Raw genomic sequence first — 57,671 nt, forward strand, 5'->3', positions numbered from 1 at the left:
GTTGTGCCTTGCGCCAGTCCCCGCCGTGGATAGCGCCCGGGGTTTGCTGCCGCTTGTCCCGGCTCCGGCCCGCCACCGACGGCCCACAGCAGCATCACCCGGACACCGGCGGGCATGGAAACGCCGGGGGCGGCCCGGAGTGGGGGACACCAACGCCCGACCAGCGGTGTGTGTGTCACGGGCGGGGCTGTTGGGGCACACGGACAGTCCTCGCCCCCCGGGGGGGGGGGAGAGGACGTGAGCCGCCCGTGGCGGCCGCCCGTTGGTACCGGTGCGGGCTGTCTGTCGGCAACGGTGCGCGTGTGTGCAGGCGGTTCAGGCCCCGGGGTCGTAGACAGACCAGGCGCGGCGAGTACCTGCACGCCTGAAAAAGGATCAGGTCACCGGGATTGTTTGTGTCTGGGTGGGGTGTTTTTCGCGTAGGTGACGGGGCCGGCTACGACGGATGCCTGCCGGCCCGGGGGTGTGGTGGACCGGCCGACCCGGGACCGGGCACACGGGGGCAGGAACCCGGCCCCGAGCAAACCGACAACGGGTTGTCAGAACACCATCCCCGCCACCCACACGGCACCGATACCCAACACCACCGTCGCCACACCGTAACGCCCCGCCCGAAGCAACTGACGATTCCGGATCAGCTCACCGAGTTCCCTCGCCAGCGTCGACCACGTCGACAGCGCACCACTGAACCCCATACCGGCAACAAGCACCACCCCAGGATGCAGATGCTGCGTTCCAAGAGACGCGACCACCCCGAGAAGGAAACACGCCGCCGTGTTCGCCGCCAGCGTCCCGTAAAGCTCAGGCAACACCCGCCCCAGCCAATACCTGCCGACACCACCCAACGCCGCCCCGACGGCCACAAGCACCAAAGACATCACGCTCACTGGAACACCTCCCCGGGTTTCCGGGTCGGCATGCCCCCGGGCGAGGCGCCCGACAGGTAATCACCCACCAGCCACCCACCCACACAACTCAGCAGCGTCGCGGTCAGATACACCGCAGCAAGCCACGGGTCCGCCTCGGTCAGCAGAACCGCGAACGTCGAAAAACTGGTGAAACCACCAAGAACACCGGTACCGAGGAACGGCCCGGGCTTCAATCGACCCATGAGGAAGGAACCGACAGTGTTGACGGCGATGAGCGGCAGCATCCCCGGCCCGAGGGCGAGGATCACGGACCAACGGAGTACGGCGCCCAGCGCCGCTCCCGCAGCAACCTTGAGGGTCGTTTTCATGGGTCATCACGTTACACTCCGGAGATGGGCAGCCCCTGCTCACCCGGCGTATGGCTCGGAAACGTGGAACCCGGTGCCCGGTGGGGTCCTGACCGGCGGCGGCAAACGAGCGGGAACAACCGGGAGGGGTGGGGCAGGTCGAATGTCTGACCTGCACCACCCCTTGAGAGTGTCCACGCTCCTCCGCCGGACGGATCGTCGGGCGTGCGTGGCGGATGCCGTGTGACGCTACTTCCAGTCCATTCCCTGGCGGACGAGGAAATCCTGGCATTCTTCCGGAGTCCTGTGGAGGTTCGGGTCGAACTTCAGGTACGCGGTGGTCTCCTTCACGACGAGGCCGGACAGCAGCAGGAGTCCGATGAGGTTGGGGAGAGCCATCAGGCCGTTCGCGACATCGGAGAACGTCCAGATCGGTGTCAGTTCGGAGATGGCGCCGATGAACACGCACACCGTCGCGATCATCCGGTAGGGGACCGTCGAACGGGTGCCGAAGAGTGACTGGAGGCACCGTTCGCCGTAGTAGTACCAGCCGAGGATCGTGGAGAAGGCGAAGAAGACGACGGACATGGAGACGATGGTTCCGCCCCACTGTCCGGGGAGGCCACGGGAGAATGCCTCGGCCGTCATGATGTTGGCGTTCTCCCTGCCGAGGTCCCACGCGCCGGTGGTGATGATGGTCAGGCCGGTGAAGGTGACGACGACGATGGTGTCGATGAACGTCTGCGTCATGGAGACGAGGCCCTGGCGGGTGGGATGGGAGGTCTTCGCCGCTGCGGCGGCGATGGCGCCGGTACCGATACCGGATTCATTGGAGAAGATGCCTCGGGCGACGCCCATCTGGAGCACGAGGATGATCGCGGAACCCGCGAAACCTCCGGCTGCGGCGGTACCGGTGAAGGCGTCGGTGAAGATCAGGCCGAGGGCCGCCGGGATGTCCGCGGCGTTGCGGAACAGCACGACGATCGATCCCCCGATGTAGAGGATGATCATCAACGGAACGAACGCCGAGGTGATGGTGCCGATGGCGCGGATACCGCCGAGGAGGACCGTTCCGGTGCAGACGAACATGATGACGCCGGACACCCACGGGTCGACCCCGAACGTGTCGTGCATGCCTGCGGCGACGGCGTTGGCCTGGGTCATGTTTCCGATGCCGAGTGCGGCGACCGGGGTGAGGACCGCGAAGGAGAGCGCGAGCCAGCGCCCCAGCGGACCCTTGATTCCCCGTTTGAGGTAGTACTGGGGGCCGCCGGACTGGTTCCCCTTCGAGTCCGTGACGCGGAACCGGACGCCGAGGTACGCCTCGGTGTATTTGGACGCCATACCGACGAGGCCCGTCATCCACATCCAGAACAGGGCGCCGGGGCCACCGACGGCCAGGGCCGTTGCGACGCCGACGATGTTGCCGACACCGACCGTCGCGGCGAGTGCGGTGGTCAGGGCCTGGTAATTGGAGATGTCACCGTCGCCGTTCTTGTCGTTGGAGTCGATGAATCCGTGACGCAGGCCCAGGAAGAGCGCGCGGAACTGGAGGCCGCGCAGCCGGATGGTCAGGTAGAGACCGGTTCCGAGGAGGAGGGGGATCAGGAGGAAGGGGCCCCAGATGATTCCGGAGAGGGCTGACAGCAGATCATTGAACGTGGACATGTTCTAGGAAATTACAGCTTTTCTTAAGCAGGGAAAAGGGTTCGCCTTGGTAAACCCACCCCTGTGGGTCAGCCCCGCATTGTCGTCAGGTGCCAGATCCGTGTCCGGTGCGGGGAGCGGGGTGGGAGGTTCAGGGGTGTTTCCCTGCACGCCGGATCAATTCGGGGGAAGATGGGGGTGATCCCGGGGACGGGCCCATCACTGATGTTTCCGGTGCGCCCACCCGACACCCCCTGAGAATTGAAGGAGCCCACCCCCGTCATGGCACACCATCGCGCAGGCCAGCCAGCCCTGGACAGTGACCTCATCGACATCGCTGAGGTGGTCACGGCGTACTACACCCGGATACCGGACGTGGAGGACCCGGACCAGCAGGTCGCCTTCGGTACGTCGGGACACAGGGGTTCGTCCCTCGACACCGCTTTCAACGAGAACCACATTCTCGCGACGACGCAGGCCATCGTCGAGTACCGCCGGAAGCGGAACATCGGTGGGCCGGTGTACATAGGTCGTGACACCCACGCCCTGTCCGAGCCCGCGATGGTGTCGGCGTTGGAGGTGCTCATCGCCAACGAGGTACCCGTTCTCGTCGATGACCGTGGCCGTTACACGCCCACTCCGGCCGTCTCCCACGCGATCCTGGCGCACAACGCGAAGCTTGACGGTGGTGTGACCGGTACCGACCCGAAGCGAGCGGACGGCATCATCATCACGCCGTCGCACAACCCGCCCCGGGACGGTGGTTTCAAGTACAACCCGCCGAACGGCGGCCCCGCCGACACCGACGCCACGGACTGGATCGCGGGCCGGGCCAATGAACTTCTCCGTGCCGGGCTCGACGGCGTTCTGCGCACGCCCGTGAGCGGGGTGCTGGACAAGCGGTGCCGGAGGCACAACTACCTGGACACCTACATCGCCGACCTCCCCAACGTCGTCGACATGGAGGTCATCCGGGAATCGGGGCTGACCATCGGTGCGGATCCCATGGGGGGTGCGGCCGTCGACTACTGGGGTGCGATCGCGGATGCGCACGGCCTCAACCTGACCGTCGTGAATCCCCGTGTCGACGCGACCTGGCGGTTCATGACCCTGGACACCGACGGCAAGATCAGGATGGACTGCTCGAGTGCGGATTCGATGGCCTCGCTCGTCGCGAGTCGCGGTGACTTCGATCTCGCGACCGGCAATGACGCGGACGCCGACAGGCACGGCATCGTCACCCCGGACGGTGGTCTCATGAACCCGAACCACTACCTCGCGGTCGCGATCGACTACCTCTTCCGGCGGCGGCACAACTGGGACCGGAGGATCAACGTCGGTAAGACGCTGGTGTCCTCGTCCATGGTCGACCGGGTCGTGGAGGATCTCGGACGGACCCTCGTGGAGGTGCCGGTCGGTTTCAAGTGGTTCGTTCCCGGACTCATCGACGGCACGATCGGATTCGGCGGCGAGGAATCCGCCGGAGCATCCTTCCTGCGCCGGGACGGCTCGGTCTGGTCCACGGACAAGGACGGTCTCATCCTCGATCTTCTGGCCAGTGAGATCACCGCGGCCACCGGCAAGACCCCGTCCGAGCGGTACGCCGAGCTGGAGCAGCGTTTCGGTAGCCCCGTCTACGCCCGGACCGATGCACCGGCGAACCGGGAACAGAAGGCGCTGCTCAAGAAGTTGTCCCCGGATGACGTCACGGCGACGGAGCTCGCCGGTGAAACGATCACAGCGAAACTCACCGAGGCGCCCGGTAACGGTGCCGCGATCGGCGGCCTGAAGGTGGCGACGGAGTCCGCCTGGTTCGCCGCACGACCGTCGGGTACCGAGGACAAGTACAAGATCTACGCGGAGTCCTTCCGGGGTGAGGACCATCTCCGTGAGGTCCAGGAGCAGGCACAGGAACTGGTCTCCGGGGTCCTGGGGGGCTGATACCGCGGTACGGCGGGGTCCGTGGCCGGGAGGCGGGCGTGATGTCCGGACCCGGCCACACTTTTTTCTGTCCGGTGTCGAGGCCGTTGGCCGGGGGAGCGGCGGATGTTCGGTGAAGTCGGCGCCGGGGATGTGGTTTGCGCTAGTGTTAGCGAGTGTGACCAACAATATGAAGAAGATGTCGGTGAATCCTGCGGCACACGTCAAGGCCGCTAAACCGCAATTCGTCCCGGCGAAGTACGACAGCCGTTCGATCGCGCTCGATGTGGTGTCCGCGCTCGCCCGTCTGGCGCTCGCCGCCGTCTGGCTCTACAGCGGGTGGCAGAAGATCACCGATCCGGTGACGACCAGGCAGGCCGTACGTGCGTATGAATTATTCAGCGACGACACCGCGGATCTCATCGCCGTCATTCTGCCGATCGGTGAGCTGATTCTCGGCGTGTTCCTTCTCATCGGGCTCTTCCTCCGGTTCAGCGCCTTCATTTCAGCGGTTCTGCTTCTGGTGTTCATCGGTGGGATCAGTTGGGCGTGGGCTCGTGGTTTGTCCATCGACTGCGGTTGTTTCGGCGGAGGTGGAGGGAACCCGGAGACGACCTGGTGGAGTTACCTCTCCGAGATTCTCCGGGATGTCGTGTTCCTCGTTCTCTCCTGGATCGTGCTCCGGTGGCCGTTCAGGCGCTTCGCGCTCCACGGGTGAACGACTAGGCTGGGGTACCGGGGGAGAGCCGCCGGCTCTCCTGTCTGAGCCACCACGTGTCCCCGATGCGGAGTGGCCCGTCAGAACGGGTGCTGGACCGGTCAGTCGGTTAAGGCAGTGCCCGCACCGTACATACACCTCGACCGTAAAGGTTCATTGAACGTGAGCACCAAGATCAAGTCCCCCAATGAGAAGGGGCACGGTTTCCTCTGGGCACTGCTGGCCGTACTGGGCGTGGCGGTTGTCGTGATCGGCTACATCGTCATCAGTGGAAGCGAAGAGGAGCCGGTGGAGATCCAGCCGGTCTCCTTCACCGTGGAACACCGGGATGACGCCATCATTCTCGCCTCCGAGGGGACGGACGCCGACACCCCGAGCGTCGATCTCTACGAGGACTACTCCTGCCCGCACTGCGCGGAGCTGGCGGAAGCCACCGATGAGGAGATGAAGGAGGCGATCACCGAGGGTGAGTTGGTCGTCAACATCCGCACGCTGGCCTTCGTGTCCGCCGGTGAGGGCAAGCACTCCACACTGGCGGGTACCGCGGCGATGACGATCGCCGACAGTGGTGACGCCGAGGCCTACTGGAACTTCCGCAAGACCCTGATGGACCGCCAGTCGAAGATCTTCGGGAAGTGGAGCTACGACGACTTCGCCGACGCCGCACAGCAGGCGGGTGCGGATGACGCGGTCGTCGAGAAGATCCGCTCCGGTGCGGATCAGGAGGAGTTCGACGGAGTTGCGGCGGACAACGCCCAGAAGCTCAACGATGAGACCGGTCACGTCTCGTCCCCGCGCATCATCCGCGACGGCGTGGATGTGCCGCTGGACAACTGGGTGGCCACCGTCACCGGTTGACGTTTGTTCGGCAACGAAGGGGAGGGACCGGACGGGTCCCTCCCCTTCGTTGCGTCACCGGCCGGGGAGCTGGTGATTTGTTCCCCACGGGTGTGGCCGTGTAGATTGGGGGAGTCGCAAAACAAGGGGCTATGGCGCAGCTGGTAGCGCACCACACTGGCAGTGTGGGGGTCAGGGGTTCGAGTCCCCTTAGCTCCACTGTGACCCGGAGAATCGAATGATCCTGGCGGGGCACTATCCCGGTCCGTGGAACGGCCGGACAATTTCATGCGAGGGGCTATGGCGCAGCTGGTAGCGCACCACACTGGCAGTGTGGGGGTCAGGGGTTCGAGTCCCCTTAGCTCCACTCCCTGAATGACGAAGAGCACCCCACCTACAGGTGGGGTGCTCTTCGTCTTCTGTGCCCCGTGGGCGTTTCGGTGTCGCTTCTCAGGGGGCGAGGTGTTCCGCGCCGTCGAGAAGCAGGTTCACCTTCCGCCACCACCATTGCTCGAGACCGCCGTCGAGGATCTCCGCCAGTGCATCGGTGAGGTCGGGGGACAGCTCGGACCGCTGGAACAGGTCGCGGGCCGCACGGTCGGGATCTGCGTCGGAGTCGGGATGGGCGGCGAGGAGCCGTTCGGTGCGGTTGACGGTGTCGGAGGTCATGTCGGTCAGTGAGTCGAGGACGAGAAGCGCATCGGACCGTTCCCACCGGTATGTCCCGTTGAGGACCCGGACGGACCGCTCCATCAGTGTGAGCAGACTGCGGGGAGGGTGTTCTTCGAGGGTGTGCAGGGTTTCCGCCATTCCGGGATACTCCGTGAGGAGGTCCCACATGTGTGCGGAGATGCCGGTGAGATATTCGCGCCAGGTGGAGTGCGGGAACCGGCGTGGGTGGTTCGCGACGGCCCTGTCGACGGCGCCGCGCAGAAGTTCCCTCCGGGATCCGATGTGCCGGTAGAGCGAGGACTGCTCCACGCCGAGGTGCCGGGCGACCGCCGTGGTGCTCGCGTTCCGGAATCCGATGGTGAGCACCGCCTGTTCGACATCGGTCCGGCTGATTCTCGCGGGCCTGCCGGGGCCCTTTCTCGCGGCGGTCATGGCGCTCCTCGTCGTCGGGATGACAGCTGTGACTCTACCAGTGTTGAACTGCGGTAAGTAATTAGTTACAGCCTATTGCAAAATGTGTTCCGCGTCCCTTAGGATTCCCTGTGTCGACGCCATCCGGGGGTCGGGAAGAGAGGGACACGCATGATCGGGGAACGGACGGAAGGCGGGGTCCGGTACACGGCGGCCCAGAAATGGACACTCACGGCGGTGGTCCTCGCCTCCTCGCTGATGGTCGCGGACATGATGATCGTGGCGGTCGGGCTGCCGGCCGTCGCGGAGGATCTCGCCGATGTCAGCCTCAGTCGGATGCAGTGGATCATCGTCGCCTACTCGCTGGCGTTCGGTGCGCTCATCCAGCCGGCGGGGGCCCTGAGTGACCGTCTCGGCGGAAGAAGGATGTTCATGGTCGGTATCAGCGCCTTCACCGTGGCGTCCGTCGCCTGTGGGCTCGCTCCGTCGATGGTGACACTGATCGCGTTCCGGGCCGTCCAGGGCGTCGCCGCTTCGGTGATGTTCGCCAACGCCATGCCGCTCATCGCCCGATGCTTCGATGCGGAACGCAGGACCATGGCCATCGCGATCTGGAGCGGCGCGGTGGGGATCGCGGCGGTTCTCTCCCCGGTGGTCGGCGGTCTGCTCGTGGACGCGTTCAGCTGGCGTTCCATGTTCCTGATCAACCTTCCGCTGGGTGTCCTGACGATTGTCGTCGCCGCCCGGTATCTGCCGCTGGATCAGGACCGGGAACGGGATCCACGGCCCTTCGATCTTCCCGGTGCGGCTCTGTTCGCGTGCGCGTTGCTCGCGCTGAACTACGGTGTCACCCGCGCGCAGGAGGACGGTTGGCTGCACCGTACCGTGCTGCTTCTCCTCGGCTCGGCGGTGCTTCTCCTCGTCCTGTTCACCATTCGGGAGCTGCGGTGCGAGGCTCCGGTTCTCGACCTCCGTCTGCTCACACGTCGCTCGTTCCTCGGGATTTCGCTCACCGCCGTCATCAACCGGTTCATCACCGGCGGTTCCATGGTGTACTTCATGCTCTACCTCCAGCAGGGGCACGGGTACTCGCCGTTGCGCACCGGTCTGCTGCTCTTTCCCCTGGGCTTCGCCAGTATGGCCGGCGCGATCGTGGCGGGGAAGCTGCAGGCACGGTTCTCGGCGGGGGGTGTCCTGGGGGGCGGCGGTGTCCTTCTGGCCGGCTCCTCGCTGGTGTTCATGTGGCAGATCGGTGATCTCCACGATCCGTTGTGGCTGATTCCGGCGTCGATGGTCTGGGGGGTGGGAAATTCGCTGGTGAACACGCCCCTCATGAATGTGGCGACGAATGCGGTACCGATCGACCGGGTCGGTATGGCGACCGGCCTGCTCAACAGTTTCTTCCCGATCGGAGCCTCCGTCGGCACCGTCGTACTCGGTACGGTGTTCACCGGTGTCCTCTCCGGTGCCCACGCCACCCCGTTGGTCGCGTTGGGGGCGGCCACGGGTGCGCTCTACGCGATAGTGGCGGGTCTGGCGCTCGTCGGGGCGCTGCTCGCCTGGTTGATGATCCGTTCGGAGGGACGGACTGCACCAGAGGTGGGGTGAGCGTCACAGGATCGCAGCACACCTGCTGTGCGTTTCGGTGGAACAATGGAGTCATGGAAAACAATGATGACGTCATCAGGGTCCTGAACCATGAAGAGTGCATTGAACGCCTGAATCGCGTTCACCTCGGTCGGGTCGTCGTGCGCCGATCCGACGACATGGACATCTTTCCCGTCAATTTCGTGGTGGACGACGGACAGATCTACTTCCGCACCGCGGAGGGGTCGAAACTGTTCACGATCGAACTCAACCATGACGTCCTCTTCGAGGCGGACGAGGTCGTCGACGGTCGGGCCTGGTCGGTCGTCGTCAAGGGGGAGGCGGGCCTGCTGAAAGGCAACGCCGACATCCAGCACGCCGATACGCTGCCGCTGAAGCCCTGGCTGCCCACGCTGAAATACAACTACGTCCGTATCACCCCGGGTGAGATCAACGGACGCGAGTTCCGTCTCGGCGAAGAACCCGAGCGTTACTGATCGTCCGTGGACTCCGTGGGATTCACCAAGACCGCCGTTTCCGGGGCCGCGGCCCGTGCTGAGGCGGCGGGTCTCCGGTGGCTGCGCGAGGGAAGCGACCGTGTCGTCGATGTCCTCACCACGGACGGCGCGACGATCACCACCGGACTCGTCGACTGTGTGCCCGCGAGCCCGGAGGCCGCGCGTCAGGCCGGACGTGAACTGGCTCGCATCCACGCCGCCGGCGCCGAGGCCTTCGGCTGCCCGCCCGCGCCGGGCGGTGAGACCTGGACCGGGGAGAACTACATCGGCTCGATCCCGCAGACGTGCGAGCCCACCGACGACTGGGCGTTGTTCTACACCGAACAGCGGGTTCTCCCGTTCGCCCGGGCGGCACACAGGAGGGGGAACATCGGGAAAGACATCCTCGACCTGGTTGACCGGGCGTGCGCCGCGCTGCGCGCGCACCGGTGGGACGTGGAACCGGCGCGGATCCACGGAGATCTGTGGGCCGGGAACCTGCTCTTCGGTGGGGACGGGCCGGTATTCATCGATCCGGCGGCCCACGGCGGGCATCCGGAGACGGATCTCGCGATGCTGGCCCTGTTCGGCGCCCCGTACCTGGGGGAGATCAGGCGCGGCTACATCGAGGAGTCCGGTGTCGCCCCTGATTTCGACGTCTCGACCCCGATCCACCAACTGCACCCGCTGGCGGTTCACGCCCTGACCCACGGTCCCGCCTACGGGCCGGAACTGCGCCGGGCCGCCGGAGACACCCTCCGCGTGCTCGGTGGGTGACCGGGCGGGTCACCGGCTACGGCTCAGTCCCGCCACCAGGTGTCCTGCGGCGTCACCGGGAGCGCGCGCTTGTGGCGGCCGATCCGCCACAGGTGCTCGAGACGTTGCACGGCGGAGTCGGCGACATCCACGTCCCCGCCCTCGATGTAGTCGTCGATCTGCCGGTAGGTGATACCCAGCGCCTCCTCGTCGGGGAGTGCGGGGCGGTCATCCTCCAGATCGGCGGTGGGGACCTTGGTCCAGGTGGAGGCCGGTGCACCGAGCTCCTCGAGCAGGGCGGCGCCCTGCCGCTTCGACAGTCCGAACAGGGGGAGGATGTCCGCCGCGCCGTCACCGAACTTGGTGAAGAATCCCGTGACGTTCTCGGCGGCGTGATCGGTGCCGATCACCAGTCCGCCCTTCTCCCCGGCTATGGCGTACTGCGCGAGCATCCGGGCACGGGCCTTGGCGTTCCCCTTGTTGAAGTCGCCGATCTCTGGGATGCCGAGTGCCGTGGCGACGGCGGAGTCGAGAGCGTCCACGGTGTCCCTGATGTTGACGGTGAGCGTGTGGTCCGGGCGGATGAACCGCAGAGCCGTCTGGGCGTCCTCCTCATCCGCCTGCACCCCGTAGGGCAGCCGGACGGCGTAGAAGGTGGCGTCCGTGCCCGACTCCCGGAGACGCTCCACGGAAAGCTGTGCCAGTCGCCCCGCGAGGGTGGAATCCTGGCCTCCGGAGATGCCGAGAACGTAGCAGGAGAGCCCCGTGGAGCGGAGGTAGTCGGCGAGGAACGTGATCCGTTCCTCTATCTCCGTGGCCGGGTCGATCGTCGGTTTCGTGTGCAGGGCGGCGACTATGGAGTCGCGGGTGCGGCGCTGTTCGGGGTTCATGTCCGAACAGTCTAGTGAGCGGTTCCCGGCGGTGTCCCGGGCTGTGGTGGTGAAGGGCGCCGTTCGGCTGTGGTTTGTTCGTGGACGTACCTTCCGATAGTATGAATCCTCGTGTCATGGCAAGGCCGCCCCATCACATCATCGTTCGACGGTGTGTGAGCGTCGTCAGCGCCACAGGAGCACCGATTTGATCGGTGGTTTCGGTGTCGTCGGGGCCGGAACCCGCCAGAGAAGCAGACAAACCGGCTGTCCGCCGGTCCACGCGCATGAGAGAAAGGAGCGCCCGATGAAGGTCCGCAAGTCACTTCGGTCGCTGAAAAACAAGCCGGGCGCCCAGGTCGTGCGTCGTCACGGCAAGGTGTTCGTGATCAACAAGAAGGATCCGCGCTTCAAGGCCCGTCAGGGCTGATGTGAGCCCGTGTCCCGGGAATGGCCGGGCGGATGACCGGAGTTTCGGTCATCCGCCCGGTTTTTTTCATGTCGGGACCATCTGTGGATGGTGGACGGTTCGGTCGGGTGATCGTGCCGGGGGCATGTTAATTATAACGTTTCGATAACGCCGGGCGGGGACGTTTCGGGGCGAACTGGGGAAATATCTTTTTGTCGTGGGGGAGTGGCGACAACCGTGTAATTCCAAGCGGGGTATTGAGGGCAGATGTTGTGGTTACGGGCGGGGATTTGCTGGGAATTTGCTGGGGGCAACTACTATATGTTGTGCCACTTGCTTAGAGTGACCACAAAGTATAGTGTTCGTTTCTGTCACCGGTTGAACCGGCGCGTCGGCGCCGGGGAGCCTCGGTGGAGACCCTGACAGTCGCCCGACGGCACCATGAGGCGCCGCGGGTTCACCGCTCGGACGCAGCCGCTACAAGCCCCGAACAAAACAAGGAAGTCCTCTCATGGCCATCACCGTTTACAGCAAGCCCGCATGTGTCCAGTGCACCGCCACCAAGAAGGCTCTGGACCGGGCCGGCCTCGATTACGAGCTCGTCGACATCAGCCTCGACGACGAGGCCCGTGACTACGTGATGGCACTGGGGTACCTCCAGGCACCGGTCGTCGAGGTTGACGGTGAGCACTGGTCCGGTTTCCGTCCGGAGCGGATCCGTGGCCTTGCGGCACAGGTCGCCTGAGGTATCGGGACGGGTACGCGGATTGTAGATGAAGGACAGAGGCCGCGCGGAGGGCAGTCACAACCGCCCCGCTGCGCGGCCTTCGCGCTGTCCTCCTTCTTTCCGTCCCCGTACCGTCCGCCCGGTCTCCGTCCCCACTCCGTGAACGGACGGAGCGGCAACCGGCCCACACGGCCCCGCCCCCGACGACGGTGACTTCGTCGGAGCGGTCGACAAACACAGTCGCCAGCACCCGGAAGGAAGTGACCACCGTCGATGCTCGTCGTCTACTTCTCATCCGTCACAGAGAACACCCACCGGTTCGTCGGGCGCCTGGGACTGCCGAGCGCCCGTATCCCACTGCGTCGCACGGACCCCCCGTTGATCGTCGATGAACCGTACGTGCTGATCTGCCCGACGTACGGTGGGGGAGCCTCCGTCGCAGGCCATGAGTCGCGGCCGGTCCCCTCCCAGGTCATTCGCTTCCTCAATAATCCGCACAACCGTGGACTGATCCGTGCGGTCGTCGCCGGTGGAAACACCAACTTCGGCGCCGATTACGCACGCGCGGGGGATGTCATCGCGGAAAAATGCGGGGTCCCCTTCGTCTACCGCTTCGAACTCATGGGTACGCCGGAGGATGTCGCCATTCTGCGTCACGGACTCGAGGCGCACGGGCCGGAACTCGGTCTGGTGCCTGACGCCGGTGTCACGCGGGACACGGTGCAGGAGGCGACCCCCGCCGGCTGACGCCGGCCCCATTCTTTTCTTCTATTCTTTTTCTTTTTTCGTCCATCACCCACCATCCGCCGCCGGTGCGGCGACACCAGGAGAGACATGTCAGAGATCGGAAAAACCGTGGCCGAACCGGTACAGAAGTCGGAGAAGCTCGATTACCACGCCCTCAACGCGCTACTGAACCTCTACGATGATGACGGCCGGATCCAGTTCGACAAGGACCGGGAGGCCGCGAACCAGTTCTTCCTGCAGCACGTCAACCTGAACACCGTGTTCTTCCACGATCTCGAGGAGAAGTTCCGCTACCTCCTCGAGAACGACTACTACGAACCCGATGTCGTCGAACGGTACGATTTCGATTTCATCAAGACGCTGTTCAAGCAGGCGTACGCGCACAAGTTCCGGTTCCAGACGTTCCTCGGGGCCTACAAGTACTACACCTCCTACACGCTCAAGACGTTTGACGGCAGCCGTTATCTCGAGCGCTACGAGGATCGCGTGTGCATGGTCGCACTGACTCTCGCGGCCGGCGACAGGGATCTGGCGAGCCGACTCGTCGACGAGATCATGACCGGGCGTTTCCAGCCCGCCACCCCGACCTTCCTCAACTCCGGCAAGGCGCAGCGCGGTGAACCCGTCAGCTGCTTCCTCCTGCGTATCGAGGACAACATGGAGTCCATCGGCCGCGCCATCAACTCCGCCCTGCAGCTGTCCAAGCGCGGCGGGGGTGTGGCGCTGCTGCTGTCCAACCTCCGCGAGGCCGGGGCCCCGATCAAGAAGATCCAGAACCAGTCCTCGGGTGTCATCCCCGTGATGAAGCTCCTCGAGGACTCCTTCTCCTACGCGAACCAGCTCGGTGCCCGTCAGGGTGCCGGTGCCGTCTACCTCAACGCCCACCACCCGGACATCCTGAAGTTCCTGGACACCAAACGTGAGAACGCCGACGAGAAGATCCGCATCAAGACCCTCTCCCTCGGTGTCGTGATCCCCGACATTACGTTCAAGCTCGCGAAGAACAACGACGACATGTACCTGTTCTCGCCCTACGACGTGCAGCGTGTCTACGGCAAGCCGTTCGCAGACATCTCCGTGACGGAGCACTACGAGGAGATGGTCGAGGATCCCCGTATCCGCAAGACCAAGATCAACGCCCGCGCCTTCTTCCAGACCCTGGCCGAGATCCAGTTCGAGTCCGGTTACCCGTACATCATGTTCGAGGACACGGTGAACCGGGCGAACCCGATCCAGGGCAGGATCACACTGTCCAACCTCTGCTCCGAGATTCTCCAGGTCTCCACCGCCTCGACCTACAACGACGACCTCACCTACGAGCACATCGGTGAGGACATCTCCTGCAACCTCGGCTCCATGAACGTCGCCAAGGCCATGGACTCCCCGGACTTCGCGGGGACGATCCAGACCGCGATCCGCGGCCTGACCGCGGTCAGCGAACAGACCTCCATCGACTCCGTGCCGTCGATCCGCAAAGGCAACGACGCCGCCCACGCCATCGGGCTCGGACAGATGAACCTCCACGGCTACTTCGGCCGGGAACGGATCCACTACGGTTCCGAGGAGGGCCTGGACTTCACCAACGCCTACTTCGCCGCCGTCATGTACGAGTGCCTCCGCGCGTCCATGGCCATCGCACGCGAACGCGGTGAGACCTTCGAGGGCTTCGGTGACTCCGACTACGCCGACGGCAGCTTCTTCGACCGCTATGACCCGGCGGAGTTCGAGCCGAAGACCGACCGGGTGAAGGAACTGTTCGCCGCCTCCTCGATCCACACCCCGACCGTCGAGGAGTGGGCGCAGCTCAAGGCCGACATCGCCGAGCACGGCATGTTCAACCGCTACCTGCAGGCCGTTCCGCCCACCGGTTCCATCTCGTACATCAACAACTCGACCTCCTCGATCCACCCGATCGCCTCCCGCATCGAGATCCGGAAGGAGGGCAAGATCGGTCGCGTCTACTACCCGGCGCCGTACATGACGAACGACAATCTCGAGTACTACGCGGACGCGTACGAGATCGGCTACGAGAAGATCATCGACACCTATGCAGTGGCCACCCGCTACGTGGACCAGGGCCTGTCCCTGACCCTGTTCTTCAAGGACACGGCCACCACCCGTGAGATCAACCGCGCCCAGATCTACGCATGGCGCAAGGGCATCAAGACGATCTACTACATCCGACTCCGCCAGACCGCACTCATCGGCACCGAGGTCGAGGGCTGCGTGAGCTGCATGCTCTGACCCCGTCGGGCACGGTCGCAGAGAGAAGGGGCTCCCACCGGAGATGATCCGGTGGGAGCCCCTTCCACGTACCGCGTCGCGTGTCCGCGGGTGTCAGTCCTCGTTCAGGGCCAGCGCCGCACCGACCTCGGAGACCAGTGCCCGGGACTGCCGTTCCGCCTCGGCCGGATCACTGTGGAGAATCGCGTCGGCGAGTGCCTCGTGCATGTCCATCGCCTCATCATTGGGGTACTCCGGCTGGAGGCCGAGATCGGTGCGGCCCGTGAGCACCGCGGCGATCGTCGTCGCAAGGGCCCCGAACATCTCGTTCCGGGAGGCGGTGAGCATCAGTGTGTGGAACTCGACGTCAGCCTCGAGGAACTCGGGGGTCGCACCCCGCCCCTCGTGGCCGAGTCTCCGGAGGGTCGCGGCGAGTTCGCGGAGCCGTGCCCGTTCCGCGGGGGTGCCGGACAGGGCCATCGAGCGGGCGGCTATCGGCTCCACCGCCTCACGCAGGCTCGTCAGGGAAGCCAACTGGTCCGTTCTCTCGGACGGGCACTCGAGGCGCCAGCGGATGACGTTGCTGTCGAAGACCTTCCACGCGGAGGGCGGTTGCACCGTCAATCCGATCCGGCGGGACGAGGAAACCAGGTTGAGGTGCTCCAACGCCCGCATGGTCTCACGGGCCACGGTTCTCGAGATCGTGAAACGCTGGCAGATGTCGTGCAGAGTGAATGTCTGTCCCGGGGCCAGTTGCCCGCTGACTATCTCGGATCCGAGTTTGTCGAGGACGCTGTCCAGCAGCGGAGGGCGGGTCGGTGTGCGTGTGGTCATGGTGGGAGCTTCTCTGCTTCTGTGGAAAGCGGTTGTCCGGGCATCCTTATCACACCACTGTTCGGGAAATACTCAGATCCGGTGTCAGTAATGTGTGAATTAGCATAACCGGCTCACAGGTTAGGGTAGGGGTCGCCGATTTGCGGATGGCCCGCAACAGGGGAAAGTGTTGGACTTGTGCAGGTCGTCTCGGTTTTATGTAACCCCGAAAGGGGGTGGGTGACGAAAATGGTCATATTAAATTCTGCGTTTCTTGCCCGCACACCGGACAGTTGGGGGAGACTCAGATGACGAAAACGGCTGAGCGCCGTACGCCCGGTGAACCCCGGGTGACGTCGCCGGGTACGGGACAGGGACGGAGAATCTGATGGAGACGTGGCAGCAGACGATGGGCACCGGCCCCCTGTTGGGGATCGCGCTGGCGGCGGTCCTGATGATCCTCTATCTGGTCATCCGGCTGAGGATGCACGCCTTCCTGGTTCTCGTCCTCGTTTCTGCCGTCACCGCGCTCGCGGCCGGTCTGCCCGTCGCCGCCGTCCTCCCCACCATGACCGAGGGGTTCGGTGGAACCCTCGCCGGGGTGGCACTTCTCGTCGGCCTGGGGGCGATGCTGGGCAGACTCGTCGAGATCTCCGGTGGCGCCCGGAGTCTGGCGGAGACCCTGACCCGGGCCTTCGGCGACGACCGTGCGCCTCTCGCCCTCGGCATCGCCTCACTCATCATGGGATTCCCCATCTTCTTCGACGCCGGCCTGATCGTCATGCTCCCGGTCGTGTTCGCCGTCGCCCGCAGGCTGGGGGAGCCCGTCCTGCGCTACGGTATCCCCGCGGCCGGTGCCTTCAGCGTCATGCACGTCTTTCTGCCGCCGCACCCCGGCCCCATCGCCGCCGCCGAACTGTACGGTGCCGATCTCGGGCTGGTTCTGTTGCTCGGACTCATCACCGTCTTCCCGGTCTGGTATCTCTCGGGCTACCGGTGGGGTCTCCACTGCGGTCGTCGTTTTCCCCTGGCGGTGCCGGACCTCCTGAGCGGTGGGCCGGAGAGCCGTGAGAGTGACCTTCCGGCCCGTCCCGCGGGGACCGGGACCGTTCTCGCGGTCCTCGCTCTGCCGCTGATCCTCATCTTCGGCAACACCGGCCTGCACATGGCGGGAACCGAGGGGTGGGTGGATCCGGAATCCGCCTGGGTCCAGGCCGTCCGGTTCCTCGGTTCGACACCGGTCGCGCTCCTGGTGACCACCCTCGTCGCCGCCCTGGTGCTCGGCGTCATGAGGGGGATGGACAAGGGGGCGGTGGAGCGGGCGTTCGACGGAGCGCTCGCACCGGTGGCCACCGTGATCCTGGTGACCGGAGCCGGAGGGATGTTCGGCGGTGTTCTCCGGGCCACCGGCATCGGGGACGCGCTCGCCGGGACGCTCGGCGATCTCGGTGTCCCCCTGATTCTCGCCGTGTTCCTGACCGCCGTGGCGCTCCGGGTGGCACAGGGGTCGGCGACGGTGGCGTTGACGACGGCTGCGGCGCTCATGGCACCGGCGGTCGCGGCGGCGGGCCTCTCGGAGGTGCAGTTGGCCGCGGTCGTCCTGGCGACGGCCGCCGGGTCCGTCGCCGCCTCGCACGTCAACGACTCCGGATTCTGGCTGGTCGGTAGACTCATGGGCATGGACCCGGCGACCACCCTGCGGACCTGGACGGTCAACCAGACCCTCATCGCCGTCATCGGCTTCGCCTCCGCTGTCCTCGTCTACCTGGTCGGTGGTCAACTTGCCTAGGCGTACCTCTGTACCGGAGAGCTCCCGGGCCGGGGTCCGGCGGGAGGGGGACATCCCGGACCATGTCGTCATGATGGGGGTCTCCGGGTGCGGAAAGACCACGGTCGCCCGTGCGTACGCGGAGGCCTGCGGCCTCGAGATGGCCGATGCCGACGACTTCCACACAGAGGAGAACGTACGCAAGATGGCGTCCGGTCAGCCGCTCAGTGACGTCGACCGTCATCCGTGGCTGGTGTCGGTCCGGGACTGGATGACATCCCGGGCCGAGGCGGGGGTCGGAACAGTCACCGCCTGTTCGGCGCTCCGGCGGTCATACCGGAACATTCTCGCGGATGCGGTCGGGACGGTCTGGTTCGTGCACCTCACCACGGATGCGGGCCTGACCCGGCGACGGTTGGAGGAGCGGACCGGTCATTTCATGTCCGCCGCCCTGTTGAACTCGCAGCTGGAGACGCTGGAACCGCTCGGCCCCGGGGAGAAGGGGATCACGGTCGACAACTCCGGTTCCCTCGACGAGGTCGTCGCCACCATCTGCCGGAGCACGGGAAGAAACCGGAGGAAATGAGAATCGGGCCCCGGCCACCGTGGAGGTGGTCGGGGCCCGATCCGTCGTTCAGCGGTCGTCCGGTCCTAGAGGGTGTCGCTGGTGCGCTGTCCCAGTTCGGAGTCGATCCGGAGGACACCGGAACCGTCGTTGCCGGCGAGACGCAGGCGGTCGAGGATCTCCTTGCAGGTGGCCTCCTCCTCGATCTGTTCGGAGAGGAAGGAGTCCAGCAGCGGGCGGGAGTCCAGGTCGCCCTCCTCGGCGGCGAGACGGGTGAGATCGCGGATCATGCCGGAGATCTTCTGCTCGTGCTTCAGTGCGGCCTCGAATGCATCGGCGGCGGAATCGATCTTGAGATCGGGGGCGCTGATGACACCGACGCTGGGGACGCAGTCACGGTCGAGCATGTGGTCGGCGAAACGCTGCGCGTGGACCATCTCTTCTTCGGACTGGGCCTTCATCCAGTCACGCATACCGGTCAACCCGAGGCTGTCGAGGAGGTAGGAGAGCTGGAGGTAGGTCATCGCGGCCTCCAGCTCAGCGGTGACCTGCTTGTTGATTTCTGCTTCAAGTTTCGAGTTGATTTTCATGTCTCTCATGGTAAGTCACTTCCTTGTGCTGCGCATGTAAGTAAAGCCCAGCTTAACTAGGGTTTTCGGGTTTGGTATGGCTTAGTTTGGTGACGTGTGCACCCCTGCTTTCGCGGGCCGCGACGGCGCCTGAGGTGCCCTAACCCGGGGGATTTTCGGGGAGACATTTGTCACTTTTATCCACGTGTAAATGGCCAGCGTGTCGATGGTTGCGGTGGGGGTTGTGTGGCGGGGGTGGCCGTCCGGCCACCGGTCCCGGGCGGCAGGTTCGGGCCAATCCTACGTGCCGTCCGGTCGATCACCGCATCCGCAAACGGGGTCGGGGTGAAACTCCAGGTCAGGGCACCCTGTGTGAGTGAAAACACATTTCGGTGTGGGGTGCATGCCCGCCGGTGAGGGGTGTCGGGCACTGTCCCGGGGTTGCGTCGGGACGTAAATAACTCCGTCCGATGGAGTTGCCGGCCGCTTCGGCCGGTATGGTCGAGTCCGAACCGGTTGCCGTGCACCGGGCCGCGCCGATGTGTCCGGGACATCCCGGTCGCGTCCGCCCGCGGTCGCATGTGTCAGGCGCTCCGTCGTGGCGGCGTCCCGGTGTTCTGCGGGGTGAACGTCCCGCCTCGTCACGGCACAGAAGAAGATCCGTCAGTAAAGGAACGTACATGGCACAGGACTGTCCCCCCTCCACCCCGGCGCACCGGGAGAAGCATCCCGAGGCCCGCCCCTGCCCGATCGCGGCGATCAACTGGAACACCATTCCCGATGACAAGGATCTCGAGGTCTGGGACCGGCTGGTCGGAAACTTCTGGTTGCCGGAGAAGGTGCCGCTGTCCAACGACATCAAGAGCTGGGACACGCTCAACGCACTCGAGCAGCGGACCACCATGCGGGTGTTCACCGGTCTGACGATGCTCGACACCATCCAGGGGACGGTCGGCGCGGTGTCGCTGATACCGGATGCGCTCACCCCGCACGAGGAGGCCGTCTACACCAACATCGCCTTCATGGAGTCGGTTCACGCCAAGAGTTACTCCTCCATATTCATGACTCTCGCGTCGACCCAGGAGATCAACGACGCCTTCCGGTGGTCCGAGGAGAATGAGGCGCTGCAGAAGAAGGCCCGGATCATCCTCTCCTACTATGAGGGTGACAACCCCCTGAAGCGGAAGGTCGCCTCGACCCTGCTGGAGTCCTTCCTCTTCTACTCCGGCTTCTATCTCCCGATGTACTGGTCGAGTCACGCGAAGCTGACCAACACCGCCGACGTCATCCGGTTGATCATCCGTGATGAGGCCGTCCACGGCTACTACATCGGTTACAAGTACCAGAAGGGCCTGGAGCAGCTCGATCAGGCCGGTCGTGACGAGTTGAAGGAGTACACCTTCGATCTGCTCTACGACCTCTACGACAATGAGATCGGCTACACCGAGGATCTCTACGACGATCTGGGCTGGACCGAGGACGTCAAGCGTTTCCTCCGTTACAACGCCAACAAGGCGCTGAACAATCTCGGCTACGAGGCGCTGTTCCCGGCGGACGAGTGTCGGGTGTCTCCCGCCATTCTGTCGGCGCTGTCCCCGAACGCCGACGAGAACCACGACTTCTTCTCGGGCTCAGGCTCCTCCTACGTCATAGGTAAGGCCGAGTCGACGGAGGACGACGACTGGGACTTCTGACGACGGAGCACGGCGGCCCCCGCAGCGGATGAAAAACCGTGGCGGGGGCCGTCGCGTTGTGGTGTCGGGTGGCGCTTTTGGAGGGAGGATCAATTACCCTCCCGGCAGCGTCTACACCTTTAGCTCTAACCCGGCCGGGGGTGAAAAATGCGCCCGTTCAGAGGGAAAGTGCAGCTTTGTCACACCCGCCACAAAGGTGTCTGAAGTCACAGAGCTTTTCATATTCCTGAGGTCCGCACGTCACCCACCGGCAACGACGTCGGAAACGGTCTGATCCGGTGCCCGCGAAACCGTCGTGTACCGGCCATAACGCCCGCTGCGCGGCTGGAACCGCCGGTAGTGATCCTTTACTATCAAGAAAGCGTGAAACATGGGTGGCCCTGGCTGATCAGGGTCGCTGCGTAGTCAGGAGGAACCAAATGACCGCTGTAGAGAAACGGAGTGACCATCATGTCGCTCCAGCACGACCGGCCCCCAAGGGGACCGGTCGAAAGGGCAGCCTTGCCTGGTTGATGCTCACCACCACGGACCACAAGCTGCTCGGCGTCATGTACATCATGATGTCGTTCTGCTTCTTCTTCCTGGGTGGCTTCATGGCCCTGCTCATCCGTGCGGAGCTGTTCTACCCCGGAATGCAGATCTTCTCCAACGAGCAGTTCAACCAGCTGTTCACCATGCACGGCACGGTGATGCTGCTGCTGTACGGAACCCCGGTCGTCTGGGGCTTCGCCAACTTCGTCATGCCGCTCCAGATCGGTGCCCCCGACGTGGCGTTCCCGCGACTGAACTCGTTCGGTTTCTGGTTGACCACCGGCGGCGGCATCATCATGCTCTCCGGTTTCGCCACTCCCGGTGGTGCGGCTGACTTCGGTTGGACGATGTACTCCCCGCTGTCCGACGCCACCCACTCGCCCGGTATCGGTGCGGACATGTGGATCGTCGGCGTCGGTGCCGGCGGTGTCGGCACCATTCTGTCGGCCGTCAACATGATCACCACCATCCTGTGCCTCCGTGCGCCCGGTATGACCATGTTCCGTCTGCCGGTCTTCACCTGGACCATCTTCGTCACGTCGATTCTGGCGCTGATGATCTTCCCGATGCTGACCGCAGCCGCCCTCGGCGTTCTCTACGACCGTAAGCTCGGTGGACACATCTACGATCCGGCCAACGGCGGTGCGATTCTCTGGCAGCACCTGTTCTGGTTCTTCGGTCACCCCGAGGTCTACGTCCTGGCTCTGCCGTTCTTCGGCATCGTCTCGGAGGTCATCCCGGTCTTCTCCCGCAAGCCGGTCTTCGGCTACGCCGGCCTCGTCTTCGCGACCCTGTCCATCGCCGCCCTGTCGATGGCGGTCTGGGCGCACCACATGTTCGTCACCGGCGCGGTGCTGCTGCCGTTCTTCTCCTTCATGACGTTCCTCATCTCGGTCCCGACCGGTGTGAAGTTCTTCAACTGGCTCGGAACGATGTGGCGTGGACACATCACCTGGGAAACCCCGATGATCTTCGCCTTCGGCTTCCTCGTGACGTTCCTCTTCGGTGGTCTCACCGGCATCATGCTGGCCTCCCCGCCGCTGGACTTCCACATCTCCGACACCTACTTCGTGGTCGCGCACTTCCACTACACGCTGTTCGGTACGATCGTGTTCGCGTCCTACGCCGGTGTGTACTTCTGGTTCCCGAAGATGACGGGTCGCATGCTCAACGAGCGGCTCGGCAAGATCCACTTCTGGTTGACCTTCATCGGATTCCACGGCACCTTCCTCATCCAGCACTGGGTGGGCAACATGGGTATGCCGCGTCGTTACGCCGACTACCTCGAGAGTGACGGCTTCACCATCTACAACCAGATCTCCACGGTGTTCGCCTACATCCTGGGTCTGTCGGTGATCCCGTTCATCTGGAACGTGTTCAAGTCCTGGCGTTACGGCGAGATCGTCACCGTGGACGATCCCTGGGGCTACGGAAACTCCCTCGAGTGGGCCACCAGCTGCCCGCCGCCCCGCCACAACTTCACCTCCCTGCCCCGGATCCGCTCCGAGCGTCCCGCGTTCGAGCTGCACTACCCGCACATGGTCGAGCGGATGCGCGCGGAGGCACACGTCGGCCGCCCGTCGGGAGACTCCCCGGTACTGGAGAAGCAGAACTAGCTCCTCCCCGGTACGACACGGTCAGGCCGGGCCCGGAGAAAGCGGCCCGACCACCGAATGACATACGCACCATCACCCCCGCGGGAACCCGAGGTTCCCGCGGGGGTGATGTCTGTCCGGGGGTCGGCGACATGGAACAATGGCACCGTGAGCCAGACAAAAAACAACGCCGCCCGTACCGTCGCCCCCGCTGTCCAGGACATCACCGTCACACTTCCGCCGGGATCCGTTCCGGCGGTCGTGACCGTCGTCGGTCGTGACCGTCCGGGTGTCTCGGCGGCGTTCTTCCGGGTGCTCGCCGCCCACAGTGTCCAGGTGCTCGACGTCGAGCAGTCACTCTTCCGGGGTCGACTGAACCTCGCGGCCTTCGTCGGGTGCAGCCCGGAGAACCTCGAGACGCTCACCGAGGGGTTGTCGGGGACCCTCCGGTCCTACGGTCAGACCGTCACCGTCGAGGTCCAGGACTCACTGCGTTCCACCCGCGCACTGTCGACGCACGCGGTCGTGGTCCTCGGAAACCCCGTCACCGCCGCGCACATCTCCCGTATCGGCCAGACGCTCGCCGACTACGGTGCGAACATCGACACGATCCGCGGTATCTCGGACTATCCGGTCACCGGGCTGGAACTCAAGGTCACGGTCGCCGATCCGAAGCCCGGCGGTGGTGTCGCCCTGCGTAAGGCGCTGGCCACGCTGACCCAGGAGATCGGGGTGGACATCGCGATCGAGCGCGCGGGTCTCGTGCGCTACGCGAAGAACCTCATCTGCTTCGACTGTGACTCCACGCTCATCACCGGCGAGGTCATCGAGATGCTCGCGGCCCACGCCGGCAAGGAGGAGGAGGTCGCCGAGGTCACGGCCCGTGCGATGCGGGGAGAGCTCGACTTCGAGGAGTCGCTCCGTGAACGGGTCGCCGTTCTCGCCGGACTCGACGCCTCCGTCATCGACGAGGTCGCCGCGGACATCGTCCTGACGCCCGGTGCACGGACGACCATCCGCGCACTCCAGCGCATGGGATACAAGACCGCCGTCGTCTCGGGTGGCTTCATTCAGGTTCTCGAGGGACTGGCCGAGGATCTCGGACTCGACTACGTCCGCGCGAACACCCTCGAGATCGTCGACGGCAAACTCACCGGGAGGGTCATCGGCAAGGTCGTCGACCGTGCGGCGAAGGCCGAGTTCCTGGCTGAGTTCGCCGCTGATTCGGGGCTCGGTCTGCACCAGACCGTCGCCGTCGGTGACGGCGCCAACGACATCGACATGTTGTCGGCTGCGGGGCTGGGGATCGCCTTCAACGCCAAGCCCGCCCTCCGTGAGGTCGCCGATGCCGCGGTCAACCACCCCTTCCTCGATGAGATCCTGCACATCATGGGTATCTCCCGTGAGGAGATCGACGAGGCCGGGCTCTCCGACGGCTCTCTGCGCAGGGTTCCGCTGCACTGACGGAAGGCCGCCGGAGGGGTCCGGCGGATAGAATGACGGTGGTCCACGTGTGGTGGACCGGTCCGTCACGGTGGCCCCTCGGGGGCACCGTGTGCGGTGGAGGAAGCTCCGGGGCACCGGAGAACAACCAGGGAAACGACACTCTTTTTCGTGCCGGGTTCAGTTCGGCGGACGGTATGGGGCTACGCCGGGGATTCCGGGTGACGGGAACCGTGGCGTCGTCCCGCGGCCGAAAGGAACCGTCAGACATGACCGGACACGCAGAACGAACGGCGAAGGCGGCTCCGCGCCCCGGAAAGGGGCGTCGGGGCGGAACCTCGGGGTGGATCCCGGACCAGCACGGTGCGTGGGTGATGGTGATCGTCCCGCTCGTCGTGGGTGTGCTCCTCGCTCGACCGGCACCGGTCCACGTTCCGCTCGCCGTCGCCTGGTTCGTCGGCTACTTCGCGTTCTTCGCCGGTGGCCTCTGGCTGAAGGCGCGGGGACCGCGTAAACGGCGCTATGTCGCACCCCTGGTCACCTACGGCGTCATCTGTGCCGTCGCGGCGCTCGTCGTCGTCATGATGCGGCCCACGATCCTCGTCTTCGGTGCCGTCTTCGGGCCACTCGTCGCCGTGGCGGTGTGGGAGGCGTGGCGGAGGCGGCCACGCTCCCTTCTGTCCGGGGAGTCCACCGTGCTGGCCAGCTGTGCGATGATCCCCGTCACCGCCTGGGCGGCCGGGGATCCGATGACCGTGCGGCTGTGGGTGGCCACCGCGGTCATCGCCCTGTACTTCTGCGGAACCATTCCCTACGTCAAGACACTGATCCGGAAACGCGGTGACCGTGGCTGGTTCACCGGTTCCGTGGTCTACCATTCCGTCGCCGCGGCGGCGGTGACCGGACTCGCCGTGGTGGGGCTGGTGACGTGGCTCGCGGTGCCGGTGTTTCTCGTCGTCGCTCTGCGGGCCTGGTGGATGCCCCGGCGGGCGGAACACCGGGGGACGCCGTGGCGTCCCCGCACCGTCGGATTCGGGGAGATGGCCGTCACCGCACTCGTTCTCGTCGCGGCCCTCGTGCCGCCGGGTGCGTTTCAGCCCGTGACGGTGTGACCACCGGGTGATGTCAAGCCTGCTTGACAGTCGGGTTGTCGCGATCTACCGTCAGGGAACGTTGACACACGGATCGGTTCCGACCGTTCCCGGAGGGAGAGCACAGGCATGAGGAACGTGGACGGGAAGAACCGGTGGTGGAACGGCCTGCGCACCGGACAGCGCGCCTTCGCCCTGAGCATGGTCGGCTATCTCCTTCTCCTGTCGCTGGCCGTCGTCATCGCCGGCGGACGGGCCCCGTTCGCACGGGAGATCGCGTTCCTCACCGTCATCACGGGGGTTCTCCTGGTTCTCTGCGGGGCGACGGCCATCTGCACCGACCAGGACGAATTCGAGTTCGGTGTCACGCTCAGGGCACTGGCGATCGCCTTCGCGGTGGGGTCCGCCGTGACCTTCGGCTACGGGTGTGCGCAGCAGTTCCTGGGACGCCCGACATCAGCTACATGTTCGTCTGGCCGATCTACGCGATAGCCTGGGTCGTCGCCGGGGTGGCGCTGAACCTCCGGCTCGGCATCTGGCGGGGAAAGGGGGATCCGGAGTGAAGAACGATCTTCCCGAACGCCGTCGGGCCGCGGGGCTCAGTCAGGCGCGGCTCGGTGAACTGCTGGGGGTGTCCCGCCAGACGATCAACGCGATCGAACGCGGAAGGTACGACCCCTCACTCCCGCTCGCCTTCGCACTGGCCGGTATCTTCGGTGCCCGGATAGAGGACATCTTCACACCCGACGGCCGGGAGAGCCCGACCCGGGCACCGGAACCGCGCCGGATCGGATGACCGCGGGGGAACCGTCCCTCAGTCGGACACGTCCGTCCGGAGCAGCGAGTAGCAGGCCGTGTCCACGTGGGAACCCCGGTGCAGGGCCGCCTCCCGTCTGATCCCCTCGAACGTGAACCCGCACCGTTCGGCGACGGATCTGGAACGCACGTTGTCGGAGAGACAACGGAGCTCGATACGGTGCACGTCGTTGTCGAAGGCGTGGTCCGCGACAAGTGTGAGCGCCCGGGGCATGATCCCACGGCCGCGCGCCCAGGGGGCGGTGGCGTAACCGACCGTCACGGATCCCACCGCGCGGTCGACGGATCGCAGCGAGATGTTCCCGGCGTAGTGACCGGGGTCCCCGGTGAGTTCGATCGCCCAGAAAACCAGGTCCGGGTCGTCGGAGCACGAACGCAGATAGTCCGCCGCCATGTCCAGGGTGTAGTGACGGGGCACGGAGGTGAAGTTCACGGACAGTGGATCGACGGCGGTGGCGTACACCTCGTGGACATCCTCCTCGACGGGGCGGCGCAGACGGATCACACCGTCGCTCAGGGTCTCCAGGGGGACGGGCCACGTCATCTCACTCATGTCCACCACCTTATCGACGGATCCGACGGCGCGCCGGGGTGGATCCCGCGGTCACGGGGTCAGGATCCGAGCCGGACCGTGGGCAGTGAGTGCCGCTGCACCTTTCCCGCCGCCGACCGGGGGACACCGTCGACGATCTGCACGGACCGGATCCGTTCATAGGGAGCCGTCCGCTCCGCGACGGCGGCGATGACGGCCCCCTCATCCGGGCGTGTCCCCTCGGCGGGGACCACGAAAGCGACTGGGCACTCATCTCCGTCCGCCGTGAAACCCCTGGTGACCACGCAGTCCAGGACACCGGGGAGCGAGGTCACGATCCTCTCCAACCTGGAGGGGGACACCAGGTACCCACGGGAATTGATCACGTCGCCCATCCTGTCGATGAGACGAACGCCGCCGGTTCCGTCACGCTCGGCCCAGTCACCGGTCCGCAACCAGCCGTCCCGGAACCGTTCCGCGGTCCGCTCCGGGTCGTCGAGGTATCCGGCCATGACCTGCGGACCCCGCACCCACAGTTCACCTGCACCGCCCGGAGGGACGTCCGCACCCGTCTCCGGATCGACGATCCGGTCGCGGGTGTCCGGCAGCGGGTGCCCGATGCTGTCCGGGGGACAGTCGGCGTGGACGGCGAGATGGGTGACCGGTGACGCCTCCGTCAGCCCGTAGCCCTGGATGACCCGTGCCCCGGTACGTCGTGCGACCCTCCCGGAGACGCCCGCATCCAGTGCCGCAGCCCCGTTGATGACGGTGCGGAGCGCGGAGAAGTCGGTCTCCGCCGCGAGCGGATGATCCGCCAGCAACCGGCCCAACGGCGGTGCGATGAAGGAGAGCGCCACACCATGCTCACCGTGCCCCCGGAGGAAACGCTCCGCGTCGAACGGCTCCGCGATGATGTGCGCACGCAGGTGCAACGGTGCGTTGAGCAACGACGTCATGCCGTAGGCGTGGGTGAAGGGGAGCACGGACATGCACGCCTCACCCGCGGACAACGGGAGTACCGAGGAGAACTGCACCGTGTTGGCGACGATGTTCCGGTGCGTCAGGAGGATCGCCTTCGGCTCCGCCGTCGTACCCGAGGTGAAGGGGAGAACCGCAACGGCATCCGGATCCACCGGCTGCGGGGCCAACGGTGTCCCGGGCGTCGAACGCAAACCGGTGACGACACCGGGGTCGACGACGAGAACCGCTCCGGCGCGCCGCACCTGCCACTCCCGGTCCCTCGGCGGCACCTGCATCCCGACCGGGACGACCGTGGCACCGACGGACAGGACCGCGTGGAACACGACGGCGAAGTCAATCCCGTTCGGGACCTGTACGGCGACACGGTCACCCGCGCGGATACCCCGGTGCCGGAGAGCGCCGGCGATCTGCGCCACCTCCCCGGCGAGCTGCCGGTAGGTGACCGTACGCTCCGGATCGGTGATCGCCGGGGTATCCGGGAGATCACCGGTGAACAGAAGCTCGGGCAGGGAACGGTCGGGATGGATCACCGGGAGACCAACCTTTCGAGGGCACCGCGGACCACCGCGGGGTCGGAGGTACGCCAGAACGGGGGCATGGATCTGAGGAGGAAAGAGCCGTAGCGGCGGGTGACCAGGCGGTTGTCCAGGACGGCCACGACACCACGGTCATCGGTACGCCGCAGCAGCCGGCCGGCCCCCTGGGCCATGAGCAGTGCGGCATGACTGGCGGCGACCTCCATGAACCCGTTCCGTCCGTCCGCGTCCGCCGCGTCCTTCCGCGCCTGCAGCAGGGGGTCGTCGGGACGGGGGAAGGGGATCCGGTCGATGATGACCAGTGAGCACGTCCGCCCCGGGACATCGACCCCCTGCCACAGGGACAGGGTGCCGAACAGGCAGGTGTTCTCGCTCCGCGCGAACCTCTCCACCAGCGCACCCGTCCCGTCATCGCCCTGGCAGAGAACGTCGAACGGCAGACGCAGACGCATCGCCCCGGCCGCCTGCTCCGCCGCGCGCCGGGAGGAGAACAGCCCGAGGGTCCGTCCACCGGCGGCGGTGATCAGACCGGCGATCTCGTCGAGCGTCTGCTCGGGCAACCCGTCCCGTCCCGGATCCGGCAGGTCGCGGGCCGTGTAGAGGATCCCGGCCTTCGCCGGATCGAACGGGGTACCGGCGTCGAGACTGTCGTAGGAACCCCTCGCGAGGCCCCACGCGGCGGCCATCGCGTCGAAACGCCCGCCGAGCGTCAACGTCGCGGACGTCAGGATCACCGTCTGCTCCGCGAACAGGCGCGACGCGAGCAGACCCGCGACGGACAGCGGAGCGACACGGAGGGTGTCGCCACGCCGGTCGTCCCGGTTCAACCACACCACGTCCTGCTGTTTCGTCGGATCAGCGGTGGCGAAGACCTCCAGCACCCGGACGATCGAGTCATGCGTCTCCTGTAGTGCGGTCGCCACCGACTGCCGCTCCGCGGCCGTCGCCGGATCGTTGGCGACCTCCCCGTCGGGGCTCCGGGCGATCGACTGCCGCAGCGACCACAACGCGTCCCTGAGCGCGGTGAGCAGTGACGTCGCCGACGGGTCGATCACGTTCCACCGGCCCTCCGGCATCGCGGCGGACAGCTTCTCCCAGTCGCCCGCGAGTGCGCTGACCTTCTCGTCGCGTCCCTCCGCCCCGAGTTTCCCCGCGCGCTTGGCCAGCAGCGTCAACGCAGGACCGGAGATCTCCGCCGTCGCCACCGCCGTGATCCGCCCGTCCAGTTCGTGGGCCTCATCGATGACCACGACATCGTGCTCCGGGAGGATGGTGCCCTCCGACAGGGCGTCGATGGCGAGCAGTGCATGGTTGGTCACCACGACGTCGACGTCCTGGGCCTGTCTCCGGGCGGACTCCGCGAAGCAGTCCTCGCCGTGCGGACAGCGGTTCGCCCCCAGGCACTCGCGCGCGGTGACACTGACCTGCTTCCACGCCAGATCGGGGACGCCCGGATCCAGGGAATCGCGGTCGCCGCTCTCCGTCTCCTGCGCCCACTCGTTCAGTCGCACGATGTGCCGGCCCATCCAGGAGAGATCCGCCTCGTCGATCAGCGCCTCCTCCGAGGCCTCCGGCTGGCTGATCTTGTTCAGGCACAGGTAGTTCGACCGGCCCTTCAGGATCGCGAAGGTCGGGCGCCTACCCATCACCGGTTCCAGGGCGTCCGCCAGGCGGGGGAGATCCCGTTCCACCAGCTGCCGTTGCAGGGCGATCGTCGCGGTGGAGACCACCACGGTGGTGCCCGTGGCCTGAGCGTGGGCGAGTGCCGGAATGAGGTACGCCAGTGATTTACCCGTACCGGTGCCGGCCTGCACCGCGAGGTGACGCTCCTCCCGCATCGCCTTCGTCACGGCGTTCAGCATCGCGACCTGTCCGGGGCGCGTGGTGCCGCCGATCGCGGACACCGCCGTCCCGAGGAGCTGGGCGGTGTCCGGGGAGAGCGCGGAGTCGGGCATGGATCCTTCCCGCAGGGGTGTGGTGAGTCAGAGGTGCATTCCGTGGCGGCCGGGAACCGGGCTGATCGCGACCGCGTGGAACGGGCTGTCCTGCAGTCTAACCTCCGACCGAACCTGGCACGGTGTCGTGACGGGGATCGCTGTGCGATACCGCTGGACGACACTCCTGAGCTGGTGCAGGAGGACAGGGCGGGGCGCCGAGAGCCCGACCCCGGAACGCTGTTGCACGCCGGGGTCGGGCTCTCGGATCAGGACAGGGGGGATCAGAAGCCGACGAACCGGGCGCTGAGGGCGGGTTCGTCCCGGGACAGGGCGAGCCCCTCCCAGGGCAGGGTGACCAACTGGGCCGCGAGGTGATCGCGTGCCTCGGTCAGCGTCGGCAGGCCGTCAACGGGTCGGCCGTCCCGGACCATCGGGATGGTCAGTTCACGGGCGGTCAACGTCCCGGTGTCCGGTGTGCCGGCGTCGATCGGCAGCACGAGCTCCTCGACGGCGGTACCCGTGTCCCGGTGGGTGCGCAACGCCCGTTTCGCGCCGCCACGGCTCGCCTTGTTGCGGGAACGCTTGGCGACGGGCTTTCCGTCGACCTCGACGAGTTTGTACACCATGCCCGCCGTCGGGGCACCGGAACCGGTGACGACGGAGGTGCCCACACCGTAGATGTCCACCGGATCACCGGACAGTCCGGCGATCGCGAACTCATCCAGGTCGGAGGACACGACGATCTTCGTGTTGTGGTTGCCGAGGGAATCCAGCTGGCGGCGGACCTGACGGGTCAGCATGCCGAGGTCCCCGGAGTCGATCCGGACGGCACCGAGTCCGGGGCCACCGACCCGCACCGCGGTCTCGACACCGTTGGTGATGTCGTAGGTGTCGACCAGGAGAGTGGTGCCCACGCCGAGGGCGTCGATCTGCGCGCGGAACGCGGCCTCCTCGTTCGGGGTCCCGTCCTCGTTGACGTGCAGCAGCGTCCATGAGTGCGCTGCGGTGCCACCGGCGGGAATCCCGTAGCGGAACGCCGCCTCCAGATTGGAGGTCGAGTGGAAACCGGCGAGATAGGCCGCGCGCGAGGAGGCGACCGCCGCGTACTCGTGGGTCCGGCGGGACCCCATCTCGATGATCATCCGGCCGTTCGCGGCGGTGACCATTCGTGCGGCGGCGGACGCGACGGCCGAGTCGGCGTTCATGATGGAGAGGATCACCGTCTCCAGGAGCACGCACTCGGCGAACATACCCCGGACCGTGAGGATGGGGGAGTGCGGGAAATAGAGCTCACCTTCCCGGTATCCGTCGATCTGGCCCGAGAAACGATAATCGCGCAGGTAATCCAGGGTGCGGTCATCGAGGAAATCCAGTGACGCCAGCTGCTCCTCGGTGAACACGAAGTCCCGTACCGCACGGAGGACACGCTCGGTTCCGGCGACGACACCGTAGCGGCGCTCGTTGGGGAGCCGGCGGGCGAAGACCTCGAAGGCGCACTCACGGTCGGCGGTGCCGTCACGCAGCGACGCCTGGAGCATCGTCAGCTCGTACATGTCCGTCAGGAGTGCACTGGAACGGCGATTGTCTGTTGATTCCGGGGTGATGTGGTTCACGCGGACCACTGTAGTCGCATAGTTTCGTCCGCAGGGAGTGACGGAGCACCACCGGAGCGTCGGGAAGAGCGCCCGGAGCCGTGCCGGTACCGCAATCGGGTACGGAAACGGATAGTCTTGTGGGCATGAGTTCGCCCACACCAGTACCAGTAGAGACGGAGAACGTCGAGGTCCTCACGAGTGAGAACCTTCCCTGGATGTGCATCGTCTGGGATGATCCGGTCAACCTCATGAGCTACGTCACCTACGTGTTCGAGACCGTACTCGGGTACGACCGGAAACGGGCCACGGAACTGATGATGCAGGTTCACACGGAGGGGAAGGCCGTGGTGTCGTCGGGGGAGAAGGACAAGGTGGAGGCGGACGTCAAGAAGCTGCACACCGCAGGCCTGTGGGCGACGATGCAGCAGGCCGGGTAGGAGAGGGGAGACACGGGACAATGGAACCCTGGAAACGCAGAAAAGGACTGATCCGAGGCCGGGCCCGCTTCACCGCGACCTTCGACCCGATGGAACGCGAGGTCCTCGGTGACCTCGCGGCGACCGTCGCGGAAGCGCTGATCCGCCGGGCCCAGTCCGCCCCCAGGGATGAACTCGCCGAAATGACGGGCATGCCCAGCGGGCACAGGGAAGCCCCGGACGACCCCGCCCTCCGGCGGCTGCTCCCCGACTTCGAGCGTGAGGGCGACGAGGAATACGAGGGCGACAACTCGCTGTTGCGCAGTCTCCACGAGAACGACATCTGCCGGGGGAAGCTGGAGAACCTCCAGTTCATCACCGAAGCCCTCGGCCCCGACGGCAACGTCGCCGTCGTCGTACCCGAGTCGGAGGTCCACGCGTGGATCGCCGGCCTCAACGACATCCGCCTCTACGTGGCCTCCGGTGAGGTCAACGGTGAAGCGGCGGAAGAGGAGCGTTCCCGACTCGTCGAATGGCTCGCCTTCAACCAGGACTCACTGCTCGCCGCCCTCATGGGGTGACCGAACCAGCCGCCACCCACGGGAATCCCCGCGAGTCACCGACGACGAGGAAATGACGTGCCCCAGTACCCCGACAACCCCGGATTCGACCTACCCGACCCCTCCCCAGGCTGGCCGGGGCAGGTCCCTCCCGCCACCACCACACCGGGTCCGTCACCCGTGGCTGCGGGCGGGACACGCCTGCGCACCGCGATGAACCTCACCACCGGATGGGTCGCACTCATCTGGACCGTGTTCCTGCTCAACATCATCAGCGGTGGACACCTCAACTCCTTCGGTATCCACCCCCTGGACCCCACCTTCCTCCCGGCCGTCCTCAGCGCACCGTTCCTGCACGCCGGGTTCGCCCACATCATGGGCAACACGACCGTGGGCGTCGTCGCCGCATTCCTCATCGGGCTCTCCGGTAGGCGCGCATTCTTCGAGGTCACGGCCATCTGCATCATCATCGGGGGACTGGGCACCTGGCTGTTCGGCGGTGTGGGAACCAACCACATCGGTGCCTCCGGCGTGGTCTACGGCTGGATGAGTTACCTGGTCGTGCGTGGCTTCTACAACCGCTCCCCCGGACAGATCGTCGTCGGAGCGATCCTCGTCTTCTCCTTCTCCGGCATGATCCACGGTTTCCTCCCGCAGACCGGACTGTCCTGGCAGGGGCACCTCTTCGGGGCGGTCGGCGGCGTGGTCGCGGGCGCCACCATCACCTCCGATGATCCGGTGCGCACCGGGCCACGCCGGGGACGGGGACTGCCGTGAGAGGCGGAAGAGCCGCACCGTTCCTGTGTGCCCCGGCACTCGTCGTGGCCCTGACCTCGTGCACCATTCCCACCGGTGACCGGGGTGATGCGGCGGAGGATGCCCCGGTTTCCGCGACCACGTCGAGGGAAGCCACCCCCTGGGTCACCGGTGACACGCCGACGACATCCCGGGCACCTGAACTGCAACGCGCGGCGGACCGGATCTCCGCTGCGGCGGTGGGGGACGGCGGGGTCGGTGTCGCACTCGACGACGGCCGGGACACGGTGACGGCGGGGACGGTCCTGACCGGTCCGGCCTGGTCGACGGTGAAGATCCCCGTGTCCATGGCCGTCCTGTTCCACGGGGCGGGGGACAAGGACATCGCGGAGACAGTGGACAGGGCCGTCACCAGCAGTGACAACGCCGCCTTTGACACCCTCTGGTATTCCCTCGGAGGGGGTGCCGACGCGGCGACCGCCACCGAAATGATCCTCCGGAGGGCGGGCGACGACACCACGGTCACCCCCGAGATCACCAGGCCCGGGTTCTCCGCGGCGGGACAGACCCCGTGGGCCCTGTCCGATCAGGCCGGGTTCGCACAACGGTTGACCTGTGTCCCGGGGGCCGGCGCGGTACTGACGGCGATGAACGGCATCGTCGATGACCAGTCCTACGGGCTCGGTCGCGTACCCGATCTCCCCTTCAAGGGAGGCTGGGGGCCCGACGAGAACGGCGACTACCTCGTCCGGCAGTTCGGTGTCCTCCGAACCCCCGGCGGACACCTCGGTGTCGCACTGGCCGTGCGCCCGGACGACGGCACCTATGACACCGGAAGGGAGATGCTCGACCGGATGGCACGTGCACTGCAGACGGAGATCGACGCGGGAACCTTCGTGGACGCGGCCGAGTGCGAACCCGAGTCCCCGCCGGAGGATTCGTCCCGACCGTGACAACCCGTTAACACCGGACCGTCACAGCCGTCGGTCATCGACGGATAGGATCGGTGAGGTGAGTACCCCGAAGCCCCCAGTCGACGAGATCATCCGCGCCGAGACACCTCCGACGGCGGATTCCCCGATCGGGATATTCGACTCCGGTGTCGGTGGGCTGACGGTCGCCCGCACCATCGTCGACCAGCTCCCCGACGAATCGATGATCTACATCGGTGACACGGGTAACGGCCCCTACGGGCCGCTACCGATCCGCCGTGTCCGGGAACACTCGATGGCGGTCGCGGATGAACTCGTCCGACGGGGCTGCAAGATGATCGTGATCGCCTGCAACACCGCCACCTCGGCATTTCTCCGTGACGCCCGCGAACGGTACGACATCCCCGTCATCGGCGTGATCCTGCCAGCGGTCCGTCGTGCGGTGTCCACCACCCGCAACGGGCGGATCGGGGTCATCGGTACCACCGGGACCATCAAATCGGGTGCCTACCAGGAGCTGTTCTCCGCATCGCCCTCCGTCGAGTGCGTGGCCACCGCGTGCCCGAGCTTCGTGGATTTCGTGGAACGGGGAATCACCTCGGGACGACAGATACTCGGGGTCGCGCAGGCCTACGTGGAGCCGCTCCAGGCGGCGGGCGTCGACACGCTCGTCCTCGGCTGCACGCACTATCCGCTGCTCAGTGGTGTCATACAGCTCGCCATGGGGGAACACGTCACCCTGGTGTCGTCCGCGGAGGAAACCGCCAAGGATGTTCTGCGGACACTGAGCCAGATGGATCTTCTCTCCGAGTCCGGAACCCCGACACGTACCTTCGAATCGACCGGAGACCCGGTGCTTTTCACCCAGCTGGCGGGCCGTTTCCTGGGTCCTGATGTGACACAGGTCAGTCACCTCGACGGACTGTAATCCGAGCCGGACACGACATGTTTTCGGGTCGACGGATACCCATGTCACGTTGAGTCATGGCACAGTGATCCCTATGAAGTTGACGATCCTCGGGTGCACCGGGAGCCTGGGAGCCCCCAAAGGCCCCGCCTCCGGCTACCTTCTGCGCGGAAAGCGCGGCCCCTCGGTGATCATGGATTTCGGACCCGGGACACTCGCCGCCCTCCAACAGATCCAGGATCCGGCGGACGCCCACATCATGTTCTCCCACCTGCACGCGGACCACTGCCTGGACTTCCCCTCTCTGATGGTCTGGCGTCGTTACCACCCGGCGTCGGCGGCTCCGGCACGCAATCTGTGCTGCGGTCCCCTGGATCTGCCGAGTCGGTTGGGTCGGATCTCCGCGGACATCGAGGGCGACGTGGACGACATGTCCGATTCCTTCGCCTTCGTGCCGTGGCGGCACGGGGAATCCGAGATGGTCGCCGATTTCAGGGTGACACCGTATTCCGTGGTCCATCCCATCGAGGCGTACGGACTCCGGGTGGAAGAACCCTCGACCGGGCGGGTACTGGCCTACTCCGGCGACACCGGGTGGTGCGACAACCTCGTCGAACTCGCCCGTGACGCCGACGTTTTCCTGTGTGAGGCGACCTGGGGAGATGACCCGGAGGGCAAACCCGGGGACATGCACATCTCGGGGCAGGAAGCGGGTCGGGCCGCACGACTCGCGGGTGTTCGGACACTTGTTCTCGTCCACATACCGCCGTGGGTGGATGAGGCCGCGACGGTCGACGCCGCCCGTTCCGAGTTCGACGGAGAGATCATCCTCGGGTACGCGGGGATGGAACTGGATCTGTAACCGCGTGCCGATGGCTGTCCAGGATTGTCGGTGAGAAGCCACTGAGTGAGATTGAACCCTGCTGAGCAGGGTTTTTTCAGTTTCGGGGGTAGTGAACACCTCCCCCTCTAATGGAAAAGGTGACCATTAAGCCCGAAGGGGCTAACTTTGTTGGTAATCATTGTCTATTAGTTCTGGAGTTGGTCATGCACCTGAGGAACCGGGCACTGGCAGTCGCCTTTGCCTCCGCGCTGCCACTTGCCGTGATGTCACCCGCCATCGCCCCCGCAGAGGAATCTCCGCAGGAAAACACGGTGGAGAACGCCGCAAGCACCGAAGTTGAAACGGAAGAAACGGCTGAACCCACGGCAACGCCCGCACGTGAAGATACCTCCCGGTCATCGGACCATGACCACGGTGACGGACATGATCATGGCGGGCACGATGGGCATGACCACGACCACGACCACGACGGGCACGATCATGATCACGGTGACGGGCATGACCACGGCGGGCATGATGAGCATGGGCACGATCACGACGGTCATGATCACGACCACGGTGACGATCACGACCACGGTGACGATCATGATCACGGTGATGGGCATGACCACGGCGGGCACGATGGGCATGGACACGATCACGACGGTCATGATCACGACCACGGTGACGATCATGACCATGATGGGCATGACCATGAAAAGGAACCGGAATCCTCTTCGGGGTTAACTGGTTCCTCGGAAAGTGGATTCTGGTCGAGTTCCAAGTCTCCAGATTCAAATGCCGGTGACCATGACCATGACGGCCATGACCACGATCACGGGCACGACCACGGACATGACCACCACGACCATGGTCACGATCACGATCACGGGCACGACCACGGACATGACCACCACGACCATGGTCACGATCACGATCACGATCACGGGCACGACCACGGACATGACCACCACGACCATGGTCACGATCACGATCACGGGCATGACCACCACGGGCACGACCATGGACATGATCACGGGCACGACCACCATGGTCATGGCCACGATCACGGGCATGACCACCACGGGCACGACCATGGACATGATCACGGGCACGACCACCATGGACATGACCACCACGGGCATGATCACGGCCATGACCACCACGGACACGACCATGGACATGGCCACGACCACGGACATGGCCATGACCACGGGCATGCGGAGCGTCAGTGGAAGGGGCGTGACAGTGTCGAGGCTGGCGGGCGTGGGACGTCGGTGTCCATGAGTGAAACGCAGTCTGGCTCTGTGTCCGCTGATGCGGGCTCCGATATCCGGCAGACTGCTTCCGACGGGGAGGGGCGTTCCGGGGCTGGTGTCGTCTGGACGGCGTCTCTGGTGATCGGTGCGCTGGTGCTTGCTGCTGTGGCGGGGGTTGTGCGTCGTCGTCGGCGCTGAGGTCTCGGCCCGGGGTATGGGTGACGCCCCAGCGGTGTGGTGGGAGAGTGGTTTCTCCCGCTCGCCCGCTGGGGCGTCATTTCATTGTGTGGGCGGGATTGTGTCTGTCTTGTCCCGCTTTACATTGGGTTAGGGCGTGATGACGAGCTTCACGGCCTTGTTCTCTGCGGCGTTGGCGAACAGGTCGTACGCCTCGATGAACTGGTCCATGGTGAAGTGGTGTGTGGCCATCTTCTTGGCGGGCAGTTTGCCGGATTCGACCATGCGCATCAGCTTGTCGATGGAGTGGCCGTCGATGAGGCCCATGGAGATGCTGATGCTGGAGATCCAGAGGTCCTGGAGCGGCAGGTCGATGGACTTGCCGTGGACGCCGACGTTGGCGACGTTGCCGTGCGGGCGGACGATGTCGAGGCAGGTCTTGAACGTCTGCGGGATGCCGACGGCCTCCACCGCGACATCGACGCCGAGGCCGTCGCTCGACAGTGCCTTGATCTTCTCGACGGCGTCGGGGTCGCTGGCGTTGACCTTGTGGGTGGCGCCGAACTCGATGGCGGTGTCCATCCGGTTCTCGTCCATGTCGACGGTGATGACGCGGCCTGCGCCGGCGAGGCTCGCGGTCATGACCGCGGAGAGTCCGACGGGGCCGGCTCCGACGATGGCGACGGTGTCACCGGGTTTGGTGTTGCCGTTGAGGATGCCGATCTCGAAACCGGTGGGGAGTGCGTCGGTGAGGAAGAGGACGTCTTCGTCGGAGAGGCCCTCGGGGACCGCGTAGAGGGAGGTCTCGGCGTAGGGGACCCGGCAGAACTCGGCCTGGGTGCCGTCGATGAGGTGGCCGAGGATCCAGCCGATACCGCCGACGGTCTGGCAGTGGGAGTAGTTGCCGACCTTGCAGAAGCTGCACTTTCCGCAGGAGGTGATCGCGGGAATGATGACGCGGTCGCCGACCTTGAACTCGGTGACGGCGTCGCCGACCTCGGTGATGGTGCCGACGGCTTCGTGGCCGAGGATTCGGCCGTCAGTCACGGCGGGGACGTCGCCCTTGAGGATGTGGAGGTCGGTGCCACAGATGGTGGTTGCATCGATCTTGCAGATGACGTCGGTGGGTTCCTGGATGGTGGGATCCGGTACCTCTTCCCAGGACTTCTGGCCCGGGCCGTGATAGACAAGTGCCTTCATGATGAGATCTCCTTGTTGAGATTGGTTTTCACTTGCAGTCGGTTCGTGTGAACCTATGGATCGAAGCTAGCGCATTTTCGCACCCTGCATCGGGGTATTTTTGCGTGTGGTTTTTAAACCCCAGCTCAGGGCCGCATTTTTGATTGTGTCAAAATGCGGGGGTATTAACATTTTTGTGTTGGTGGGTGTCGCCGAAGTTGTGAAGATTCGATGTGGGGCTCCTGTGCGGTACCGCGTTCCGACGTCCCGGACGTGTGCGTGAACGGCCTCTGTGACGGATGTCCCGCTTCCGTGGACCGGGAGGTCTGCGGGGGAGGGGAGGGGCGCCGGGTATTCTGGCCCGCATGACTTCTTCTTTCACCCGTGCAGACGGACGCTCCCTCGACGAGATGCGTCCGGTGTCCATCACCCGAGGTTTCACCACCAATCCCGCAGGCAGTGTCCTGGTCGAGTTCGGCAACACCCGGGTCATGTGCACCGCCTCCGTCGAGGAGCGGATCCCGCGTTTCAAGGTCGGCTCCGGCGAGGGCTGGCTGACCGCCGAGTATTCGATGCTTCCCGCCGCGACGCATGACCGTATGCCCAGGGAGTCCATGCGGGGCAAGGTCAAGGGGCGTACGCACGAGATCTCCCGGTTGGTCGGCCGCTCACTGCGCGCCGCCATCGATCTCTCCCAGCTCGGTGAGAACACCATCGCCCTGGACTGTGACGTCCTCCAGGCGGACGGTGGTACCCGAACCGCCGCCATCACCGGTGCCTATGTGGCCCTGGCGGACGCGGTCGCCGCGTTGCGTGAGCGGGGTGTCCTGGCGGGTGATCCGCTGCTGCCCCCGGTCGCCGCCGTCTCCGTCGGCATCATCGACGGTCGTGTGTGCCTCGATCTCCCCTATGAGGAGGACTCCCGCGCCGAGGTCGACCTGAACGTCGTGATGACTGAGTCCGGTAACTTCGTCGAGGTCCAGGGCACCGGCGAGGCCGGCACCTTCTCCCGGGACCAGCTGAACGCGATGCTGGACTCCGCCGAGATCGGCTGCCGCCAGCTCATCGCCGCCCAGAAGGCCGCTCTCGAAGCACCTCTGAAGGGCTGAGCGCCGGTGCTTCTCCATGTGGCGTCTCACAATCCCAAGAAGCTGAGGGAACTCCGCCGGGTCCTGGATGCCGCCGGTGTCGAGGGGGTGGAACTGCTCTCCTCCGAGGATCTCCTCGGGTACCCGGAGCCGGTCGAGGACGGGCGGACCTTCGCCGACAACGCCCTCATCAAGGCCCGGGCCGGCGTGGCGGCCACCGGTATCACCACGCTCGCCGACGATTCCGGGCTCGCGGTCGAGGAACTGGGTGGTATGCCCGGTGTCCTGTCCGCCCGGTGGTGCGGCAGACACGGCGACGATGAGGCGAACAATGAGCTGCTCCTCGCGCAGATGGCGGATGTGCCGCTCAAGCGCAGGAAAGCCGCCTTCGTCTCGGTCTGTGCCCTCGTCACCCCCGATGGTGAGGAGTGGGTCGAGAAGGGCGCCTGGTCCGGCCGCCTCGTCCGGACCCCGGTCGGTGAGAACGGCTTCGGCTACGATCCGCTGTTCATTCCGGAAGAGGAGGATGAACGTGTCGAGGGCACCGACGAGCGCCCCAGATCCTCGGCGGAACTGTCGCCGGAGGAGAAGGATGCACTGTCGCACCGCGGCAAGGCACTGGCTGCCCTCGTGCCGGCGCTGGCGGAACTCGCCCGACGGTCGGAGATCGAGGGTACGGCCGTGGGGACGGACGAAGGACGCCTCATCGCGGTGGGAACCGACGATGAGGCGGAGGGGGAGGACGCGGACGCTGACGCGGGGGAATCCCGCGACAGCTGAACGTGCGGCCTAGAGGTTGAACGCCGTCGTGACCTCACGGCGGCGTTTCTGCTCCATCCAGAAGGAGAAGAACGGGATCGTGCCGGCGAGTGCGGTGGTCAGCCAGCGGATCGGTTCCCACCTGGCCTTGATCCCGAGATTCATCGTGGCCATGAGATAGCACATGTAGAACAGGCCGTGGAGTTGTCCGATCAGGTTCGCCCAGCTCGGCATCTCGACGTGGAAGATGTAGTCGAGAATCATGCGGCCGGTGAGTATGAGCAGCCAGATGCCGGTCACCCAGGCGGCGACCACGAAGATCCGGAGGGCGGTCCGGATCCGGGCCTGGCGGCCGTTCGGTCGATTGCTGTCGATGGTGGGGGCAGTCACGTGGGGGAGCCTCTTTCACTCGGTGGTGTCGCGGCGGCGACGGGGGGTGTTCAGGGCATTGAACGTGTCGACGTCGATTGACGGCCGGGGCGGCAGGAAATCCTCGTCGATCTCCGTGATCTCCCCACGTGCTTCGCGTTCGGCACGTTCCCTTTCCGCGGGGGCCTGTCCCGTTTCCTCGACCTCCCGTTCATACTGTCCGATCTTCCGGTAGGCGTAGATGAAGAAGATGCCGAATGTCGGCCACTGGAGGGCGTATCCGAGGTTCTGGAAGGACCCGGACCCGGACTGGAAGCGTGTCCACTGCCACCAGGCCAGCAGCAGGGTCGCGAGAACCGCGACGGCGAGGAGCAGGAGCCGGAAGAGGCGGACGCTGGCGCGTACCTGTTTCCTGGGCTTGTCCATGTCGTTCACATCTGTCGACGATACCTCACCACGGTTCCCGGGAGGTCACGTGGAGCGGTCCTGATTCGGACGTGCGGATCGTTGATTGTAGGATGACGCCCAGCGCACGGTGACCGTGTGCGGGCGCCCGTGGCGGAATTGGCAGACGCGCTGGATTTAGGTTCCAGTGTCTTATGACGTGGGAGTTCAAGTCTCCCCGGGCGCACGCTCAGGCCCCTCCGGTCCCTCTGGATCGGAGGGGCCTTCTTCGTGCCGGTGTGTGGGTGGCGGGCGTGTCGGGCGGTGACGGAGGTCGTTCGCCCGGGGGGAGTGCGGTCCGGTGGAGTCCGTGAGTCGGGGGCGGTGGTGTCCGGGCGGTGTACACACCCCTTTGTGGGGGTATGCCATTCTGTTGTGGGGGCGAAACAGTTTGTCCCGCTCAACTACGGTTTTTCCCGTCCCTGACGGTTCCCTGCGTCGGGTGTGGATCGACATGCCCGTAAAAGATGACGCTTTCCTCATGATTTTGTGGCACATTTGCCTGGGCAAAACTAGCGGCTCCCGGGCCGCCCACATCCATGCAAACAGGAGAGTTTCCACGTGACTGAGCACCAGCACACCTTCGGCAGTGACCGACTCATAGACAACCTCGGGGAGCAGAGTTACGCACTGAGCTTCTCCGGACAGGGGTTCGACTGGTTGAGCACGCTGCGTGCCGCCCTCGGTGCGGGTGCGGGTTCGAACGTCTCGGGCATCGTGGAGCAGGCGGAGGAGCTTCTCGCGCCGGTGTTCGACGCACTCGTCGGCGCCCGTCCGCACGGGTTCGATCCGGTGGGGTGGGCCGACGACGACGGTGCCCCCTCCTTTGACACGGCTCAGGCCGCGATCAGTGTTCCGGGTATCTTCACCGCGCAGCTCGCGGTTCTCGACGCCCTCGAGTCACAGGGTCTCGACATCGAACGCGCCGCGGCGGTCATCGGCCATTCCCAGGGTGTGCTCGGTGTGCACCTGATGAAGGACGTCTCCCGTGCCGCGGAGCTCGTCGCCGTCGCGGAGCTCATCGGCGCGTCGATGACCCGTACCGGCCGTATGACCGGGCTCATCCAGCAGGGCGACGCCTGTCCGATGCTCCTGATCCAGGGGGTGACCCGGGAACAGCTCACCAGGGCGATCGCGGCGACGTGCGGGGACGTCGATGAGCGGCTCCGTCCCGTCATCGGTCTGCGCAACGGCATCGACGCCTTCGTGCTCGTCGGTCGTCCCGCCGACGTCGCCGCCGTGCGGGATCTGCTCCTGAAGTTCGCGGCGCGTGACGCGAAGGCGCTGGAGAACAAGGAGCGCGGCGGTAAACCGTTCGCCCCGACGTTCACGCCGTTGAAGGTGCAGACCGCGTTCCACCACCCGGCCTTCGCCCCGGGGGTGGAGCAGGTCGTCGAGTGGGCCTCCGCCTGCGGTATCGACACCGGGCTCGCCCGCGAGGTCGCGGCCGATGTGATGGTCAACCCCGTCGACTGGGTCGCCGAGGTCGGCGGTGCGGCTGACGCCGGCGCCGCCTGGATCTTCGAGGTCGGTCCGGACGGTGGTGTCGCCGGTCTGACCCGAAAGATCGTGACCGGCCGTGGTGTCGGTGTCCTCGCCGTGCACGACGAAGCGGGGCAGTCGAGGCTCTTCGATCCGGGTCTGCCGATGGAACCCCCGGCGGACTTCAGCCGTTTCGCGCCCCGCGTCGCCCGCGACGCCGACGGCAACGACATCCTGGTCACCCGTTTCACCGAACTCACCGGTTACTCCCCGATGCTGCTCGCGGGCATGACCCCCACCACCGTCGACCCGGAGATCGTCGCCGCAGCCGCGAACGCCGGCAACTGGGCGGAGATGGCCGGTGGCGGCCAGGTCACCCCCGCGATCCTCGAATCGAACATCGCGAAGCTCACCGACCTCCTCGAGCCGGGCGTGAACGCCCAGTTCAACTCGATGTTCCTCGATCCGTACCTGTGGAAGATGCAGATCGGCGGCAAGCGTCTGGTGCAGCGCGCCCGCGCGAACGGCGCCCCGATCAACGGTGTCGTCATCACGGCGGGCATGCCCGACCACGACGAGGCGGTCGAACTCGTCCACGAACTCCGGGAGGCGAACATCCCGTGGGTCTGCTTCAAGCCCGGTGCGGTCAAGCACATCCGCAAGTGCCTGGACATCGCGGCCGCGCTGCCGGAGATCCCCGTCATCATCCAGGTCGAGGGCGGCAAGGCCGGTGGGCACCACTCCTGGGAGGACCTCGACGACCTGCTGATCGCCACCTACGGTGACATCCGTCGTCACGGGAACGTGGTGCTGTGCGTCGGTGGCGGTATCGGCACACCGGAGCGGGCCGCCGACTACATCACCGGTGAGTGGGCGACCGCGCACGGTCTGCCCGCCATGCCCGTCGACGGCATCCTCGTCGGTACCGCGGCGATGGCGACGAAGGAGGCGAAGACCTCCGAAGCGGTCAAGCAGCTGCTGGTCGACACCACGGGTATCGACGACTGGGTCGGTGCCGGCCACGCCGCCGGTGGCATGGCCTCCGGCCGCAGCCAGCTCGGCGCGGACATCCACGAGATCGACAACTCCGCGGCGAAGGCCGGCCGTCTCCTCGACGAGGTCGCCGGCGACGCCGACGCGGTCGCCGCACGCCGCGACGAGATCATCGACGCCATCGGCCGCACCTGCAAGCCCTACTTCGGTGACCTCACCGACATGACCTACCGCACCTGGCTGCAGCGCTACCTCGAACTCTCCGGCCCGTACAAGGGGGAGTGGACCGACATCACCTGGTTCAACCGTTTCCGGGAGATGCTCGGCCGCGCCGAGGCGCGTCTCACCGACACCGACCACGGCACGTTCACCGCCGTCGTCGACATCGACGAGAACGACGCACCGCGCACGGCCGTCGAGAAGCTCGTCGAGGCGTACCCGTCGGCCACCACCGAGCCGCTGCACCCGGCGGACGTCGCCTGGTTCCTCGGGCTGTGCCGCACCCCGGGCAAACCCGTCAACTTCGTGCCCGTCATCGACGAGAACGTCCGCCGCTGGTGGCGTTCCGATTCCCTGTGGCAGGCACAGGACGAGCGTTACGACGCCGACCAGGTGTGCGTCATCCCCGGGCCGGCCGCCGTCGCGGGCATCACCCGGATGAACGAGCCCGTCGCCGACCTCCTGGCGCGCTTCAACGCGGCGACCATCGCCCGCGTCGGTGACACCGCCGTCGACACCGCCCCCGCCACCGTCGAGACCGCCCCCGTCCCGCGCGTGCTCGCCGCCTCCGGCACCTACTGGGCCGGCCGCCACACCGCGTCCCTCATCGGACGCCTCGGCGCCCCGGACGCCTGGGAGACCGCCGCCGACGGACGTTCCGCCACCCACACAGCGACCGGCTCCACCCTCGTCGAGCAGGACGACACCCATGCGGTGCTCACCGTCCCGCTCGCCGGGTCCACCGCCGCCGGCACCACCACGGATCTCACCATCCGGTTCACCCTGCCCTCCGACGCCGTCCCCGGCTCCGTCCCGCAGGTCACCCAGGCCGACGCCGAGGACGCGATGGGTGAGCTCACCCGCGTCGCCGCCGGCGGAACCCTCGCCGAACTCGACGGCGACACCGCCCACTGGTCCACCACCCTCGACCTCGGCCACACGGCCGACTACCAGGGTGTGACCACCGGCTACCTGCCCGACACCCTCACCCCGGCGGGAACCGCACCCGATGTCCTCGTCGGCCGCGCCTGGCCCGCCGTGTTCGCCGCCGTGCGTTCCGCCGTCATCCCCGGTACCGACTCCGCGTCCGTCGTCGAGGGCATGCTGTCCCTGGTGCACCTCGAGCACCACCTCAAGCTCGACCGCGAACTGCCCGTCCCCACCGCGGACTGCCCCGTGCAGCTCGACGTGACCGCGACCGCAGACGAGGTCACCGACACCGACATCGGACGGGTCGTCGTCGTCCGCGCCCGCATCACCGCCGACGGCGAACCCCTCGGCACCCTGTCCGAGCGATTCGCCATCCGTGGACGCAACGGTCGGGCCACCGCGAACACCAACACCTCGGTTCTGCCGAGCGTCGTCGACACCCCGCGCTCCTTCCGCACCATCGCCACCGTCACCGCCCCGAAGGACCTCCGGCCCTTCGCCGTGGTCTCCGGCGACCGCAACCCCATCCACGTCTCACCGACCGCCGCCGGCCTCGCAGGCCTGCCCGGCGTCATCGTCCACGGCATGTGGACCTCCGCCATCGGCGAACTCATCGCCGCCGCCGGATTCTCCGACGACAGCACCACCACCGCGCCGGGCCGCGTCGTCGAGTACACCGCGACGATGCTCGCCCCGGTCCTGCCCGGCTCCACGATCGAGTTCACCGTGGAACGCACCGGCATCGACGACCGCCCGGGCTGCGGCGAGGTGCGCAGCGTCACCGCCACCGTCGGCGGTAACCCCGTCCTCGTCGCCACCGCCGTCATGGCCGCGCCGAAGACCTTCTACGCCTTCCCCGGACAGGGCATCCAGTCCCCGGGCATGGGCATGGACGCCTACCTGTCCTCGTCCGCGGCGAAGGAGGTCTGGGACCGTGCCGACGCGCACACCCGCGGAAAGCTGGGCTTCTCCGTCCTGGAGATCGTGCGCAACAACCCGACCGAGGTCGTCGTCAACGGCGAGCGCTTCCACCACCCGGACGGTGTCCTGTTCCTCACCCAGTTCACCCAGGTCGCCATGGCGACCCTCGGTGTCGCACAGGTCGCCGAGATGCGCGAGGCCAACGCCCTGAACCAGCGCGCCTACTTCGCCGGCCACTCCGTCGGCGAGTACAACGCCCTCGCCGCCTACGCCCGGGCGCTCACCCTGGAATCCGTCGTCGAGATCGTCTACCGCCGCGGCCTGACCATGCACCGTCTCGTCGACCGCGACGAGAACGGCAACTCCAACTACGCGCTCGCCGCCCTGCGCCCCAACAAGATGGGGCTCACCGCCGACAACGTCGCCGAGTTCGTCGCCCGCATCGCGGAGGAGTCCGGCGAGTTCCTCGAGATCGTCAACTACAACCTCGCCGGCCTCCAGTACGCCGTCGCGGGCACCGTCACCGGCCTGAAGGCCCTCGGTGCAGCGGCGGAGCAGGCCGCGCCGGGCCAGCGGGCGTTCATCCTGATCCCCGGCATCGACGTGCCCTTCCACTCGTCGGTCCTGCGCGACGGTGTGGGCGACTTCCGAGACCACCTGGACTCCCTGCTGCCGCAGGAACTCGACCTCGACGTCCTCGTCGGCCGCTACATCCCGAACCTCGTGGCCCGCCCGTTCGAGCTCACCCGTGACTTCGTCGAATCCATGACCGAGGTCGTCGACTCGCCGCTGCTCGACGAGATCCTCGCCGACTTCGACGCGGCCGCCGCGAACGAGCAGAAACTCGCCCGCACCATCCTCGTCGAACTTCTCGCCTGGCAGTTCGCCTCCCCGGTCCGCTGGATCGAGACGCAGGACCTCGTCCTGCGCGACACCGACCACGGCGGCCTCGGCGTGGAGCGCTTCGTCGAGGTCGGCGTGGGCTCCGCCCCGACCATCGCGAACATGATGGGCCAGTCACTGCGCCTCCCGCAGTACGCCCACTGCGACATCGAGGTCCTCAACATCGAGCGCGACCGCAACGTCGTGTTCGCCACCGACGAGATCGTCCGCGAGGTCACCGACGAGGAGACCTCCGACACCGGTGCCGACACCGGAACCCCGGCCGCCGAAGGCTCCGCCAGCGCGGAACCCGCGGCAGCGGCCGCACCGGTCGAGCAGGCCGCCCCGGCCGCCCCGGCGGGCGGACCCCGCCCCGACGACATCGCCTACGGTCCGGCGGACGCCACCGCGCTGCTCATCGCCCTGTGGACCAAGGTCCGCCCCGAGCAGATGGGCGTCACCGACTCCATCGAGACCCTCGTCGACGGGGTCTCCTCCCGCCGCAACCAGCTCCTGCTCGACCTCGGCGTCGAGTTCGGGCTCGGCGCCATCGACGGCGCCGCCGACGCGGAGATCGCCGACCTGAAGAACACCGTCTCCCGCATGGCGAAGGGCTACACCGCCTTCGGCCCGGTGCTCTCCGACGCGATCGCCGACGCCCTGCGCCGCATCACCGGCCCCACCGGCAAGCGCCCCGGCTACATCAGCGAGCGCGTGACCGGCACCTGGCAGCTCGGCCAGGGCTGGGCCGACCACGTCACCGCAGCCGTGATCGCGGGTTCCCGCGAGGGATCCTCCCTGCGGGGCGGCGACCTCGCCACCCTGAGCCCCGCCGCACCGTCGAACGCCGGTGAACTGGACGCCCTCATCGACGCCGCCGTGCAGCAGGTCGCCGCCGACCACGGTGTCTCCGTCGGTCTGCCGTCCGCCGGTGGCGCAGGAGGCGGCGTCGTCGACTCCGCCGCACTCGGCGAGTTCGCGGAGCAGGTCACCGGTAAGGCCGGCGTCCTCGCCGCCACCGCCCGCACGATCCTCGCCCAGCTGGGTCTCAACCACACCCCGCGCACCGAGGGGCTCTCCGACGCCGAGGCCGACCAGAGCTTCTTCGAGCTCGTCAGCAAGGAACTCGGCTCCGACTGGCCGCGCCTGGTCTCCGAGACGTTCGAGGCAGAGCGCACCGTCCTCATCGACGACCGCTGGGCCACCGCCCGCGAGGACGTCATCCGCGTCGCCGCGGGGGAGACCGACGGCGGGAACCTCGACGTCACCGGCACCGGAACTGCCGTCGCCGACCTCGCGGCCCACCTCGCGACCAGGGCCGACGAGGAGACCGCCGCCACGCTGCGCCGCCTCGCGGAGCAGGCCCGCGACACCACACCCGGCGAATACGCCGACGATGTCGCCGTGGTCACCGGCGGATCGCCGAACTCCATCGCGGCCGCGATCGTCGCCAGGCTCCTGGCCGGTGGCGCGACCGTCGTCGCCACCACCTCCTCGCTCGACCACGACCGCCTTGAGTTCTACAAGGGCCTCTACCGCGACAACGCCCGTGGCGGAGCCGCCCTGTGGATCGTGCCCGCGAACCTCACCTCCTACGCCGACCTCGAATCGGTGATCGAGTGGATCGGCTCCGAGCAGACCGCCACCGTCAACGGTGAGAAGAAGGTCACCAAGAAGGCACTCGTCCCGACGCTGCTGTTCCCGTTCGCCGCACCGCGCGTCATGGGCAGCCTCGACGACGCCGGCCCCCGCGCCGAGAACGAGATGCGCCTGCTGCTCTGGTCCGTCGAACGGCTCATCTCCGGGCTGTCCGCCATCGGCACCGACGTCCGCGTCGGCCGCCGCATGCACGTCGTCCTGCCGGGTTCCCCGAACCGGGGCCGCTTCGGTGGCGACGGCGCGTACGGCGAGTCCAAGGCCGCGCTCGACGCCCTGGTCACCCGCTGGAACGCCGAACCCGTGTGGGGTGACCGCACCTCGCTCGTCCACGCCCTGATCGGCTGGGTCCGGGGCACCGGACTCATGGGCGGCAACGACCCCCTCGTCGAGGCCGTCGAGGCCGCCGGCGTGCGCACCTACTCCACGGAGGAGATCGCCGCCGAGCTGCTCACCCAGGTCGACACCGGCGTGCGCGCCAGCGCCGCCCAGTCGCCCGTCACCGTGGACCTCACCGGCGGACTCGGGGAAGCGGACCTGGATCTCGCCGAACTCGGACGCAACGCCGCCCGGGACGCCGCCGCAGCCGAGGCCGACCACGACGGCGACGACACCAAGCGGGAACTGACCGCCCTGCCCACCCCGTACCGCCGCGTGCGGCAGACCACCCCGGACTTCTCGGGACAGGTCACCGCCGACCTCGACGACATGGTCGTCATCGTCGGCACCGGCGAGCTCGGCCCCTACGGATCCGCGCGCACCCGCTTCGACGCCGAGGTCACCGGCGACCTCACCGCCGCCGGCGTCATCGAACTCGCCTGGTCCATGGGCCTGATCACCTGGGACGTCGACCCCACCCCCGGCTGGTACGACGCCGACGGCAACGAGATCGACGAGGCGGACATCCACGACCGTTTCCACGACGAGGTCCTCGCCCGGGTCGGCGTGCGCCGCTACCACGACGACTTCGACATGGTGGACAACCTCGCCCCGGAACTCACCACCGTCTACCTCGACCACGACATGACCTTCAGCGTCCCCGACGCCGAGGCCGCCCGCACCTTCGTCGACTCCGAACCGGACAACACCAGCGCCTGGCTCGACGAGGAGACCGGCGAGTGGAACGTCACCCGCCACGCCGGATCCGCGGTCCGCGTCCCGCGCCGCATGTCCATGAGCCGCTTCGTCGGCGGCCAGATCCCCGAGGGCTTCGACCCGACCGTGTGGGGCATCCCCGCCGACATGGCCGACAACCTCGACCGCGTCGCGCTCTGGAACATCGTCTGCACCGTGGACGCGTTCCTGTCCTCCGGATTCACCCCGGCTGAACTCATGCGCGCCGTACATCCCGCCCGCGTGTCCTCCACCCAGGGCACCGGCATGGGTGGCGTCGAGTCCATGCGTTCCCTCTACATCGACCGCCTGCTCGCCGAACCCCGCGCCAACGACATCCTCCAGGAGGCGCTGCCGAACGTCATCGCCGCGCACGTCATGCAGAGCTACGTCGGCGGCTACGGCCAGATGATCCACCCCGTCGCCGCCTGCGCCACCGCAGCGGTGTCCGTCGAGGAGGGTGTCGACAAGATCAAGCTCGGCAAGGCCGACGTCGTCGTCGCCGGTGGTTTCGACGACCTCTCCGTCGAGGGCATCACCGGCTTCGGTGACATGGCCGCCACCGCCGACTCCGCGGAGATGGCGGGCAAGGGTATCGAGGAGAAGTACTTCTCCCGCGCCAACGACCGACGCCGCGGCGGCTTCGTCTCCTCCGCGGGCGGAGGAACGCTGCTGCTCGCCCGCGCGAGCGTCGCCGCCGAACTCGGACTGCCCGTGCACGGTGTGATCGCCTTCGCCGAATCCTTCGCCGACGGTGCGCACACCTCCATCCCGGCACCCGGTCTCGGCGCACTGTCCGCGGCACGCGGCGGAGTGAACTCCCGGCTCGCCAAGGCACTCGCATCGGTGGGTGTCACCGCCGACGAGATCGCCGTGGTGTCCAAGCACGACACCTCCACCACCGCGAACGACCCGAACGAGTCCGACCTCCACGAGCGGATCGCCGCATCCATCGGCCGCGCCGACGGCAACCCGCTCTACGTCATCTCCCAGAAGTCACTCACCGGCCACGCCAAGGGCGGCGCCGCGGCCTTCCAGATGATCGGACTCACCCAGGTGCTGCGCAGCGGCATCCTCCCCGCGAACCGTGCCCTCGACTGCGTCGACCCGGTCCTGGCGAAGCACAACCACCTCGTGTGGCTGCGCACCCCCCTGAACCTGGCCGCACGCCCGCCGAAGGCCGGACTGGTCACCTCCCTCGGATTCGGACACGTCTCCGCACTGGTCGCCATCGTCCACCCGGACGCCTTCGTCGAGGCACTCCGCACCGCACAGGGTGACGACGCCGTCGCCTCCTGGACGGCACGCGCCACCGCCCGCGAAGAAGCCGGCCTGCGCCGCATCCTCCGCGGAATCTACGGCGGACCGGCCCTGTTCACCCGCCCCACCGACCGCAACCTCGGCGCCACCGGGGCAGCGGCCAAGGAACGCGAGGCGAACATCCTGCTGGACGACGACGCCCGACTCGTCGACGGCGTCCTGCGCACCGGCGGAGAGATCTAGCGCCGGCGTACCGCTGAACGACCGACGACCGCCGCCCCACCCGTTCACACAGGTGGGGCGGCGGTCGTCTCGTGCCACCACCCGGAACGGTGATCCCCCGAAAGTAGAATGGCCCCATGCCCGCACCACTGCTGCCCGCCACCGGAATCGACCTCGTCCACGTTCCCGGCTTCGCCGAACAACTGGACACCCCGGGCAGCACCTTCACGGACGTGTTCACCGCCACCGAGAAGCGCACCGCAGCGCGGAAACCCGCCCACCTGCGAGCTGAACACCTCGCCGGACGCTGGGCCGCCAAGGAAGCGTTCATCAAGGCCTGGTCCACCGCACTCTACGGACAACCACCCGTCATCGCACCGGAACACCTCAACTGGCGGGAAATCGAGGTAAGACCCGACCGGTGGGGGAGAGTAGCCCTCACACTCCACGGAGAGGTGGCTACCGCCGTGAGTACCAGCCTGGGGGACGTGCGCGTGAGTCTGTCGATCTCGCACGACGGGGACTACGCGACGGCGATGTGTTGGGTGGGGTCAGATAACGATGAGCACTGACGATGAGGTGCCAAGGAAGTAGCTGAAACGACAATCGTGGAGGGGACACTGTGGCGATGCCACAGTGTCCCCTTTTGTAAAATTGGCGGCTGGTTTGTCAGCCAGTATCAGTATTAAGCCCCGTGAGGACGGGGAAGAAAAACTCGAAAATGCTAGAAGCATCATCACTAACGGGCCATCCCCACTTGTTGAGGTGGGGAATTGTGTGAAAGATCATCGGCACCGTGTGAAAAATGTAGCACAGTATCGACAACTGACACTCGGAGTGTCGTCACTAGGTCAAGTGTGTTAAGCGTATTCATTTGGATACACTTTTCTAGAATTAACTTAGTGATGATTCTTAGAGTGTGAATCATCTGTGATACTCTGATTCCATTGGAGAGCGTCGGTCTAGTTTTCCTGTTCGGCAAGTCGCGCAAAGGGAGATGACAGGATGGAAACTGAACGATGGGAAGAATTGGGGTATGAGACCGATGATCGAAAGTTGAGGGTCGTCGAGGGGGAGCTATCGATGCTCCGACACCTGGTTCGAGTGCGGATGAATGTGTAACGGGGAATGCTGGATTTTTTGTCGTCCTTGTCGATAAGGCCGCAGCGGGAGAGGGCCTTCGGCGGTGTGCCCAGCAGTGGGGATGGGAAATTTATGAACTAGATCCATCCAAGATCGGGGCAGCAGCTGTCGAACAGGTGATTGGGGTTCGCGCCACGTACTGCTGTTGCACGGTCCGGAAGTCGCTCAGATTGGTAAGTCCCGAACCTAACCCTGAGCCACCGAGAACAGATAGGCGACGAGCATCCGCTTGATTTCCCTCACGGTGTAGTCGAAACGGTGGTCGTCGATACCCGGGTCGCGGACGGCGAAGTTCAGTAGGGAACTGGCGGTGTGGACGAGGATCGCGGCGAGTTCGCGGCGCTGTTCCTCGCTGGCGTGGCTCGCCAGCGGGCGCATGGCCTCGGCGATGATGTCCAGAACCTCGGACTCCGTCGCAGCTGCGGTGGCGCGGGTCGCCGGGGTCGACTGGATCGCGTGCCACACCGCGCGGCGGGACGGATCATCGTGCCAGAGCTTCGAGACATGCTCAATGAACTCGTCGAGGAACTCCGGCCACTGGAGGGCCGGCACCTGATGCGCGAACGTGTCCAGCTCGGCCACGACCCCCGCCGTGTCCTGGCGGTCCAGTTCGCAGATGAGGACGTACTTGTTCGCGAAGAACTGGTAGAGCGTACCGATGGGTACCTCCGCGCGGCGCGCGACCTCGTCGAAGGTGAATGACTCGAATCCGACGTCGACAAGCACACTCCGTGCAGCCGAAAGAATACGTTCAAAGCGCTCGCGCGAACGCTGCTGCGCAGGGCGACGCCGTGGAACGAGAATCTCCGTGGAATTCGGATCTTCCGGTGGGGTAGAAGCTCTGGACGTCATCGGGCTCCCGGTCAGAGATCCCGGAGAACGCGGGCGACGTGTCCCGTGGCACGGACGTTGTACTGGGCCGACTCCACCTTGCCGTCGGCACCTATGATCACCGTCGAACGAATCACACCCTGCACCACGCGGCCATAGTTCTTCTTCTCTCCCCACGCCCCCCAGGCCGACATGGTCTCCTTCGACTCATCGGACAGGAGCGGGAACGTCAAGCCCTCCTCCTCATGGAAAGCCGCGAGGGCCTCCACCGGATCAGGTGAGACCCCCAGAACCGTGATCCCCAGATCGGAGAAATCGGACAGCCGGTCACGGAAATCACACGCCTGCTTCGTGCACCCGGGAGTCCCCGCCTTCGGGTAGAAGTACACCAACACCCGCTGACCGGCGAAATCCTTCAGCGACACCATCTCACCCGTATGCGCCGGCAGGGTGAGATCCGGCACCGAATCACCCGGTTCCAGCCGTCGCACAGACGAAGAAGCACCCGTGGAAGAAGACGAAGACACAGACATGAACACAACCATACCCGGCACAGAACACGCCGTTAAGACCCGAATCGTGTTACCTCCCGGGCCAGCTGCGTGCGGCAACACCGGGTCTCCAGATGCGCGGTACCCCACCCATGAACTACCGTTGGAGACATCACCAAGACTGACCACCACAATTAAACCGGGAGTTCATCCGTGGCACGTGACATCGAAGACATTCAACGCGAGCTGGACCGCACCCGTCGGCAGTTCGCCTCCACTCTGGATCAGCTCGCCGAGCGCAGCCGACCCGAGAACATCGTCGACGACGCGAAGCGCTCAGCGACCGACAAGCTGAACGACCCGAAGGTCCAGAAGATCCTCGCAGGAGTCGCCGGCGCCGTCGTGCTCGCCGTCGCATTCGGTGTCTACCGCTCCCGCAAGAAGAGCAGCGACCTCAAGGAAATTCAGCGCATGCTCTCCGAGCGCCTCTCCTAGAATCGACGACAGAAGCACCCGAGCTTGAGGGCCTCTCCAACAACGGAGGGGCCCTCAAGCTCATTCACCTGTCACACGGAGTCACCGGTTTTCGTCGGCATTGCCCGCCTTCCACGTCTCCCACGGGATATTCCAGTCCCCGAGACCGTCCCAACCGGAAAGCTGACCGCCCTGGGTGTTGCTGACCACCACGACGTCGCCACGCTTCACCATGTCCTGGAACCACTGGGCGTTGTCCGTCGACACATTCAGGCAACCGTGGGACGTGTTCTGGCTGCCCTGCGCCCACACCGACCACGGCGCAGCGTGGACATAGATCCCCGAATAACTCATCTGGGTCGCGTACTTGACCTTCGTCCTGTAGCCGTCCGGATCATCCACCGGAGTGCCGTACGTCGACGAATCCATCACCAGATCCGGATACTGGTCACCGATGATGTATGTACCGTTCGGAGTCGGGAAACGCGGAGAACCCATGGAAATCGGTATGTTCCGCAGGACCTCACCGTTCCTCGTCACCTTCAACTGCTTCGTATTGTCATCGGCGTAGGAGATCACCGAATCACCGATGGTGAAGTTCGCCGCATTGTCCGAGGCTCCCCAGATGCCCCCTCCGAGCTGCTCCCCGTAGATATCCGCCCTGACCCGGACCTCAGTGCCCGGCGCCCAGAACTCCTCCGGCCGCCACCGAACCTCGTAATTGTTCAACCAGTAGAACGCACCCTCCACCGGCGGATCCGTGACAATCTCTATGGCGTCCTCGGCCGCCTGGCGGTCCGGAACAGTCAGACCGAACCGGAAAGCGATGGTCTGCCCGACCCCCACCGTCGACCCGTCCAGAGGTGACAACGCCACCGACGCCGTCTGCGCAGGCTCCGCCGTACCGAAGGTGATCGTCCGCTCAGAACCATTCGAACCCGTGGCAACGATCGTGTACGTACGGTAATAACCCAGAACCTCGGCGGTCTCCCACGTGGTGCCGTCCGCAGAGAGCGACGACTCCACCTCGTAACCGTCCTCGTTCGTCATCACGACCTTCTCGAGGGTCCCGTCAAGAGCCTTGACGGTGATCGGTTCCTTGGGATTCACCCCCGTCGCACCGTCGCGCACACTCACCGCAGGCTTCAAAGGCTCAGACGCAGGCGTGGCAGACTCCCCGGAGGTCACCGCACCACCACCCGCAGCGGGACCGCCACCATCACCGATCGTGCACCCGACCAACAGACCGGCCGCAGCGACCGCCCCCAACAAACCAGGCAACCCACGTACCCTTGACACACACTGTCCGAAGGTCATTACTCTCCATCTTGATGAACTTCTCCGCACGACACACCGGCCCTCTCAAAGAGACGACAGTGCCGCACTGTCAGATCGACGGTCGCATCCTGCGGAACCACAGCACAACCATCACAATGACACCAGCTTACGTCCCGGCAAACAGAGACACCGCTGATACACACCGATTGTGCCTGACCCGTGACCCCAGACCCGGCCCACCGCCAAGCACGCACACCCAAGCCCGGGGTACAGCAAAACCGGCCCTGACAGTAGATCTGATAAACAAGCCTTGAACAGGCGATTTTACAATCACACCGACCACTTGTAATATTTCACTTCGTTGCCGAGGGGAACAACCCCCACGGAAACAACATGCGCCATTAGCTCAATTGGCAGAGCAGCTGACTCTTAATCAGCGGGTTCGGGGTTCGAGTCCCTGATGGCGCACCACCTCACCCCCACCGGGATTATCCCTGGTGGGGGTTTTCTCATTACAGAAAATATTCTTTCCGGGGCAACCGTTGCCGATGCGGAAGCGAACACCACACACAAACAGCCGGACACACCCCGCGAACCTGGACGAGAAGCAACACCCATCCCACCCACCCATACAGAGCCCGGCGGCACAGTGCCTGACAGACAAACTAAAGCTAAAATGGCCAACAGGGATCCAAACCCCCAGTTAAATAAGTGTTTTCCCCGCCCACGCGGGGATGGTCCCGTCGTGAGGGCGTCGCCAAGATCGTGCCCACTAGTTTTCCCCGCCCACGCGGGGATGGTCCCATGCGCGACCCCGACGCCCCCACCACCCAAGCCGTTTTCCCCGCCCACGCGGGGATGGTCCCGGCCGGATGATCGAATCCTCGCGGAAAGTAGGGGTTTTCCCCGCCCACGCGGGGATGGTCCCAACACGGCACGTAGGTGCCAGCGCCCTGCCGGGGTTTTCCCCGCCCACGCGGGGATGGTCCCAACGCGGAATCAAGCTCACGCCGAAGCGCGTCCGTTTTCCCCGCCCACGCGGGGATGGTCCCACGGCTGCGTATTCCGCTTCTTCTGAGGACCCGGTTTTCCCCGCCCACGCGGGGATGGTCCGGAAGTGGAGCAGCGGAGGAATGCCGCCGCGCCGGTTTTCCCCGCCCACGCGGGGATGGTCCCGTCAACAAAATGGCCACCCCCAGCAAATCTGAAGTTTTCCCCGCCCACGCGGGGATGGTCCATGGTGGACTCGCAGGATCTTCGCGACGTCCGAGGTTTTCCCCGCCCACGCGGGGATGGTCCCTCCACCATGGCGATCCCCTTCGGGTGTGTAGTGTTTTCCCCGCCCACGCGGGGATGGTCCCTGTGCTGATCGGAGTATCCATCAGGTCTGACCGTTTTCCCCGCCCACGCGGGGATGGTCCCGGCACGGCGACGATCCCGGCGGGCAGGACGTCGTTTTCCCCGCCCACGCGGGGATGGTCCGTGGTCGGAGATCCAGCTCTTGACCGAGCCGAGGTTTTCCCCGCCCACGCGGGGATGGTCCATCACCACCAAGGACACCCCATGAAAAGCCCCGGTTTTCCCCGCCCACGCGGGGATGGTCCATCTCACGGTCCATCGTGATAGCCCTCGTCACCGTTTTCCCCGCCCACGCGGGGATGGTCCGACCGCGATGGTGCCCGCGACGTTCCGCGGGAAGTTTTCCCCGCCCACGCGGGGATGGTCCTGGCCCGGCCACACCGTCCACGTCGAAGGCCAAGTTTTCCCCGCCCACGCGGGGATGGTCCCGCCGCCGCCCAGGTGAAGACCCGCGAGGATCTGTTTTCCCCGCCCACGCGGGGATGGTCCGGACCACCACTTTCCGGCGGCGTATCCGCTGAGGTTTTCCCCGCCCACGCGGGGATGGTCCGCCGCGGCACGCCGAGCCACTGCCCGACCTCGCGTTTTCCCCGCCCACGCGGGGATGGTCCTGTCCCGGGATCCGGGATCCAGCCCCGGCCGTGGTTTTCCCCGCCCACGCGGGGATGGTCCATCAGCTGGCGGAGTCCACGGTCGTGGATGTCGGTTTTCCCCGCCCACGCGGGGATGGTCCATCCAACGTCCAACAGCTCGCGTCAGCGCTGATCGTTTTCCCCGCCCACGCGGGGATGGTCCCTTCGCCGGTCGCTGAGGCAGGCCGGTGAGGATGGTTTTCCCCGCCCACGCGGGGATGGTCCGGCCGTCGAGATCCTCGAGTCGGGGACGTCCTCCGTTTTCCCCGCCCACGCGGGGATGGTCCTCGACGAGGCTGTCTTCGGATACCGGGCGACCCTGTTTTCCCCGCCCACGCGGGGATGGTCCCACGCCTAGCCGGACGGTCGCGGGGTCCCGCCAGGTTTTCCCCGCCCACGCGGGGATGGTCCCCC

At 66.0% G+C, this 57,671-nt stretch carries 47 protein-coding genes, 4 tRNA genes, 1 pseudogene and 1 CRISPR repeat array (1 of these 53 running past the window's edge); of the genes and pseudogenes, 33 read left to right on the plus strand and 19 right to left on the minus strand.

The window, feature by feature from the left end:
* Positions 1–539 precede the first annotated feature (539 nt).
* The 3 genes from JIM94_RS10630 to JIM94_RS10640 form a co-directional block, all read right to left on the minus strand.
* Positions 540–878: a FluC/FEX family fluoride channel gene (locus tag JIM94_RS10630; protein ID WP_200250315.1), complete on the minus strand. Its 339-nt coding sequence runs from the start codon at positions 876–878 to the stop codon at positions 540–542.
* A gap of 5 nt (positions 879–883) precedes the next feature.
* Positions 884–1,237 (minus strand): fluoride efflux transporter family protein, encoded by a 354-nt coding sequence (locus JIM94_RS10635; protein WP_200250289.1) that lies wholly within the window; start codon positions 1,235–1,237, stop codon positions 884–886.
* A gap of 228 nt (positions 1,238–1,465) precedes the next feature.
* The gene (locus JIM94_RS10640) at positions 1,466–2,884 is read right to left on the minus strand and encodes an alanine/glycine:cation symporter family protein (protein ID WP_200250287.1); all 1,419 of its coding nucleotides are present in this window, start codon (positions 2,882–2,884) and stop codon (positions 1,466–1,468) included.
* A 261-nt stretch (positions 2,885–3,145) separates the two neighbouring features.
* Between JIM94_RS10640 and pgm the strand changes: the two genes are divergently transcribed.
* From pgm to JIM94_RS10665, 5 genes are all read left to right on the plus strand, one after another.
* Positions 3,146–4,804, plus strand: a complete 1,659-nt coding sequence (gene pgm / locus JIM94_RS10645) for a phosphoglucomutase (alpha-D-glucose-1,6-bisphosphate-dependent) (protein ID WP_200250285.1) — start codon at positions 3,146–3,148, stop codon at positions 4,802–4,804.
* Positions 4,805–5,057: 253 nt separating this feature from the next.
* Positions 5,058–5,501: a DoxX family protein gene (locus tag JIM94_RS10650; RefSeq protein ID WP_410170862.1), complete on the plus strand. Its 444-nt coding sequence runs from the start codon at positions 5,058–5,060 to the stop codon at positions 5,499–5,501.
* Positions 5,502–5,663: 162 nt separating this feature from the next.
* Positions 5,664–6,359: a DsbA family protein gene (locus JIM94_RS10655; protein ID WP_200250283.1), complete on the plus strand. Its 696-nt coding sequence runs from the start codon at positions 5,664–5,666 to the stop codon at positions 6,357–6,359.
* Between the two features lie 125 nt (positions 6,360–6,484).
* Positions 6,485–6,557, plus strand: a tRNA-Ala gene (locus JIM94_RS10660).
* Between the two features lie 75 nt (positions 6,558–6,632).
* Positions 6,633–6,705, plus strand: a tRNA-Ala gene (locus tag JIM94_RS10665).
* An 83-nt stretch (positions 6,706–6,788) separates the two neighbouring features.
* On the opposite strand, the gene JIM94_RS10670 is transcribed toward JIM94_RS10665, so the two are convergent.
* Entirely contained in the window at positions 6,789–7,442 is a 654-nt protein-coding gene (locus JIM94_RS10670) for a TetR/AcrR family transcriptional regulator (RefSeq protein ID WP_200250281.1), read from the minus strand.
* A gap of 150 nt (positions 7,443–7,592) precedes the next feature.
* On the opposite strand from JIM94_RS10670, the gene JIM94_RS10675 reads away from it, so the two are divergent.
* The 3 genes from JIM94_RS10675 to JIM94_RS10685 are packed head-to-tail and all read left to right on the plus strand — an operon-like array spanning position 7,593 to position 10,282.
* On the plus strand, positions 7,593–9,029 hold the full coding sequence (locus JIM94_RS10675; RefSeq protein WP_200250280.1) for an MFS transporter: 1,437 nt from the start codon (positions 7,593–7,595) through the stop codon (positions 9,027–9,029).
* 53 nt (positions 9,030–9,082) lie between these two features.
* Positions 9,083–9,505 (plus strand): pyridoxamine 5'-phosphate oxidase family protein, encoded by a 423-nt coding sequence (locus tag JIM94_RS10680; RefSeq protein ID WP_200250277.1) that lies wholly within the window; start codon positions 9,083–9,085, stop codon positions 9,503–9,505.
* 6 nt (positions 9,506–9,511) lie between these two features.
* Positions 9,512–10,282, plus strand: a complete 771-nt coding sequence (locus tag JIM94_RS10685) for a fructosamine kinase family protein (protein WP_248086449.1) — start codon at positions 9,512–9,514, stop codon at positions 10,280–10,282.
* A 23-nt stretch (positions 10,283–10,305) separates the two neighbouring features.
* Here JIM94_RS10685 and nadE read toward each other — a convergent pair whose 3' ends face one another.
* Entirely contained in the window at positions 10,306–11,151 is an 846-nt protein-coding gene (nadE, locus tag JIM94_RS10690) for an ammonia-dependent NAD(+) synthetase (RefSeq protein WP_200250274.1), read from the minus strand.
* A gap of 286 nt (positions 11,152–11,437) precedes the next feature.
* Between nadE and ykgO the strand changes: the two genes are divergently transcribed.
* From ykgO to nrdE, 4 genes are all read left to right on the plus strand, one after another.
* A complete protein-coding gene (gene ykgO / locus JIM94_RS10695; protein WP_012732041.1) occupies positions 11,438–11,560 on the plus strand; it encodes a type B 50S ribosomal protein L36 in 123 nt (40 codons plus the stop codon).
* Positions 11,561–12,050: 490 nt separating this feature from the next.
* A complete protein-coding gene (nrdH, locus tag JIM94_RS10700; protein ID WP_198737806.1) occupies positions 12,051–12,284 on the plus strand; it encodes a glutaredoxin-like protein NrdH in 234 nt (77 codons plus the stop codon).
* Positions 12,285–12,539: 255 nt separating this feature from the next.
* Positions 12,540–13,013, plus strand: coding sequence for a class Ib ribonucleoside-diphosphate reductase assembly flavoprotein NrdI (nrdI, locus tag JIM94_RS10705; protein ID WP_200250262.1), 474 nt, complete (start codon positions 12,540–12,542; stop codon positions 13,011–13,013).
* A gap of 87 nt (positions 13,014–13,100) precedes the next feature.
* Positions 13,101–15,257: a class 1b ribonucleoside-diphosphate reductase subunit alpha gene (nrdE, locus tag JIM94_RS10710; RefSeq protein WP_200250260.1), complete on the plus strand. Its 2,157-nt coding sequence runs from the start codon at positions 13,101–13,103 to the stop codon at positions 15,255–15,257.
* A 93-nt stretch (positions 15,258–15,350) separates the two neighbouring features.
* On the opposite strand, the gene JIM94_RS10715 is transcribed toward nrdE, so the two are convergent.
* The gene (locus tag JIM94_RS10715; protein ID WP_200250252.1) at positions 15,351–16,070 is read right to left on the minus strand and encodes a FadR/GntR family transcriptional regulator; all 720 of its coding nucleotides are present in this window, start codon (positions 16,068–16,070) and stop codon (positions 15,351–15,353) included.
* 367 nt (positions 16,071–16,437) lie between these two features.
* Between JIM94_RS10715 and JIM94_RS10720 the strand changes: the two genes are divergently transcribed.
* Both JIM94_RS10720 and JIM94_RS10725 read left to right on the plus strand, forming a co-directional pair.
* Entirely contained in the window at positions 16,438–17,838 is a 1,401-nt protein-coding gene (locus JIM94_RS10720) for a GntP family permease (RefSeq protein WP_200250250.1), read from the plus strand.
* Positions 17,831–18,403, plus strand: a complete 573-nt coding sequence (locus JIM94_RS10725; RefSeq protein ID WP_234038980.1) for a gluconokinase — start codon at positions 17,831–17,833, stop codon at positions 18,401–18,403. Before JIM94_RS10720 ends, JIM94_RS10725 begins: the two co-directional genes overlap by 8 nt.
* A 65-nt stretch (positions 18,404–18,468) precedes the next feature.
* Here the strand turns inward: JIM94_RS10725 and JIM94_RS10730 are convergent, their stop codons facing one another.
* Positions 18,469–18,972 (minus strand): ferritin, encoded by a 504-nt coding sequence (locus tag JIM94_RS10730; RefSeq protein ID WP_200250307.1) that lies wholly within the window; start codon positions 18,970–18,972, stop codon positions 18,469–18,471.
* Positions 18,973–19,631: 659 nt separating this feature from the next.
* Between JIM94_RS10730 and nrdF the strand changes: the two genes are divergently transcribed.
* The 6 genes from nrdF to JIM94_RS10760 all read left to right on the plus strand — a co-directional run bounded on the left by nrdF (position 19,632) and on the right by JIM94_RS10760 (position 26,101).
* Complete coding sequence (gene nrdF / locus JIM94_RS10735; protein ID WP_200250246.1) at positions 19,632–20,645, plus strand: class 1b ribonucleoside-diphosphate reductase subunit beta; 1,014 nt, start codon at positions 19,632–19,634, stop codon at positions 20,643–20,645.
* 419 nt (positions 20,646–21,064) lie between these two features.
* Positions 21,065–22,792 (plus strand): aa3-type cytochrome oxidase subunit I, encoded by a 1,728-nt coding sequence (gene ctaD, locus JIM94_RS10740; protein WP_200250243.1) that lies wholly within the window; start codon positions 21,065–21,067, stop codon positions 22,790–22,792.
* Positions 22,793–22,993: 201 nt separating this feature from the next.
* Positions 22,994–24,235: a phosphoserine phosphatase SerB gene (gene serB, locus JIM94_RS10745; protein WP_248086451.1), complete on the plus strand. Its 1,242-nt coding sequence runs from the start codon at positions 22,994–22,996 to the stop codon at positions 24,233–24,235.
* Between the two features lie 248 nt (positions 24,236–24,483).
* A complete protein-coding gene (locus tag JIM94_RS10750) occupies positions 24,484–25,326 on the plus strand; it encodes a YwiC-like family protein (protein WP_200250235.1) in 843 nt (280 codons plus the stop codon).
* 108 nt (positions 25,327–25,434) lie between these two features.
* Positions 25,435–25,797, plus strand: a complete 363-nt coding sequence (locus JIM94_RS10755; protein ID WP_200250232.1) for a hypothetical protein — start codon at positions 25,435–25,437, stop codon at positions 25,795–25,797.
* 67 nt (positions 25,798–25,864) lie between these two features.
* Positions 25,865–26,101 carry a helix-turn-helix transcriptional regulator gene (locus JIM94_RS10760; RefSeq protein WP_200250229.1) on the plus strand — a complete coding sequence of 79 codons (237 nt, stop codon included), beginning with the start codon at positions 25,865–25,867 and terminating at the stop codon, positions 26,099–26,101.
* An 18-nt stretch (positions 26,102–26,119) separates the two neighbouring features.
* On the opposite strand, the gene JIM94_RS10765 is transcribed toward JIM94_RS10760, so the two are convergent.
* From JIM94_RS10765 to JIM94_RS10780, 4 genes are all read right to left on the minus strand, one after another.
* Positions 26,120–26,674, minus strand: a complete 555-nt coding sequence (locus tag JIM94_RS10765; protein ID WP_200250221.1) for a GNAT family N-acetyltransferase — start codon at positions 26,672–26,674, stop codon at positions 26,120–26,122.
* Positions 26,675–26,733: 59 nt separating this feature from the next.
* Entirely contained in the window at positions 26,734–28,164 is a 1,431-nt protein-coding gene (locus JIM94_RS10770; RefSeq protein ID WP_200250217.1) for an AMP-binding protein, read from the minus strand.
* Positions 28,161–30,125 carry an ATP-dependent DNA helicase gene (locus JIM94_RS10775; protein ID WP_200250214.1) on the minus strand — a complete coding sequence of 655 codons (1,965 nt, stop codon included), beginning with the start codon at positions 30,123–30,125 and terminating at the stop codon, positions 28,161–28,163. The genes JIM94_RS10770 and JIM94_RS10775 overlap by 4 nt, the downstream gene beginning before the upstream one ends.
* Before the next feature lie 263 nt (positions 30,126–30,388).
* Complete coding sequence (locus JIM94_RS10780; protein WP_200250211.1) at positions 30,389–31,720, minus strand: nicotinate phosphoribosyltransferase; 1,332 nt, start codon at positions 31,718–31,720, stop codon at positions 30,389–30,391.
* A 125-nt stretch (positions 31,721–31,845) separates the two neighbouring features.
* Here JIM94_RS10780 and clpS point away from each other — a divergent pair, with 125 nt between their 5' ends.
* The 6 genes from clpS to JIM94_RS10810 all read left to right on the plus strand — a co-directional run bounded on the left by clpS (position 31,846) and on the right by JIM94_RS10810 (position 36,135).
* The gene (gene clpS / locus JIM94_RS10785) at positions 31,846–32,139 is read left to right on the plus strand and encodes an ATP-dependent Clp protease adapter ClpS (protein WP_198736867.1); all 294 of its coding nucleotides are present in this window, start codon (positions 31,846–31,848) and stop codon (positions 32,137–32,139) included.
* Between the two features lie 20 nt (positions 32,140–32,159).
* Positions 32,160–32,699 carry a DUF2017 domain-containing protein gene (locus JIM94_RS10790; protein WP_200250202.1) on the plus strand — a complete coding sequence of 180 codons (540 nt, stop codon included), beginning with the start codon at positions 32,160–32,162 and terminating at the stop codon, positions 32,697–32,699.
* Positions 32,700–32,756: 57 nt separating this feature from the next.
* Positions 32,757–33,455 (plus strand): rhomboid family intramembrane serine protease, encoded by a 699-nt coding sequence (locus JIM94_RS10795; RefSeq protein ID WP_248086448.1) that lies wholly within the window; start codon positions 32,757–32,759, stop codon positions 33,453–33,455.
* A complete protein-coding gene (locus JIM94_RS10800) occupies positions 33,452–34,387 on the plus strand; it encodes a serine hydrolase (protein WP_200250199.1) in 936 nt (311 codons plus the stop codon). The genes JIM94_RS10795 and JIM94_RS10800 overlap by 4 nt, the downstream gene beginning before the upstream one ends.
* A gap of 58 nt (positions 34,388–34,445) precedes the next feature.
* A complete protein-coding gene (gene murI / locus JIM94_RS10805; RefSeq protein WP_248086447.1) occupies positions 34,446–35,294 on the plus strand; it encodes a glutamate racemase in 849 nt (282 codons plus the stop codon).
* Positions 35,295–35,367: 73 nt separating this feature from the next.
* Entirely contained in the window at positions 35,368–36,135 is a 768-nt protein-coding gene (locus JIM94_RS10810; protein ID WP_200250196.1) for an MBL fold metallo-hydrolase, read from the plus strand.
* Between the two features lie 377 nt (positions 36,136–36,512).
* Here the strand turns inward: JIM94_RS10810 and JIM94_RS10815 are convergent, their stop codons facing one another.
* From JIM94_RS10815 to JIM94_RS10825, 3 genes are all read right to left on the minus strand, one after another.
* Positions 36,513–36,812: a hypothetical protein gene (locus JIM94_RS10815; RefSeq protein WP_200250193.1), complete on the minus strand. Its 300-nt coding sequence runs from the start codon at positions 36,810–36,812 to the stop codon at positions 36,513–36,515.
* Between the two features lie 78 nt (positions 36,813–36,890).
* Positions 36,891–37,316: a hypothetical protein gene (locus JIM94_RS10820; protein ID WP_200250191.1), complete on the minus strand. Its 426-nt coding sequence runs from the start codon at positions 37,314–37,316 to the stop codon at positions 36,891–36,893.
* Between the two features lie 366 nt (positions 37,317–37,682).
* Positions 37,683–38,732, minus strand: a complete 1,050-nt coding sequence (locus JIM94_RS10825) for a zinc-dependent alcohol dehydrogenase family protein (protein WP_200250188.1) — start codon at positions 38,730–38,732, stop codon at positions 37,683–37,685.
* Positions 38,733–39,076: 344 nt separating this feature from the next.
* On the opposite strand from JIM94_RS10825, the gene rph reads away from it, so the two are divergent.
* Positions 39,077–39,820, plus strand: coding sequence for a ribonuclease PH (gene rph / locus JIM94_RS10830; RefSeq protein WP_200250185.1), 744 nt, complete (start codon positions 39,077–39,079; stop codon positions 39,818–39,820).
* A gap of 6 nt (positions 39,821–39,826) precedes the next feature.
* Positions 39,827–40,459 (plus strand): annotated as a pseudogene (locus JIM94_RS10835) (non-canonical purine NTP pyrophosphatase); the annotation flags it as partial.
* Between the two features lie 129 nt (positions 40,460–40,588).
* Here JIM94_RS10835 and JIM94_RS10840 read toward each other — a convergent pair.
* On the minus strand, positions 40,589–40,948 hold the full coding sequence (locus JIM94_RS10840) for a DUF3817 domain-containing protein (RefSeq protein WP_248086445.1): 360 nt from the start codon (positions 40,946–40,948) through the stop codon (positions 40,589–40,591).
* 15 nt (positions 40,949–40,963) lie between these two features.
* Positions 40,964–41,353, minus strand: a complete 390-nt coding sequence (locus tag JIM94_RS10845) for a hypothetical protein (protein WP_200250179.1) — start codon at positions 41,351–41,353, stop codon at positions 40,964–40,966.
* A gap of 123 nt (positions 41,354–41,476) precedes the next feature.
* On the opposite strand from JIM94_RS10845, the gene JIM94_RS10850 reads away from it, so the two are divergent.
* From JIM94_RS10850 to acpS, 3 genes are all read left to right on the plus strand, one after another.
* Positions 41,477–41,558, plus strand: a tRNA-Leu gene (locus tag JIM94_RS10850).
* A gap of 374 nt (positions 41,559–41,932) precedes the next feature.
* Complete coding sequence (locus tag JIM94_RS10855) at positions 41,933–51,070, plus strand: type I polyketide synthase (protein WP_248703013.1); 9,138 nt, start codon at positions 41,933–41,935, stop codon at positions 51,068–51,070.
* 131 nt (positions 51,071–51,201) lie between these two features.
* On the plus strand, positions 51,202–51,621 hold the full coding sequence (acpS, locus tag JIM94_RS10860; RefSeq protein ID WP_200250291.1) for a holo-ACP synthase AcpS: 420 nt from the start codon (positions 51,202–51,204) through the stop codon (positions 51,619–51,621).
* Positions 51,622–52,378: 757 nt separating this feature from the next.
* Here acpS and JIM94_RS10865 read toward each other — a convergent pair.
* Both JIM94_RS10865 and bcp read right to left on the minus strand, forming a co-directional pair.
* Entirely contained in the window at positions 52,379–53,044 is a 666-nt protein-coding gene (locus JIM94_RS10865) for a TetR/AcrR family transcriptional regulator (protein ID WP_200250176.1), read from the minus strand.
* Positions 53,045–53,055: 11 nt separating this feature from the next.
* Positions 53,056–53,556 carry a thioredoxin-dependent thiol peroxidase gene (gene bcp, locus JIM94_RS10870; RefSeq protein WP_200250174.1) on the minus strand — a complete coding sequence of 167 codons (501 nt, stop codon included), beginning with the start codon at positions 53,554–53,556 and terminating at the stop codon, positions 53,056–53,058.
* 171 nt (positions 53,557–53,727) lie between these two features.
* On the opposite strand from bcp, the gene JIM94_RS10875 reads away from it, so the two are divergent.
* Complete coding sequence (locus JIM94_RS10875; protein ID WP_200250170.1) at positions 53,728–54,009, plus strand: DUF3618 domain-containing protein; 282 nt, start codon at positions 53,728–53,730, stop codon at positions 54,007–54,009.
* An 81-nt stretch (positions 54,010–54,090) separates the two neighbouring features.
* Here the strand turns inward: JIM94_RS10875 and JIM94_RS10880 are convergent, their stop codons facing one another.
* Positions 54,091–55,305 carry a L,D-transpeptidase gene (locus JIM94_RS10880; protein ID WP_200250168.1) on the minus strand — a complete coding sequence of 405 codons (1,215 nt, stop codon included), beginning with the start codon at positions 55,303–55,305 and terminating at the stop codon, positions 54,091–54,093.
* A gap of 356 nt (positions 55,306–55,661) precedes the next feature.
* Here JIM94_RS10880 and JIM94_RS10885 point away from each other — a divergent pair.
* Positions 55,662–55,737: transfer RNA gene (locus JIM94_RS10885), tRNA-Lys, on the plus strand.
* A gap of 242 nt (positions 55,738–55,979) precedes the next feature.
* A CRISPR array of direct repeats spans positions 55,980–57,671; the repeat unit is 28 nt; unit sequence GTTTTCCCCGCCCACGCGGGGATGGTCC; it runs 1,182 nt beyond the window's last position.

This window comes from Corynebacterium pygosceleis (assembly GCF_016595275.2).
Lineage (GTDB): Bacteria > Actinomycetota > Actinomycetes > Mycobacteriales > Mycobacteriaceae > Corynebacterium > Corynebacterium pygosceleis.

Bases quoted from the DNA above. Each gene is read 5' to 3' on its own strand.
- JIM94_RS10730 (WP_200250307.1), bottom strand. From the start codon at position 18,972: ATGAAAATCAACTCGAAACTTGAAGCAGAAATCAACAAGCAGGTCACC.
- nrdE (WP_200250260.1), top strand. From the start codon at position 13,101: ATGTCAGAGATCGGAAAAACCGTGGCCGAACCGGTACAGAAGTCGGAG.
- JIM94_RS10755 (WP_200250232.1), top strand. From the start codon at position 25,435: ATGAGGAACGTGGACGGGAAGAACCGGTGGTGGAACGGCCTGCGCACC.
- JIM94_RS10680 (WP_200250277.1), top strand. From the start codon at position 9,083: ATGGAAAACAATGATGACGTCATCAGGGTCCTGAACCATGAAGAGTGC.
- JIM94_RS10775 (WP_200250214.1), bottom strand. From the start codon at position 30,125: ATGCCCGACTCCGCGCTCTCCCCGGACACCGCCCAGCTCCTCGGGACG.
- JIM94_RS10880 (WP_200250168.1), bottom strand. From the start codon at position 55,305: ATGACCTTCGGACAGTGTGTGTCAAGGGTACGTGGGTTGCCTGGTTTG.
- JIM94_RS10765 (WP_200250221.1), bottom strand. From the start codon at position 26,674: ATGAGTGAGATGACGTGGCCCGTCCCCCTGGAGACCCTGAGCGACGGT.
- pgm (WP_200250285.1), top strand. From the start codon at position 3,146: ATGGCACACCATCGCGCAGGCCAGCCAGCCCTGGACAGTGACCTCATC.
- JIM94_RS10845 (WP_200250179.1), bottom strand. From the start codon at position 41,353: ATGGACAAGCCCAGGAAACAGGTACGCGCCAGCGTCCGCCTCTTCCGG.
- clpS (WP_198736867.1), top strand. From the start codon at position 31,846: ATGAGTTCGCCCACACCAGTACCAGTAGAGACGGAGAACGTCGAGGTC.
- JIM94_RS10825 (WP_200250188.1), bottom strand. From the start codon at position 38,732: ATGAAGGCACTTGTCTATCACGGCCCGGGCCAGAAGTCCTGGGAAGAG.
- bcp (WP_200250174.1), bottom strand. From the start codon at position 53,556: ATGTCTGTGTCTTCGTCTTCTTCCACGGGTGCTTCTTCGTCTGTGCGA.
- nrdF (WP_200250246.1), top strand. From the start codon at position 19,632: ATGGCACAGGACTGTCCCCCCTCCACCCCGGCGCACCGGGAGAAGCAT.
- nrdI (WP_200250262.1), top strand. From the start codon at position 12,540: ATGCTCGTCGTCTACTTCTCATCCGTCACAGAGAACACCCACCGGTTC.
- ctaD (WP_200250243.1), top strand. From the start codon at position 21,065: ATGACCGCTGTAGAGAAACGGAGTGACCATCATGTCGCTCCAGCACGA.
- nrdH (WP_198737806.1), top strand. From the start codon at position 12,051: ATGGCCATCACCGTTTACAGCAAGCCCGCATGTGTCCAGTGCACCGCC.
- rph (WP_200250185.1), top strand. From the start codon at position 39,077: ATGACTTCTTCTTTCACCCGTGCAGACGGACGCTCCCTCGACGAGATG.
- JIM94_RS10640 (WP_200250287.1), bottom strand. From the start codon at position 2,884: ATGTCCACGTTCAATGATCTGCTGTCAGCCCTCTCCGGAATCATCTGG.
- JIM94_RS10790 (WP_200250202.1), top strand. From the start codon at position 32,160: ATGGAACCCTGGAAACGCAGAAAAGGACTGATCCGAGGCCGGGCCCGC.
- JIM94_RS10815 (WP_200250193.1), bottom strand. From the start codon at position 36,812: ATGGTCATGCCCATCATGGTCATGATCGTCACCGTGGTCGTGATCATG.
- JIM94_RS10750 (WP_200250235.1), top strand. From the start codon at position 24,484: ATGACCGGACACGCAGAACGAACGGCGAAGGCGGCTCCGCGCCCCGGA.
- JIM94_RS10820 (WP_200250191.1), bottom strand. From the start codon at position 37,316: ATGCCCGTGGTCATGGCCATGTCCGTGGTCGTGGCCATGTCCATGGTC.
- JIM94_RS10635 (WP_200250289.1), bottom strand. From the start codon at position 1,237: ATGAAAACGACCCTCAAGGTTGCTGCGGGAGCGGCGCTGGGCGCCGTA.
- JIM94_RS10810 (WP_200250196.1), top strand. From the start codon at position 35,368: ATGAAGTTGACGATCCTCGGGTGCACCGGGAGCCTGGGAGCCCCCAAA.
- JIM94_RS10675 (WP_200250280.1), top strand. From the start codon at position 7,593: ATGATCGGGGAACGGACGGAAGGCGGGGTCCGGTACACGGCGGCCCAG.
- JIM94_RS10670 (WP_200250281.1), bottom strand. From the start codon at position 7,442: ATGACCGCCGCGAGAAAGGGCCCCGGCAGGCCCGCGAGAATCAGCCGG.
- JIM94_RS10715 (WP_200250252.1), bottom strand. From the start codon at position 16,070: ATGACCACACGCACACCGACCCGCCCTCCGCTGCTGGACAGCGTCCTC.
- JIM94_RS10720 (WP_200250250.1), top strand. From the start codon at position 16,438: ATGGAGACGTGGCAGCAGACGATGGGCACCGGCCCCCTGTTGGGGATC.
- JIM94_RS10865 (WP_200250176.1), bottom strand. From the start codon at position 53,044: ATGACGTCCAGAGCTTCTACCCCACCGGAAGATCCGAATTCCACGGAG.
- ykgO (WP_012732041.1), top strand. From the start codon at position 11,438: ATGAAGGTCCGCAAGTCACTTCGGTCGCTGAAAAACAAGCCGGGCGCC.
- JIM94_RS10630 (WP_200250315.1), bottom strand. From the start codon at position 878: ATGTCTTTGGTGCTTGTGGCCGTCGGGGCGGCGTTGGGTGGTGTCGGC.
- nadE (WP_200250274.1), bottom strand. From the start codon at position 11,151: ATGAACCCCGAACAGCGCCGCACCCGCGACTCCATAGTCGCCGCCCTG.